This window comes from Rhizobium sp. BE258, assembly GCF_031457345.1.
Classification (GTDB): domain Bacteria; phylum Pseudomonadota; class Alphaproteobacteria; order Rhizobiales; family Rhizobiaceae; genus Rhizobium.
The window spans coordinates 1-54,769 of sequence record NZ_JAVDWL010000011.1 but is presented as its reverse complement, the minus strand read 5'-3'; the positions used below and the strand labels follow the sequence as shown (position 1 = coordinate 54,769).

Annotated in this window: 57 protein-coding genes and 5 pseudogenes (1 of these 62 cut by a window edge); 25 read left to right on the top strand and 37 right to left on the bottom strand. The window is 58.4% G+C overall.

Translation table 11 applies throughout. The features are described from left to right. Positions 1-1,227, top strand: the 3' portion of a protein-coding gene (locus tag J2X43_RS29205; RefSeq protein ID WP_310300935.1) for an ATP-binding protein. Its footprint begins 24 nt before the window's first position; only the last 1,227 of its 1,251 coding nucleotides appear in the window; its start codon lies off the left edge, out of view; the stop codon is at positions 1,225-1,227. Positions 1,228-2,083: 856 nt separating this feature from the next. Here J2X43_RS29205 and J2X43_RS29200 read toward each other — a convergent pair. After that, positions 2,084-2,410, bottom strand: coding sequence for a hypothetical protein (locus J2X43_RS29200; protein WP_310300931.1), 327 nt, complete (start codon positions 2,408-2,410; stop codon positions 2,084-2,086). Between the two features lie 615 nt (positions 2,411-3,025). Here J2X43_RS29200 and vapB point away from each other — a divergent pair. The 3 genes and pseudogenes from vapB to J2X43_RS29185 all read left to right on the top strand — a co-directional run. Beyond that, positions 3,026-3,256, top strand: coding sequence for a type II toxin-antitoxin system VapB family antitoxin (vapB, locus tag J2X43_RS29195; RefSeq protein WP_037086583.1), 231 nt, complete (start codon positions 3,026-3,028; stop codon positions 3,254-3,256). Then, entirely contained in the window at positions 3,256-3,657 is a 402-nt protein-coding gene (gene vapC / locus J2X43_RS29190; protein WP_310300924.1) for a tRNA(fMet)-specific endonuclease VapC, read from the top strand. Before vapB ends, vapC begins: the two co-directional genes overlap by 1 nt. Positions 3,658-3,909: 252 nt before the next feature. Further along, a pseudogene (locus J2X43_RS29185) lies at positions 3,910-4,083 on the top strand (putative quinol monooxygenase); the annotation flags it as partial. A 77-nt stretch (positions 4,084-4,160) separates the two neighbouring features. On the opposite strand, the pseudogene J2X43_RS31195 reads toward J2X43_RS29185, so the two are convergent. Next, positions 4,161-4,205 (bottom strand): annotated as a pseudogene (locus J2X43_RS31195) (hypothetical protein); the annotation flags it as partial. Between the two features lie 855 nt (positions 4,206-5,060). Between J2X43_RS31195 and J2X43_RS29180 the strand changes: the two are divergent. Both J2X43_RS29180 and J2X43_RS29175 read left to right on the top strand, forming a co-directional pair. After that, entirely contained in the window at positions 5,061-5,315 is a 255-nt protein-coding gene (locus tag J2X43_RS29180; protein WP_112444963.1) for a type II toxin-antitoxin system Phd/YefM family antitoxin, read from the top strand. Then, on the top strand, positions 5,312-5,734 hold the full coding sequence (locus J2X43_RS29175; RefSeq protein ID WP_310300916.1) for a type II toxin-antitoxin system VapC family toxin: 423 nt from the start codon (positions 5,312-5,314) through the stop codon (positions 5,732-5,734). The genes J2X43_RS29180 and J2X43_RS29175 overlap by 4 nt, the downstream gene beginning before the upstream one ends. Before the next feature lie 457 nt (positions 5,735-6,191). Here J2X43_RS29175 and J2X43_RS29170 read toward each other — a convergent pair whose 3' ends face one another. Next, the gene (locus J2X43_RS29170) at positions 6,192-6,932 is read right to left on the bottom strand and encodes an SDR family oxidoreductase (RefSeq protein WP_112444924.1); all 741 of its coding nucleotides are present in this window, start codon (positions 6,930-6,932) and stop codon (positions 6,192-6,194) included. A gap of 270 nt (positions 6,933-7,202) precedes the next feature. Between J2X43_RS29170 and J2X43_RS29165 the strand changes: the two genes are divergently transcribed. Next, positions 7,203-8,159 carry a zinc-binding alcohol dehydrogenase family protein gene (locus J2X43_RS29165; protein WP_310300911.1) on the top strand — a complete coding sequence of 319 codons (957 nt, stop codon included), beginning with the start codon at positions 7,203-7,205 and terminating at the stop codon, positions 8,157-8,159. A gap of 22 nt (positions 8,160-8,181) precedes the next feature. Beyond that, complete coding sequence (locus J2X43_RS29160) at positions 8,182-9,102, top strand: alpha/beta hydrolase (RefSeq protein ID WP_310300909.1); 921 nt, start codon at positions 8,182-8,184, stop codon at positions 9,100-9,102. A 14-nt stretch (positions 9,103-9,116) separates the two neighbouring features. Here J2X43_RS29160 and J2X43_RS29155 read toward each other — a convergent pair whose 3' ends face one another. Beyond that, complete coding sequence (locus J2X43_RS29155) at positions 9,117-9,992, bottom strand: LysR family transcriptional regulator (protein ID WP_310300906.1); 876 nt, start codon at positions 9,990-9,992, stop codon at positions 9,117-9,119. Positions 9,993-10,129: 137 nt separating this feature from the next. Between J2X43_RS29155 and J2X43_RS29150 the strand changes: the two genes are divergently transcribed. The 3 genes from J2X43_RS29150 to J2X43_RS29140 all read left to right on the top strand — a co-directional run bounded on the left by J2X43_RS29150 (position 10,130) and on the right by J2X43_RS29140 (position 12,453). Further along, positions 10,130-10,789 (top strand): hydrolase, encoded by a 660-nt coding sequence (locus tag J2X43_RS29150; RefSeq protein WP_310300903.1) that lies wholly within the window; start codon positions 10,130-10,132, stop codon positions 10,787-10,789. 89 nt (positions 10,790-10,878) lie between these two features. Next, positions 10,879-11,814 carry a pirin family protein gene (locus tag J2X43_RS29145; protein WP_310300900.1) on the top strand — a complete coding sequence of 312 codons (936 nt, stop codon included), beginning with the start codon at positions 10,879-10,881 and terminating at the stop codon, positions 11,812-11,814. A gap of 75 nt (positions 11,815-11,889) precedes the next feature. Then, positions 11,890-12,453 carry a hypothetical protein gene (locus J2X43_RS29140; protein WP_310300897.1) on the top strand — a complete coding sequence of 188 codons (564 nt, stop codon included), beginning with the start codon at positions 11,890-11,892 and terminating at the stop codon, positions 12,451-12,453. Positions 12,454-12,784: 331 nt separating this feature from the next. Here the strand turns inward: J2X43_RS29140 and J2X43_RS29135 are convergent, their stop codons facing one another. The 4 genes from J2X43_RS29135 to J2X43_RS29120 all read right to left on the bottom strand — a co-directional run bounded on the left by J2X43_RS29135 (position 12,785) and on the right by J2X43_RS29120 (position 14,988). Continuing rightward, positions 12,785-13,150: a hypothetical protein gene (locus tag J2X43_RS29135; RefSeq protein WP_310300894.1), complete on the bottom strand. Its 366-nt coding sequence runs from the start codon at positions 13,148-13,150 to the stop codon at positions 12,785-12,787. A 10-nt stretch (positions 13,151-13,160) separates the two neighbouring features. Continuing rightward, the gene (locus J2X43_RS29130; protein ID WP_310300891.1) at positions 13,161-13,742 is read right to left on the bottom strand and encodes a DNA-3-methyladenine glycosylase I; all 582 of its coding nucleotides are present in this window, start codon (positions 13,740-13,742) and stop codon (positions 13,161-13,163) included. A 131-nt stretch (positions 13,743-13,873) separates the two neighbouring features. Continuing rightward, on the bottom strand, positions 13,874-14,662 hold the full coding sequence (locus J2X43_RS29125; protein WP_310300888.1) for an SDR family oxidoreductase: 789 nt from the start codon (positions 14,660-14,662) through the stop codon (positions 13,874-13,876). Continuing rightward, positions 14,659-14,988, bottom strand: coding sequence for a nuclear transport factor 2 family protein (locus J2X43_RS29120; protein WP_112444910.1), 330 nt, complete (start codon positions 14,986-14,988; stop codon positions 14,659-14,661). The genes J2X43_RS29125 and J2X43_RS29120 overlap by 4 nt, the downstream gene beginning before the upstream one ends. A 96-nt stretch (positions 14,989-15,084) precedes the next feature. On the opposite strand from J2X43_RS29120, the gene J2X43_RS29115 reads away from it, so the two are divergent. Continuing rightward, positions 15,085-15,996, top strand: coding sequence for a LysR family transcriptional regulator (locus J2X43_RS29115; protein WP_112539133.1), 912 nt, complete (start codon positions 15,085-15,087; stop codon positions 15,994-15,996). A gap of 135 nt (positions 15,997-16,131) precedes the next feature. On the opposite strand, the gene J2X43_RS29110 is transcribed toward J2X43_RS29115, so the two are convergent. Both J2X43_RS29110 and J2X43_RS29105 read right to left on the bottom strand, forming a co-directional pair. Next, the gene (locus J2X43_RS29110; RefSeq protein WP_310300883.1) at positions 16,132-16,272 is read right to left on the bottom strand and encodes a hypothetical protein; all 141 of its coding nucleotides are present in this window, start codon (positions 16,270-16,272) and stop codon (positions 16,132-16,134) included. A 242-nt stretch (positions 16,273-16,514) separates the two neighbouring features. Further along, complete coding sequence (locus J2X43_RS29105) at positions 16,515-16,982, bottom strand: MarR family transcriptional regulator (protein ID WP_310300881.1); 468 nt, start codon at positions 16,980-16,982, stop codon at positions 16,515-16,517. 142 nt (positions 16,983-17,124) lie between these two features. On the opposite strand from J2X43_RS29105, the gene J2X43_RS29100 reads away from it, so the two are divergent. Continuing rightward, a complete protein-coding gene (locus J2X43_RS29100) occupies positions 17,125-17,916 on the top strand; it encodes an alpha/beta fold hydrolase (protein ID WP_112444902.1) in 792 nt (263 codons plus the stop codon). A 57-nt stretch (positions 17,917-17,973) separates the two neighbouring features. Here the strand turns inward: J2X43_RS29100 and J2X43_RS29095 are convergent, their stop codons facing one another. The 6 genes from J2X43_RS29095 to J2X43_RS29070 form a co-directional block, all read right to left on the bottom strand. Next, a complete protein-coding gene (locus J2X43_RS29095) occupies positions 17,974-19,155 on the bottom strand; it encodes a helix-turn-helix domain-containing protein (protein WP_310300874.1) in 1,182 nt (393 codons plus the stop codon). Further along, positions 19,118-19,585 carry an FAD-dependent monooxygenase gene (locus J2X43_RS29090; protein WP_310300872.1) on the bottom strand — a complete coding sequence of 156 codons (468 nt, stop codon included), beginning with the start codon at positions 19,583-19,585 and terminating at the stop codon, positions 19,118-19,120. Before J2X43_RS29090 ends, J2X43_RS29095 begins: the two co-directional genes overlap by 38 nt. A 453-nt stretch (positions 19,586-20,038) precedes the next feature. Beyond that, positions 20,039-20,224 carry an NAD(P)-binding protein gene (locus J2X43_RS29085; RefSeq protein WP_310300869.1) on the bottom strand — a complete coding sequence of 62 codons (186 nt, stop codon included), beginning with the start codon at positions 20,222-20,224 and terminating at the stop codon, positions 20,039-20,041. 100 nt (positions 20,225-20,324) lie between these two features. Beyond that, the gene (locus tag J2X43_RS29080) at positions 20,325-21,524 is read right to left on the bottom strand and encodes a cytochrome P450 (protein ID WP_310300866.1); all 1,200 of its coding nucleotides are present in this window, start codon (positions 21,522-21,524) and stop codon (positions 20,325-20,327) included. A gap of 225 nt (positions 21,525-21,749) precedes the next feature. Next, positions 21,750-23,387, bottom strand: coding sequence for a GMC family oxidoreductase (locus tag J2X43_RS29075; RefSeq protein ID WP_310300863.1), 1,638 nt, complete (start codon positions 23,385-23,387; stop codon positions 21,750-21,752). A 686-nt stretch (positions 23,388-24,073) separates the two neighbouring features. Further along, positions 24,074-24,397 (bottom strand): helix-turn-helix domain-containing protein, encoded by a 324-nt coding sequence (locus J2X43_RS29070; RefSeq protein ID WP_310300860.1) that lies wholly within the window; start codon positions 24,395-24,397, stop codon positions 24,074-24,076. A gap of 142 nt (positions 24,398-24,539) precedes the next feature. On the opposite strand from J2X43_RS29070, the gene gstA reads away from it, so the two are divergent. Beyond that, a complete protein-coding gene (gstA, locus tag J2X43_RS29065) occupies positions 24,540-25,175 on the top strand; it encodes a glutathione transferase GstA (protein WP_310300857.1) in 636 nt (211 codons plus the stop codon). A 265-nt stretch (positions 25,176-25,440) separates the two neighbouring features. Here the strand turns inward: gstA and J2X43_RS29060 are convergent, their stop codons facing one another. Further along, positions 25,441-26,043, bottom strand: a complete 603-nt coding sequence (locus J2X43_RS29060) for a TetR/AcrR family transcriptional regulator (protein ID WP_310301191.1) — start codon at positions 26,041-26,043, stop codon at positions 25,441-25,443. 208 nt (positions 26,044-26,251) lie between these two features. Between J2X43_RS29060 and J2X43_RS29055 the strand changes: the two genes are divergently transcribed. Then, positions 26,252-26,659 (top strand): nuclear transport factor 2 family protein, encoded by a 408-nt coding sequence (locus J2X43_RS29055; RefSeq protein ID WP_310300854.1) that lies wholly within the window; start codon positions 26,252-26,254, stop codon positions 26,657-26,659. Between the two features lie 244 nt (positions 26,660-26,903). Beyond that, entirely contained in the window at positions 26,904-27,641 is a 738-nt protein-coding gene (locus tag J2X43_RS29050) for an SDR family oxidoreductase (RefSeq protein ID WP_310300851.1), read from the top strand. Positions 27,642-27,736: 95 nt separating this feature from the next. On the opposite strand, the gene J2X43_RS29045 is transcribed toward J2X43_RS29050, so the two are convergent. Then, a complete protein-coding gene (locus J2X43_RS29045; protein WP_310300848.1) occupies positions 27,737-28,342 on the bottom strand; it encodes a TetR/AcrR family transcriptional regulator in 606 nt (201 codons plus the stop codon). Positions 28,343-28,494: 152 nt separating this feature from the next. On the opposite strand from J2X43_RS29045, the gene J2X43_RS29040 reads away from it, so the two are divergent. Both J2X43_RS29040 and J2X43_RS29035 read left to right on the top strand, forming a co-directional pair. Then, on the top strand, positions 28,495-29,709 hold the full coding sequence (locus J2X43_RS29040; RefSeq protein WP_310300845.1) for an MFS transporter: 1,215 nt from the start codon (positions 28,495-28,497) through the stop codon (positions 29,707-29,709). A 165-nt stretch (positions 29,710-29,874) separates the two neighbouring features. After that, entirely contained in the window at positions 29,875-31,374 is a 1,500-nt protein-coding gene (locus J2X43_RS29035) for an MFS transporter (protein WP_310300842.1), read from the top strand. A 482-nt stretch (positions 31,375-31,856) separates the two neighbouring features. On the opposite strand, the pseudogene J2X43_RS29030 reads toward J2X43_RS29035, so the two are convergent. From J2X43_RS29030 to J2X43_RS28980, 11 genes and pseudogenes are all read right to left on the bottom strand, one after another. Then, positions 31,857-32,253: pseudogene (locus J2X43_RS29030) on the bottom strand (type II toxin-antitoxin system VapC family toxin). Then, positions 32,250-32,522, bottom strand: coding sequence for an antitoxin (locus J2X43_RS29025; protein WP_310300839.1), 273 nt, complete (start codon positions 32,520-32,522; stop codon positions 32,250-32,252). Before J2X43_RS29025 ends, J2X43_RS29030 begins: the two are co-directional and overlap by 4 nt. 110 nt (positions 32,523-32,632) lie before the next feature. Next, positions 32,633-34,450, bottom strand: a complete 1,818-nt coding sequence (gene atzF, locus J2X43_RS29020) for an allophanate hydrolase (protein WP_310300836.1) — start codon at positions 34,448-34,450, stop codon at positions 32,633-32,635. Continuing rightward, on the bottom strand, positions 34,447-34,800 hold the full coding sequence (locus J2X43_RS29015) for a cupin domain-containing protein (protein ID WP_310300833.1): 354 nt from the start codon (positions 34,798-34,800) through the stop codon (positions 34,447-34,449). The genes atzF and J2X43_RS29015 overlap by 4 nt, the downstream gene beginning before the upstream one ends. Beyond that, the gene (locus J2X43_RS29010; RefSeq protein WP_310300831.1) at positions 34,793-35,461 is read right to left on the bottom strand and encodes an isochorismatase family cysteine hydrolase; all 669 of its coding nucleotides are present in this window, start codon (positions 35,459-35,461) and stop codon (positions 34,793-34,795) included. Before J2X43_RS29010 ends, J2X43_RS29015 begins: the two co-directional genes overlap by 8 nt. Beyond that, positions 35,461-37,011: an ABC transporter ATP-binding protein gene (locus J2X43_RS29005; RefSeq protein WP_310300828.1), complete on the bottom strand. Its 1,551-nt coding sequence runs from the start codon at positions 37,009-37,011 to the stop codon at positions 35,461-35,463. The genes J2X43_RS29010 and J2X43_RS29005 overlap by 1 nt, the downstream gene beginning before the upstream one ends. Beyond that, positions 37,008-37,709, bottom strand: coding sequence for an isochorismatase family cysteine hydrolase (locus tag J2X43_RS29000; protein ID WP_310300822.1), 702 nt, complete (start codon positions 37,707-37,709; stop codon positions 37,008-37,010). The genes J2X43_RS29005 and J2X43_RS29000 overlap by 4 nt, the downstream gene beginning before the upstream one ends. Before the next feature lie 10 nt (positions 37,710-37,719). Then, positions 37,720-38,736, bottom strand: coding sequence for a formamidase (locus tag J2X43_RS28995; protein WP_310300820.1), 1,017 nt, complete (start codon positions 38,734-38,736; stop codon positions 37,720-37,722). 20 nt (positions 38,737-38,756) lie between these two features. Beyond that, positions 38,757-39,683: an ABC transporter permease gene (locus J2X43_RS28990; RefSeq protein ID WP_310300817.1), complete on the bottom strand. Its 927-nt coding sequence runs from the start codon at positions 39,681-39,683 to the stop codon at positions 38,757-38,759. Beyond that, positions 39,683-40,813, bottom strand: coding sequence for an ABC transporter permease (locus tag J2X43_RS28985; RefSeq protein WP_310300814.1), 1,131 nt, complete (start codon positions 40,811-40,813; stop codon positions 39,683-39,685). Before J2X43_RS28985 ends, J2X43_RS28990 begins: the two co-directional genes overlap by 1 nt. A 22-nt stretch (positions 40,814-40,835) precedes the next feature. After that, positions 40,836-41,963, bottom strand: a complete 1,128-nt coding sequence (locus tag J2X43_RS28980; protein ID WP_310300811.1) for a BMP family ABC transporter substrate-binding protein — start codon at positions 41,961-41,963, stop codon at positions 40,836-40,838. A gap of 361 nt (positions 41,964-42,324) precedes the next feature. Between J2X43_RS28980 and J2X43_RS28975 the strand changes: the two genes are divergently transcribed. Beyond that, positions 42,325-42,960 carry a GntR family transcriptional regulator gene (locus tag J2X43_RS28975; protein ID WP_405049665.1) on the top strand — a complete coding sequence of 212 codons (636 nt, stop codon included), beginning with the start codon at positions 42,325-42,327 and terminating at the stop codon, positions 42,958-42,960. A gap of 44 nt (positions 42,961-43,004) precedes the next feature. Here J2X43_RS28975 and J2X43_RS31190 read toward each other — a convergent pair. From J2X43_RS31190 to J2X43_RS28950, 6 genes and pseudogenes are all read right to left on the bottom strand, one after another. Further along, a pseudogene (locus J2X43_RS31190) lies at positions 43,005-43,196 on the bottom strand (MFS transporter); the annotation flags it as partial. Positions 43,197-43,651: 455 nt separating this feature from the next. Further along, a complete protein-coding gene (locus tag J2X43_RS28970) occupies positions 43,652-45,112 on the bottom strand; it encodes an aldo/keto reductase (RefSeq protein WP_310300805.1) in 1,461 nt (486 codons plus the stop codon). A gap of 4 nt (positions 45,113-45,116) precedes the next feature. After that, the gene (locus tag J2X43_RS28965) at positions 45,117-46,088 is read right to left on the bottom strand and encodes a branched-chain amino acid ABC transporter permease (protein WP_310300802.1); all 972 of its coding nucleotides are present in this window, start codon (positions 46,086-46,088) and stop codon (positions 45,117-45,119) included. Next, positions 46,085-46,996, bottom strand: coding sequence for a branched-chain amino acid ABC transporter permease (locus J2X43_RS28960; protein ID WP_112389140.1), 912 nt, complete (start codon positions 46,994-46,996; stop codon positions 46,085-46,087). Before J2X43_RS28960 ends, J2X43_RS28965 begins: the two co-directional genes overlap by 4 nt. Next, complete coding sequence (locus J2X43_RS28955) at positions 46,993-47,733, bottom strand: ABC transporter ATP-binding protein (RefSeq protein ID WP_310300795.1); 741 nt, start codon at positions 47,731-47,733, stop codon at positions 46,993-46,995. The genes J2X43_RS28960 and J2X43_RS28955 overlap by 4 nt, the downstream gene beginning before the upstream one ends. Continuing rightward, positions 47,730-48,539: an ABC transporter ATP-binding protein gene (locus tag J2X43_RS28950; protein WP_112389142.1), complete on the bottom strand. Its 810-nt coding sequence runs from the start codon at positions 48,537-48,539 to the stop codon at positions 47,730-47,732. Before J2X43_RS28950 ends, J2X43_RS28955 begins: the two co-directional genes overlap by 4 nt. Positions 48,540-48,639: 100 nt before the next feature. On the opposite strand from J2X43_RS28950, the gene J2X43_RS28945 reads away from it, so the two are divergent. The 5 genes and pseudogenes from J2X43_RS28945 to J2X43_RS28925 all read left to right on the top strand — a co-directional run. Beyond that, positions 48,640-49,410, top strand: a complete 771-nt coding sequence (locus J2X43_RS28945) for a GntR family transcriptional regulator (RefSeq protein ID WP_310300790.1) — start codon at positions 48,640-48,642, stop codon at positions 49,408-49,410. Next, a complete protein-coding gene (locus J2X43_RS28940; RefSeq protein ID WP_112389144.1) occupies positions 49,403-49,753 on the top strand; it encodes a TIGR04076 family protein in 351 nt (116 codons plus the stop codon). Before J2X43_RS28945 ends, J2X43_RS28940 begins: the two co-directional genes overlap by 8 nt. 10 nt (positions 49,754-49,763) lie before the next feature. Continuing rightward, on the top strand, positions 49,764-50,816 hold the full coding sequence (locus tag J2X43_RS28935) for an aldo/keto reductase (protein ID WP_310301189.1): 1,053 nt from the start codon (positions 49,764-49,766) through the stop codon (positions 50,814-50,816). A 23-nt stretch (positions 50,817-50,839) separates the two neighbouring features. Further along, a complete protein-coding gene (locus tag J2X43_RS28930) occupies positions 50,840-52,072 on the top strand; it encodes an ABC transporter substrate-binding protein (protein ID WP_310301185.1) in 1,233 nt (410 codons plus the stop codon). A 104-nt stretch (positions 52,073-52,176) separates the two neighbouring features. Continuing rightward, positions 52,177-52,524: pseudogene (locus J2X43_RS28925) on the top strand (DUF993 family protein); the annotation flags it as partial. An 832-nt stretch (positions 52,525-53,356) separates the two neighbouring features. Here J2X43_RS28925 and J2X43_RS28920 read toward each other — a convergent pair. After that, entirely contained in the window at positions 53,357-53,482 is a 126-nt protein-coding gene (locus J2X43_RS28920) for a hypothetical protein (protein WP_310300788.1), read from the bottom strand. Between the two features lie 197 nt (positions 53,483-53,679). Between J2X43_RS28920 and J2X43_RS28915 the strand changes: the two genes are divergently transcribed. Beyond that, complete coding sequence (locus tag J2X43_RS28915; protein ID WP_162702701.1) at positions 53,680-53,910, top strand: hypothetical protein; 231 nt, start codon at positions 53,680-53,682, stop codon at positions 53,908-53,910. A 271-nt stretch (positions 53,911-54,181) separates the two neighbouring features. Here the strand turns inward: J2X43_RS28915 and J2X43_RS31185 are convergent, their stop codons facing one another. Beyond that, complete coding sequence (locus tag J2X43_RS31185; protein ID WP_405049664.1) at positions 54,182-54,577, bottom strand: transposase; 396 nt, start codon at positions 54,575-54,577, stop codon at positions 54,182-54,184. Between the last annotated feature and the right edge of the window lie 192 nt (positions 54,578-54,769).

The following is a 54,769-nucleotide window of genomic DNA, read 5'->3' as shown; positions in this document are numbered from 1 at the left end:
CTCCTTTATCCGAGAGGCACAGCCGAGCGAATTAGGGTCGCGCTCGAAGATACGCCAGTTGTACTTGTGAACGGACCGCGTCAGTGTGGCAAGACGACGTTGGCTCGAACCCTGCTCCAGACAGATCGTCCGTATTTCACGTTAGATGACGAAACGACCTTACTATCTGCAAAGACCGATCCAGTCGGCTTCGTTCGTCAGATTGATACTGCCATCATAGATGAGGTGCAGCGTGCACCGGAGTTGCTGCGTGCCATAAAACAGGCTGTAGACAACGATCGGCGGCCTGGGCGATTTTTGTTAACCGGCTCAGCAAACATTCTCGCACTCCCGACGATTTCCGATAGTTTGGCCGGGCGGATGGAAGTCGTCACCTTGTTACCCTTGGCTCAGTCCGAAATTCGACGCAACCAGTCGAACTTTCTCGATTCTGCTTTTGCCGGAACGGTCATAGCCCCTCGCAACCCAACGGTCGGAAGCGACCTGATGGAGCGAGTGCTCATCGGCGGATATCCTGAGATGGTGAGTCGTGGCGATCCTCGCCGTCGATCCGCATGGGCTAGAGGATACATACGAGCCATTGTTGAACGAGATGTGCGCGAAATTGCCGATGTCGAACGCCTGGACCAAATGCCGCAGCTTCTTCGGGCGCTCGCGCACCATTCGGGACAGTTGCTCAATTTCACCCAATTGGCCGGCCAGGTCGGCATCGATGACAAGACCGCCCGGCGATATATCGGACTCTTTGAACAGCTGTTCCTAGTTCGTCGCATCGCGCCTTGGTTTCGAAACCCTTTGAAGCGTCTTATTAAGACACCAAAGCTCCTGTTTCTTGATAGCGGTCTCTTAGCTGCATTTGTCGGAATGACGATCGATCGAATTTCAAGTGACCGAGGACTATTTGGTTCATTGCTGGAGACGTTTGTCGCAGGCGAAATCCTCCGGCTTGCGACCTGGAGCGAAGTCCAATCAACCTGCCATCACTATCGGGATAAGGATCAGGACGAAGTAGATATCCTTCTTGAAGACGAAGCTGGCAATATGGTTGGACTTGAAGTCAAGGCCGCGGCAACGGTGACCGCAGCAGATTTCAAAGGCTTACGCAAAGTAGCCGTGGCCACGGGGCGCGCCTTCAAGGCAGGCTGGGTGCTGTACGACGGCGACAAGATCCTGCCATTTGGCGATAATCTTGCGGCGATACCGTTATCTTGTCTCTGGGGCGATTAAGGTAAGGGCAGGAATAAAGTACACCATTCGGTTCTTTGAACGATCGCGACATGGCGAGAGGCGCTCATTGGGCGGCTGTCGTCGTTGCCGTTTGAAGAGGAGCCGCGACCGCTATGTTGAGGAACGGAAGGACTATCACGCAGATCGCCTTACCTGAGTGCATTTCGACTGCTGAGGTTTATGGAAACGTCGATGCTGCCCTCCAGGTGTTGGATTCAAAGACCGTCACTGAGGCCTTCACGAAGCTCAAAATATACATCGAATATAGCTACAGCGGTGGAAACGACGCGTAATCCCCGTTGCGTTTAAAAGCCGTTCTTAGACCACAGACAGCCTGGAGGAATAATAGATCCAGGAGGTGGTGGACAGAGCTTGGCAAAGGCGCACGCTGTGCCACGACAAGTCACATGTGTTACGGGAGGTGAACTCGTTGAGTAGTTATATGGCTCTCATCGATGCTTGTGCAGCCTCTTGAAGGGCGCGTTCCAGTCGAAGAACTGCCGGGCGAGGGGGCGGCCTACAGGCTGCTCCAGATAATAGTTGCCTGGACCAGGGGTCGTTGCGACGAGAGGACAAACTTCAAGTCCAAGAGATTCCGCAAGCGGTCCGCAGACTGGGAGGTGCCCAATTGCAAGTCCAAGTCCTTGGCTGACCATCATTAGGGCAAGCGGGGTAGTATCAACGACATCCAGTCGAAGATTGCGGCCCTGCATTACTCCGAAATTATGGTTTAGGAGCGCGGTCCACCCCATGGCGTGCGAGGCGACATCGAACAGCTTGAACGAGAGCAAATCGTATAGACTCCGGATCGCATCGAGTTCGTCGCGCCTGCCCATGACGACATGCGACAATCTCATTAGCCACATCGATGACGCACGAGGTGGGGCTCCTCCCCGAAACGGATCATCAAATCCGGCTCGGCGCTTCGTTGCGACCCCTCCATGATGAGGCTGACCTGGATTGACGGGTTGTCGGCCTCGAAAGTCGCAAGGACCTTTGGCAGCCAGCTCATCGACATCAACTGGCTTGCAAGAAGAGTGACCTTTTCAACGCGCTGTCGACCGAACATCGCCTGTGCCTTGCTTTCGATCGCTCCCAATGACACCTGCACCGTGGGAAGGAAATCATTGCCATCCAGAGTTAGGTCACCCGGTCGCAGTCCGTTCGAACAGCGGGCGGCCAAGATAACGTCCGGGGGGGACTTGCTGGAGAAGGTGCTTTAGCTTGCTCTCTTTTTGTCCATTCATGTTTGACACTATACCAAGAGATCAAAGCATAGCAAACTTTACGAGATATCGGTCATGTCAATTGAAAATTGACTTTCCTAGATCCCGGCAAAGATGCTGACGCATGTCCGGACATAGCACAGCTGCATTGAACGGGTCGTTTCGGGCGAGGCAGCTTGGGCCAGTTGCCCGGGTGTACAGACGGGAGGTGTATCACCGACGGTCATATGCCGCGACTTGAGCTTCGTCATTCCATAACCATCGCTGAAGCACAGGCGCGAGGTTAAGGATGGACAACAACCGTTCCCGGCCAGAATGCCTATCTGTCAAAGTGGAAAACGCAGAAGCGGCCTTCGGTCCCCAGCACGTAAGTATCTGCCTAGATTAAAAAAAATGATACCAATAATCTCGCGGAACGACGGGTCCGCGGTTCACATCACTTCAAGGTGAAGGCGACTAGTGCGGCATGGATCGCATGTGTGTGGCAAACCTAAATTGTATATCCCATTGACATATCCCAGAAGGAAGGCTATTTACGTTACGTCGTTATCATGCAATTCGGAGACGTGCAGATGGAGCAGGGTGCAGTATTCCAGAGCAATCGTAGCCAAGCGATCCGTTTGCCAAAGGCGGTTGCCTTGCCTGATGATGTAAAGCGTGTCGATATCGTTGCGGTGGGACGCACTCGTATCATTGCACCAGCTGGTGAGATCTGGGACAGCTGGTTTGAAGGAGCGGAGGCGACATCCGACTTCATGAGCGAGCGTGATCAACCTGCTTTGCAGGAGCGTGAGGCATTTTGATGCTGAAGTACATGCTCGATACCAATATCTGCATCTTTACGATCAAAAATCGACCGCAGCAGGTGCGAGACGCATTTAATCGTTCCCATGATCAGCTGTGCATCAGCTCGGTTTGCCTAATGGAATTGATTTACGGAGCGGAAAAGTCAGCCAGTCCTGAAAAGAACCTTTCCGTTGTGGAGGGCTTCGTAGGGCGCCTCGAGGTATTGCCGTACGACGAAATGGCAGCATGCCATAGCGGTCAACTGCGAGCTGAACTGGCGCGTAGCGGAACTCCGATTGGTCCATATGATCAATTGATTGCGGGACACGCGCGCTCGCGGGGACTGATTATGGTTACCAATAATCGACGGGAATTTGATCGCGTGCCCGGCTTACGAGTGGAAGATTGGACAACTTAGTTTCAAATCATCAATCACATAGCCGGATCTCGCGGATTGCAGTAAGCATTTAACCACCGGGTTGTCGGACCGAATCATCATCAAGAGCGCGATCCCGCGAGCTTTATTTTCAAATTATTTCCGAGGGGTTCGCCATCCTAGATCAACCCCGAGCTTTCCTATGGATTTCTTTATTTGCCCGATCGCGAAACATCCGGCGGCTGAACGTGGTATAGTAGTTTGCGGCACGATCAGGTGCCCATGGAGATGCCCGTGACCAAATTCGCACTTTACGTTCCGCTTGAAGCAAAACCCGGTAAGGAACAGGAAGTCGCTGATTTCCTGAGATCAGCCATACCTCTCGTCAACGCGGAGCCGGGCACGATTTCCTCGTATGCGATACAGGAAGGCCCGAGCTCGTTTGCAATCTTCGATGCGTTCGACGATGGCAAATGAAAGATCAGACAGTCATCCCCGTCAGCCGTTTCTTTCCGCGGCACCACAGCGCGAGGATTGGGTGTTTCTCAACCCGTTAGCCGGCGGAACTCTCCAACATTGGCGAGCTTTGGAGAACCTTAATCGCGTCCTCATTCTGGCAGAGCCTGGTGCCGGTAAGACCTTTGAAGCTCGCCATCAATCGCGCAAGCTCTCTGAAAAGGGCGGGAGGGCTTTAGGTACAGCAGCTCACCCATGACGAACGCGTCAACTGGTTCCCCCATCTGTCGCCAGACGGTGAAATCATCGCCTACATTGCATTTCCCCAGGGCACACTGGGTCATCCTGCCGACAAGGACGTCATCATCAGGACCATGGGGCCCGAAGGCGATAACATCGCCGACATCAACAGCTTCAACGGCGGGCAGGGCAGCATCAACGTGGCATTCTGGTCGCCGGACTCGAAGTCGTTCGCCTACGTTCGGTATCCATCCGGCGGATCCAACTAGGGATCCGATTGCGGAACCCGGATCCACGATGGGAATACCACGCTCACGATCACCATAGCCTAAAACCGGCCGTGGTCCGACTCTGCTCAATCGGCGAGCTGATCCTTCTGAGTTTCAACGTGGTCAGCCCGCTGCCGTTTGGGCGCGCGCTGACCTGTTGCGGTGCTAGGATTTGCTCGGCGCCTCAACATCGGAGAACGCCTGCACTGCATCCGGGAGACTAGCGCCTTTGATTTGAACCAGGTATCCAATTCTCAATTCAGTGTACGAAGTAATTGCCACTCGCGCGCCGCGCACCTGCTGAAGATTGTCGATAGAACGTTAGCGGCGGGCCTCTAAGCCACTTCCCATACGCGGTTAGGATCTTTGCTGCCAGCATTTGTGGCAGCAACCGTCCGTGACCGTTTGAGCGGCTTCAAACGACTTGCATCTTGGACCGCGAGACCTTATATGTAGGTACGTTCCTACATGGAGGTTGCATTGGGCACTATCAGTCTAACTAGTCGTGAATTGAATCACGATGTCAGCCGCGCGAAAAAGGCTGCTGAGGCCGGCCCGGTTGTCATTACAGATCGAGGCAGACCATCGCATGTCTTAATGACGTTCGGCGACTACGAGCGCCTGACCGGCAAGAGCCATAACCTGGTCGATGCGCTCTCGATGCCTGGCTTGTCAAATATTGAGTTTGATCTACCACGGGCGGTCATCACCACTCGAGAGATCGATTTTTCTTGAAGTATCTGCTCGACACTAATGTCATTTCAGAACTGCGCAAAGTCGGCGACGGTAAAGCTGATCCGAATGTGGCGGCCTGGATCGGTGCGCAGGACTCTCGTGACCTGTTTTTGTCCGCGATAACAATTCTAGAACTTGAGCGGGGAATACTCAGCATTCAGCGGCGAGATGGGGTACAGGGTTCACGCTTGCGGAATTGGATGGACAGTCGGGTTCGCCCGGAGTTTGCAGAGCGGGTCATATCTGTCGATGATGCCATTGCGACGCGGTGTGCTCACTTACATATTCCGGACCGCCGCAATGAGGCAGATGCGATCATTGCCGCGACGGCGCTTGTTCACGGTTTCGCAGTTGTGACGCGCAATATTCAAGATTTTCAGAGCACCGGCGTTGTCCTCGTGGATCCATGGAGCGCTTGAGCTTCGCCACATTGAACGACGCCAACCGTCCTTCGTTTGATCCATCTGATCCCGGCAAATTCTCTCCACGAGGTCCTGTAAAACCTTCACCCTCTCTGTCAGCCAGTGAAGCTCGTCTTTGGTGATCTCGTAGCTTGCGGAATATCGGGCTTCGACATAGGCGCGTGACAACAGCTCGAAACGCCGCCGGGCGATGCGGTTGTCGCGAGGCCAGGCCTCGACCAATCGCGTGTCGATATCCTCGGCTTTTGATTTCAGATTCTTGATGCGATGCGACTTGGGACTTTAAAGCGTCAGGGTCAGCAGTAAACAGTGATATGCTTGCTCGGTCGCTTGATGCGGCATGAACGCCCCATGGCGCGTCTGCAACCTCCAGGTCGGACGCGCTCCCTAGGTCCTCCCGAGCACAGCGAAGGGGGACGGCCCGTCCGTCAGGCCGTCCGTTGATTAAGATGGCTCAGGCGATCGCGCCGCCATCCGCGGTGACAGTCGCGCCCGTAATGACGCTCGCGGCGGAGCTTGCCAGGAATACAACGGCGTTTGCGATCTCCTTCGGCTCGCCGTAGCGCCCCAACGACGTCAGGCTTCGCTGGAAGTCTGCTGCCGTGCCGTCGGCCGGATTGGCATCCGTATCCGTCGCCCCAGGCTGCACCAGGTTCACAGTGATGCCGGACGGCCCAAGCTCACGCGAAAGGCCGCGCGTGAAGGACGTGAGCGCCGCCTTCGACATGGCGTAAGGCGTTATACCAGGGAAGGGCACCCGCTCGCCGAGCGCCGAGCCGATCGTGATGATGCGGCCGCCGTTTCCCAAATGCGGGATGACCGCCTTTGCAAACAGCACCGGCGCCCGAACGTTGACGTCCATGAGGGTTTGATATTCATCCAGGTTCAGATCAGCGATGTTTCCCGAATGCCCGATCGCTGCGCTGTTCACGAGGATGTCCAGCCCGCCGAGGGCGGCCACGGCGTCTTCGACAGCCCGCGCGATCGCCTGCGGATCGGCGCTGTCGGCCTGGATGGCGACGGCGCGGCGGCCGCGGCTTTCAACGGAGCGGGCAACCGCCGAAGCCTTCTCGCTCGAACTTTGATAGGTGAACGCCACATCCGCACCGTTCTCCGCAAGCGCTTCAACGATGGCCGCGCCGATGCCGCGCGAGCCGCCCGTGACCAAAGCGCGCTTTCCACTCAAATCGATCATTTGCCTCGATTCCTTTCTTCATTGTCAGTCGGGAAGTCGGGAGAACCGCAGCTATGCGGATGCGCCCGACAGGGTATGCCTCCTATTTTGTGGCCGTGGGGCAGCGCTTGAAGTGACGATGATTGCGACAGCTTGTTGCACGGTGGGGAACGGCGACCGCGTCCGATCCCGCTCGTTGCAGCTCGCGCAACACGACGTTCCCGATGGCGAACCCTTTCTCGGGAGCACAGACAACCTAAATGTCTCTACAAGTTGAAGAATGGAGTGATGATGAAGGCCGCCGTCTACGACAATCCGGGACCTCCGTCTGTGCTTAAATACGTCGACGTGCCTGATCCCGTCTGCGGGGCGGACGAAGTCCTCATAAGGGTGGAAGCGATCTCCATCGAAGGCGGAGATCTGATCAATCGCAGATCGACGTCACAGGTACCATTGTGGGTGGTCGGATATGCAGCGGCCGGCACGGTCGTGAGCGTGGGCGAGGACGTGACCACCCGTGCCGCTGGCGACAAGGTCGCTGCCTTCAGCATGCAGGGATCGCATGCTGAACTCTGGGCTGTCGCTGCTTCGCGAACGTGGCCGGTTCCCGCGGGACTGGACATGGCAAGGGCCGCCGCGCTGCCCATCTCCTTCGGCTCCGCCTATCACAGCGTGGTCACCCGAGGCGCTGTCGGGATAGGCGAAACGATCCTAATTCACGCTGCGGCCGGTGGCGTAGGGCTCGCGGCGGTACAGCTTGCCAAGCGGGCAGGGGCGACCGTGATTGCCGTCGCAAGCGGGAGCGAAAGGCAGGCCCGTCTAATCGAACTCGGCGCCACCTTCGTCATCGACCGACTCCAGCACGACGTCGTGGAAGAAGCGCGCCGACTGACCAATGGGAAGGGCGTCGACCTGGTGATCGACCCCGTCGGCTCCACATTGCAAGCTTCGCTCTCCGCACTCGCACAGGAAGGGCGTCTCGTCTTCCTTGGCAATGCCGGCGGCGGAAAGCTCGATGTCGATCTATGGCAGCCGATGCAGAACAATCAGACGCTCCACGGGGTATTCATGGGATCCATCTTCGAACGGCCTTCGGTGCACGGCACCGTCGACGATCTCCTTGCCACCGCCGCAGCCGGAAAGATCGACGTCGTGATCGACCGATCTTTCGCGCTTGAAGACGCTGCGCACGCGCACGACTATGCCGAGGCCGCAAAGCCTCTCGGGCGGATCGTGATGACCCCATGAACGATGGAAAGAGGACCACCTTATGATCAAGCGGGTTTCGTTCAGTAACAGAGGGATCGAAGTCGTCGGCAATATCCACTTGCCGACGGACTGCGACGAGGGTGGCGCATATCCCGCGGTTGTCCTTGCGACGCCGGGCAGCAGCGTGAAGGAACAGATCGGCGCGATCTACGCCGAGCGACTCTCCGCAAAGGGCTTCATAGCGCTTACGTTCGACCCGTCATATCAGGGCGAGAGCGGCGGCGAACCGCGTGATCTCGAAGATCCAGTCGTTCGTGTCGAAGACATTCATTGCGCTGTCGATCATCTGGCGACGCTATCCTATGTCAACGATGCGCGGATCGGACTCCTTGGGATCTGCGCAGGTGGCGGCTACGCGATCAAGGCAGCACTGACCGAACGGCGCTTCAAGGCGGTGGGCACGGTCGTCGCCAATGACATCGGCGAAGCGATGCGCCGCCTGCTTCCCGACGCCCGGCAGACGCTCCTGGATGTTGCGGCGGAGCGCACTGCGCAAGCGCGCGGTGCCGCGGCACGGAGAGATCCATGGATTCCTGATAGCCTCGTGGAAGCCGAGGCTGCAGGCATCACTGATCCCGAGCTGCTGGAGGCGGTCACGTTTTATCGAGAGTCGGAGTATCGGCATCCGAATTCGACGAACCGCCTGCTGTTCGTCAGCTATGGCGCCCTGCTGGGTTTCGACGCGTTCAGCCTCGTGCCCGAGCTACTGACCCAGCCGCTGCAGGTGATCGTCGGCGGGCGCCGGGGTCCGACCGGACAATACGAGGCGGGGAGGCGTCTGTTCGACCTTTCTCCGTCGAGGGCGAAGCACTTCTTGGAAGTCGAAGGCGCGGGACACTACGACATGTACTACAAGCCGGAATATGTCGGCCCGGCGACCGCACGGCTGGCCGAGTTCTTTTCAGAACATCTTGCGCCGTAGGATTCGGCGGGCTGCTAGGACGAGCCGGAGTCGTAGCACTCGATCAGCATCTCTGTCAGCACACGCACCTTCTTGGCAGGATGCTGTCCAGGAGGCCTGACCACGAAAATGCCGGCGGTGGGAGGCGGATACTTCGGCATCACTTCGACGAGGGCACCGGAGGCGATGTGTTGGTCCGTAAGACCGTTCGGAAGTCTGGCGATGCCTAGCCCTTCCAGCGCGGCGGCGAGCAATGCTACTCCGTTGTCGGCCTTGAACCGTCCTTGCGGCCGGGTGTTGAGTACCTGGTCGCCATCTGTGACTTGCCAACTCTCAGTTCCCTGCATGAGCGCCTCATGCTTGAGAAGTTCGTCCGGCGTCTCGGGCGAGCCATTCCGGGTGATGTAGTCGGGGCTAGCAACGAATTTCGCGTAGAGTGGTCCAACGCGCCTGGCAACGAGATTGGAATCCGGCAGATATCCGATCCGAATCGCACAGTCGAAACCTTCCGTAATGAGATCGACGAAGCGGTCGGTGTAGCACGAGGTGACCTGAAGATGCGGGTGTCGGCGCGCCATCTGAGACAGGACGGGAGCGAGGTGGGTCGGGCCGAAGGACAGAGGGGCGGCGACCCTGATGCGCCCGCGAAGCTCGCCCGCCGGCAATATCGTCTCGCGGGCCGCATCGATCTCCGTCGAAACCCTCGCCGCATAATCTCGGAACGTTGCGCCTTCCTCAGTCAGAGCGATGCCGCGGGTCGTTCGCGCGACGAGCTGAACGCCCAACTCCGCCTCAAGACGAGCGATACGCCGGCTGACCATCGACTTGGAGACGCCAAGTCGCTGAGCGGCGGGTGTCACCCCTCCTGCGTCGGCGACTTCCACAAAGGTCCTGAGATCGTCGATTTCCATCTTGCGTTCCCCTTTCTGCAACACAGCTCGCGTTTTCGAGGCCTACCGCATCAGGGCTGGCACTGACAAGGTTTTCGTGGATCGACGTCCAACGGGCGCGTTCGCATCTTCGACGAACCAACAAACAAGGATGTTTCATGACCTTTCGTAACGGCCTCGCCTCGCTTCTCCGCCCTGAAGATTCGGTTCTCGTCCTCATCGACCATCAGCCGTATCAGCTCGCGAACGTGAACAGCCACGAACCGACGATGGTGGTCAACAACACGGTAGGCCTTGCAAAGGCGGCCAAGGCCTTCGACGTTCCGACCATCCTCACAACGGTAATCGCGGAGCGCGGCGGCAAACTCTTCCCACAGATCGCCGACGTCTTCCCGGGCCAGGAAATCATCGACCGGACGCTTATCAACACTTGGCAGGATGCGAAGGTTGTCGACGTGGTGAAGGCGACCGGTCGCAAGCAACTGGTAATTGCGGGTCTGTGGACAGAGGTGTGCGTTGCTATGCCGGCTATTCAGGCCGCGGGCGAGGGCTGGGATGTCACGGTCATCACGGACGCCTCTGGCGCAGTCTCGCCCGAGGCGCATCAGGTCGCAATCCAGCGTATGATCGCAGCCGGCGTCAACATGATGACCTGGCTCGCGCTCGCAGCCGAATGGCAGCGCGACTGGGCCCGTGCCGAACAGGCTGCAAAGATCACCGACGTCATCGTCCAGCATTCTGGCGGGAGCGGAATCGCATATCTGTGGGAGCAGCAGTTGCTCAACACTGCCGCGCCCAACGCTGGTGCTGGAGGGTAAGTACGCTTAAAAAGAGGAGCGGGTGCGTCACGCGTCACCGCCTCTCGCTATGAATGGATGATCATCGGCCGAAGAAGAGGACGAAACACATGAGCTGGAACCCTGCGATCGAACCAGGATGCCCCGATGAGACAGGCGTGGAGGCGATCGAGACCTTAATCGTTCCTCGCACTCGCGATCTTGGCGGTTTCGAAGTCCGACGCGCGCTGCCCGCACCGAACCGACAGATGGTCGGCCCGTTCATATTCTTCGACCAGGCTGGTCCCGCCGAACTCCTGACGGGGCAGGGCGTCGACGTCCGGCCACATCCGCATATCGGTCTCGGCACCGTCACCTATCTGTACCAAGGAGACTTTCATCACCGGGACAGCACCGGTGCCGACCAGATCATCAGGCCGGGCGAGTTGAACTGGATGGTCGCGGGCAAAGGCGTATCGCACTCGGAGCGCACGAGCGCGGCGGCAAGGAGCGGACCGAACAGCCTGTTCGGAATACAGACGTGGCTCGCCCTGCCTGACGGCCAGGAGGACGTGGCGCCGTCCTTCGAGCACCACGGCCGGAGTGCGCTTCCGATGATCGAAGACAAAGGCGTCTCGGCGCGGCTGATCCTCGGAAACGCCTATGGCGAGCGCGCTCCCGCTAAGATGTTTTCAGAGACCTTCTACGCCGACGTCAAGCTGGATCCGCTCGCCCGACTTCCAATGCCAGATGAACACGAAGACCGCGCCATCTACGTCGTTGAAGGTTCGATCTCGCTCGCTGGACAGGCATTCGGCACAATGCAGATGATGGTGTTCCGTCCCGGAGACAGGATAACCGTCGCGGCCGGCGAACGCGGCGCCCGGATTATGATACTCGGTGGCGCAACGTTCTCCGGGCCAAGATACATCTGGTGGAACTTCGTCGCCTCGTCGATGGAACGTATCGAGGAAGCCAAGGCCGAATGGCGAGCCGGAAAGTGGGGCGAGGGTCGTTTCGACCTTCCTGCTGACGACCGGGGTGAGTTCATACCCTTGCCCGATTGATGCTTCATGTAAGCCTGGACGCGAGGGCTGACCCGATGTCATTCAACGAAGAGAGCTAATTCGTGGGAGAGGCTCATGTCGATGACAATAGACGAGGTGCATCAGGCAGACGAGAGTTTGTTCCGAGCGGTTGATGAAGCGATCGATCAAGCCGTTCGAGCCGTCGGCGCCGCGCTCCAGTCCCTCGGCGTTTCCGCTGCGCCACACGACTACTTCAGCGATGGAGCGCTTCGCGACCTCTTCATGCGCCTTTGCGGCGCCGATGCCCAAACATTCGAGAATGGCGATCCCGACGTCGCCTGGAAGATTCTCTATGCCGGGCGCAACGTCGCTCGGAGGTGGGAAAGGCAGCAAGGCAGGCCAGTGTCGATGCGACAGAAGAATAAACGCGCAGACGATATCGCGAAGAATCAAAGCGAACGTCAACAGTTGGTTAGATCGGCGGAATGCTTTGCCTTGAGAACCGTCCTTCGTACCTTGATGGAGAAAGCGCGTGCCACCGATCCGCAGATCGACGCTCGGCTACAAGCGACGGTGGATGCCCGTGCGGCCGAACTCGCCGACGGCTCCGAAGCAGAGCGAGCTTTCATCGAAACCGCGCGAAACTACCTAGCGCTCTTCACCAAATCAACCGGCTGACGACCGTCCTTATCGCCGAAGGAAAGAGGCATGACGAGAGACAATCCTGCTGGCAGTTCCGCCGATAGGGAAATCGCCGACGTCATTGAGCGTGCCGACAAATGGTTGGCCACAGCGATCTTCGCCGCTCTGCAGGATGCGAGAAATCAGGCCGCAGAAGACATGGCGGCTATCGGACAAGAGGACGCGACGCCGGCCCCTGAATACTTCGCTGCGCTCGTCCATCAGCGCATGTATTGCGTTGTGTGCGGCGCTGATCCCGCACGTTGGCCGGAGGGGATCCTGAAATGGCTTACCACGTCATTCGCAACAGTCAGAACATTGCCAAACACTATTGGTCGGCGGAGATCGACGTTGATCCTCCGGAATTATAGGTCACGTAGTGACGGGTGAAAACGTCGTGCCGGTTCAGGCTGGCGTGGGTTACCTTCACGCGCACCCATCCCTCTTTCACGAGAGGCTGCGGACATTCTCCGACAACCACTGAGGCGAGTGGGTCGTTGAAATTGGCGTCTTTTCCATAGACGGCAAACATCGTTCTTCCCTTCAGCAAGAATTGAAAAGCACGGCGCAGCGCTGGCACGCCAAGCGCCATCGCCCACATGCGCGCAGGAGAAGGGCAGCTCGAGCGCTTTTTGGCGCGAGGTTGTTGTCCCCCTCCGATGGAGATTGCCTCGCACGATGGCGGTTGATGCATGACGATCGTCCTAGCGCCTACATTCAGGCTCTAAGTGACGTCGAAAGCAGCTAATAGAATGATCGTTGACGATGCCGACCGCCTGCATCCATGCGTAGGTGATCGTCGGGCCGACAAACTTGAAACCGCGCCGCTTCAATTCCTTAGAGATCGTCTCGGAGAGGGGCGTGGTCGCGACCCAGCTTTTCCCGTCACCAAGAACAGGAATGCCTTTGGTGAAAGACCAGCAGAATTCCGAGAAGTCCTCGCCGCGATCCTGCATCTCGCAGTAGATCTGTGCGCCCTTGATTGTGGCTTCGATTTTGGCCCGTGCGCGTACGATGCCAGGGTCCGCCATCAAGCGCTGAATATCTCGTTCGTCAAAAGCAGAGACCTTGGCTGGATCAAAATCTGCGAAGGCGGCCCGAAAAGCATCTCGCTTACGAAGGATGATGATCCAGGCAAGTCCGGCCTGGAACCCCTCTAGCATGAGCATTTCCCACAACATCCGCGGATCTCGCTGTGGTACGCCCCATTCGGCATCATGATATCCCCGCATCATCGGGTCATCTTGAGCCCAGCTGCAGCGCTCGCAGGATGAAGTGTCAAGCATTGTTAAAGCTTCCTATTGATCGCCGCCGATCGTTGCCAACTGCTCCAAGCAGCAATCCGTGACGGCTTTCCCATGCTCGAGGAACAGCGAGTTCCCGGCATCCGCTCTTGCGCGAATGCCGGGTCTCACCCTTAGACAGTTCGGATAGTCCCGCCATCGATAACAAACTCGGCGCCGTGGATCGCAGCAGCCCGGTCGGACGCGAGGTAGGCGATAAGGTCGGCCACCTCTTCTGGCTCAGCTCCGCGCCCGATCGAAATCCCGCCCAAGACATCGAGCACGGACTGCCGCGCGTCCTCTATCGTGCCGCCATTGGCCTTCCGCAGCATTTCGAGAAAGTCTCCCGTGGCATCAGTCATGATCCAGCCTGGAGATACGGAGTTGACCCGCACACCCTTGGGACCGAGTTCTTTCGAAATCGACTTGCTGTAGGTCCGCAATGCGGCCTTCGCAGATGCATAGCCGGTCGTGGACTCGGGCAGCGGTAGAACGGACTGAATTGAGGTGACATGGATCACGATACCTTTGCCCCGCTCCAGCATCTGCGGGATCATCAGGCGATCGAGACGGACAGTCGCCAGCAGGTTCAGGTTCAGCTCGGCGAGCCAGTGGTCGTCTGTCAGCGCGGCGAAGCCACCCGCCGGCGAAGCCGAGCCGCCAATCACATGGGCAAGGATGTCGATGCCGCCCAGCCGCTCAAGTGCTACCTTTGCTAGCGCTTCGCTTCCCTCCGCAGAGGTCAGGTCCGCCTGGACATATTCAACGCCCTCGATAGGATCCTTGATCGTGCGGGCAGCCGTGACGACACGAGCTCCGCCGGCGAGGAACCGCTGAACCGTTGCGCGCCCCAGACCTTTGGTGCCGCCGCTGATGAGTACGCGCTTGCCGGCGAACTCGTTGGGATCTGCCTGAATGCTCATACGGTGGTCTCCAGAACTTTGATGGCGTCATTTGCCAGCGTGAAACGATAGGTGAAGCGCAGAGGGCTGCCGGGGAACTCACCATGAGCGGGGCCTTCAAGCACCACCATGCCGTCTTCTTCCCGAGACGTATCGGGCTCGAAGATCGCCTTTACCGCGATCGCTTCGTCCCTGAGTAGCTTGCGGATTTCAGCTGGCCCCTCGTACCGCTTGCCGTTGTCGATAAAGACGGCATCATTCGTGAAGTGCCTCATCATGCCCTCAAGATCGAGGTGGGCATTCGCCTCGATATAGGCGGCGATCGGCTTGGGTAGGTTCAGTGACATGTTCATCTCCTGAGTGGTGATGACGCCAATTTAGCGTTGGACTTTTCGCCTGATAAGCAAGATAAATCGCCATGGGGCATCACGAAAAGCGGGACAATGACGCGCCACTCATTGATCGAACTTGAGGCAGTTCTCGCTATCGTCCGATGCGGCTCTTTTCGCGCGGCGGCAACCGATCTTGGCATGTCGACCACGGCCATCAGCAATGCGGTGGGCAAGCTAGAGCGTCAGCTTGACGTGCGATTATTCAATCGTACGACGCGGAGCGTCTCACTCACCTATGCAGGGCGGATATTCGTTGCACAGGTTAAACCATCGCTTGAGGGTATCCAGAAAGCCATGAATACGGCGCGCTCCCAGCAGGAGACGCCTTCTGGCGTACTGCGGATCAATGCATTCGCCACGGCGGCGCGTGAAATTATGGCGCCGCTGGTTTTGAGCTATTTGCAGCGCTATCCGCAGGTTCATATCGATATCGTCACGGAAGGGCGACTTGTCGACGTCGTGGCGGCGGGCTTTGATCTGGGAGTGCGCAGCGCGGATTTTGTGCCAAGCGACGCGATCGCCATTCCGCTTGGCAAGATGAGGCGCATGGCGATTGCCGCATCGCCCGCCTTTTTCGAAGACAGGGCTGTCCCGCGAGTGCCGCAGGAACTGCTCTCCTATCCTTGCGTTCGCGGACGGCTTCCAGACGGCACATTGCTCCGGTGGCGGTTCGAGAAGGACGGCGAAGAACTGCAGCTCGACGTCGAGGGGCCAATCACTCTTGACGAAGCATCCCTGGCGCGGATCGCGGTGACGAACGGCGTGGGGATCGGCTATTTCATGGAAGCCGATGTGCGCGATGACTTCGCTGCAGGACGGCTTGTGCGCATTCTCGACGACTGGACTCCACCGCTTGCGCCGTTGTGCCTCTATTACTACAATCGGCGCAATTCCTCAGCGGCCTTCCAGGCCTTTATCGCGGTTGCGCGCGACTTCGCAGCCGGACGGCTTTCACCACCCTAAGGGGCTGCTTGGCGTCAGCGACGCCGCGCTTACGGCGTGTTGAACAGTGCCGATCAGATCGTGAAAGCGGACCCCGACCAGTCGGGGCGAGGCTGATTAGTTAGCAGTACATTGGGCTCAAAAACACGGCCTACGTCAGTCGTTCAGTTCCGTTTTAGAGATCTCAACTGCGAGGGGGTCATTGTTCGGATCGCCACTCCAGATATAGTCAGCACCTTTGGCGCGACGCTCGGCGGCCTCACGCCCGTAGACCTTCTCGACGACCGCGAGAGACATATCGGTGCCTGCGGATACGCCCGATGATGTGAAGTACTTCCGTTTTCGACCCGTCGTGCGTGGCCCACCCATTCTACTTTGCCACTTTGACTTGTGGCCCATGGGAAAAGCCGCCGACTTGATCACCTTGGGCCGGGCGACGTCGATTACAGGAACCGCGCATGGATGACGGCGGTGCTGTCTCACAACGTAGGCGGATGAAGGTTTCTGGACGGCAGTCTTGCTAAAGTAGACCGCTGGCGTCAGGCGGGCGCATCCCATCCGCCAATTTGCAGATAAATAGCGTCGCGCAGATGTCGCACGTCGCGGTTCAGAGCGGCGAGTTGGGCGGGTGTTTGGGTCGAGGCTGCAAGCAAAGCGTCGCTCAGGCAGCCTGCCTTGTGTTGCAAGGCGTGACCCTGATCGGTCAGATTAATCAGGACCTGCCTTTCGTTGCTGAGATTGCGTGTCCGTCGCACCAGTCCGGCGATCTCGAGACGCTTCAAAAGTGGCGTCAAGGTACTGGAATCCAAAGCAAGCTGATCAGCGATCGACACGACCGTCTGCTCGTCTTGGGCCCACAGGACGTTCAGAACGAGATATTGGGGGTATGTCAACCCAAGCTCGTCGAGGAGCGGTTTGTAGGCGCGCTGGATCGCGATACCCGCTGTGTAAATCGCATAGCACAGCTGGTCGCGCAGGGGCGGGGGATCATTGTGGCGTTGAGACATTTCGAACTCCTATGACACCCTTATAACCTAACTTATCGCAAAAACCAATATCGCGATAAGAAAGATGTTGACGGGCATCATCAGATATGAAAGCTTATAGTTATCGCGATAATGGTTATCGCTACAAGATAAGGAGAAAGCCATGAAAAGCAAGACAATCACCACCGTTGCCGCAATCGCAGCTGCAGCCTCCATTTCGGCCTCGTTGCCGGCAGCCGCTGATACATTACCGCAAGACCAGAAGGTCAAGAACGTCGTCCTGGTCCACGGCGCATTTGCCGATGGTTCAGGCTGGAAGGGTGTTTACGACAACCTTACAAAGCGCGGATATCGCGTCACGATCGTGCAGAACCCTCTGACATCACTGGCAGACGATGTTGCCGCTACCAAGCGTGCGCTCGAGCGCCAGAATGGTCCGGTTATTCTCGTCGGTCATTCCTGGGGTGGCACGGTCATCACGGAAGCCGGGAGCGATGAGAAGGTTTCCGGCCTTGTTTATGTTTCCGCCCTCTCACCCGACGCCGGGGAGACGACGGCGCAGCAGTATGAAGGGTTTGCACCCGCATCTGAATTTGTTCTTGAGACCACCAAGGACGGTTTCGGCTATGTCAGTCCGGCAAAGTTCAAGGCCGGTTTCGCGCATGACGTCAGCGATGACGAGGCGGCGTTCATGAGCGCTTCGCAGGTGCCGATCAACATGTCGGCGTTCGCCACGAAGCTCGAACATGCGGCCTGGCGCACAAAGCCCAGCTGGGCTGTTATCGCAACCGAAGACAAGGCCTTCGATCAGGCCATGCTGATCCATATGGCTGAGCGCATCAACGCTAAGATCACCAAGGTTTCGGCAAGCCATGCGCTGTTCATGACTCAGCCGGTCGTCATCGCAGATACCATCGATCAGGCCGCGAAGGCTGTCTCTGCCAAAACGAAGTGACCAGACAAAGCCTCGGCAGGAAACAACCAGTCCTGCCGAGGTCTTTTATCTTGTCAATCAAGTTTGGTGTCGTTCCAAGCTTCTGATGCGGACCAGATTTGATGTGGCGTCGGCGATGGTCATCATCGCCTCGCGCTCTGCATCGTTCAATCGTCGCGGCTTCACGTCTATGACACAGATAGAGCCGAGCATGAAACCGTGCGGATCGCGAACCGGAGCGCCGGCATAGAAACGAAAGCCGAACGGTTCTGACAGCGTTGGGTTCTCTGCAAGACCTTCACGCTTCGAAAGGTCCTCAAGCACCGTGAACTCATTGGCTATCAATGTTTCATTGCAAAACGCCCAATCCCGCGGTGTCGAGATGCCCTCAAATCCGACGCGCGACTTGAACCATTGCTCACCCTCGGTGATCAACGTGAACATGGCGATGGGAGCATTGGTTGCGTGCGCAGCCAAGCGAACCAGACGATCAAAGGCAAGTTCCGGTTCTGTACCGACGAGGCCGGATTGGCGTACCGCCGTCAGTCGCGCCTCTTCACTCCAGGGTATGCGAAAGGCGGGTGGCTGAGGAGGTTTATGTCCCATCGCACGTAACAATTCGACGAGCGATGCTGCCTCTGACTGCACACTATCAGTCATTTTCATCCGGACACGATTGCCGCCCGATAAAATCGGTTGAGCCGCATAGCGTTCGGCCGCCTTGACGATGGTCGTATTGGCAAATCGGGGATCTTTTTCAATCGTCGACAACACCGCGCCGCGCTCGGCGTGATCGGCGTTCTCTATGACGATGAGCATGGGCGGGATGGTTGCAAGCCAGCTTTTGATGGTTTCCAGGTCTTCGGCCACATCAACAAGCAAGCCCAGTGCAGGTAAACCACACTCCCGCCATCGTTCTGCTCGCCCCTCACCGGCGAAAACAATCGCATGTGCCCGTACAACCGGTTGGCTTTGAACGGGGTTTTCGATGAGATCCAGGACCGCCTCGCGCGGAATCCGCCGATGTCCGCCAGGCGTCTTCCACGACGGCAGCTGCCCACTTTCAACCCATATCTGCGCGGTCCTGGTTGATACTCCGAGCAGCTGCGCGGCCTTCGCTGTGGTCAAAACATCTTTCACATCACGGTCCACTTCTGAACACGGTGATATAGTAAAAAATGCTAGATTTGCAACAAACCTCACCGATTGAGCTTCCCGCAACTTAGATAGGTGCCTTGAGCGGACGATATGCTTTTTCATAAAGTCTCTGTCCGGCGAACCGAAGCAAGGCGCTTCTAACCGGACCGGGCAGCCTGCGCATCTTGTCGCGTGCAGAACCTTGGCGATGAACCCACTCTACCGGAGTTTCCGCCTCTTTTCGAAAGCGTGCGAGTGCCTTGGGAATGTCACCATCGACCGTCATTTCTTGCGCAAGGACGATGGCGTCCTCGAGTGCCATTGCCGCACCTTGTGCCATGGTTGGCGGTGAAGCATGGGCAGCATCTCCGATCAGAACGATACGATTTCGGTAGGACGTGGTCATCTGCATTCGGACCACCTCGCTGTAATGGACATTGGCGTCAGCGGACAACGTCAGCGCAGGCAGCAGGGGACCACCAACCTTCTTAAACAATGCCTCTAAAGAGGTTGCCGTCGAATAGTGTTCGATATTGGCCCGATCAACCGTCAAGTCCGCGTAAACGTATAGCTCGGAGTTCGAGACTGGATGCCGAGAAGGCTTCTATTCACCGCCAGCATGACCGTCCAATCCTTAAGCCCACAGCTGTTGGGCACGAGATAGCGCCAACAAACGTTTCCAACGTAAGCCGGAGGCGGGACTTCAGGGAATGCGATGTCACGCACTGTCGAGCTTACACCGTCCGCGCCGACTACCAGATCATAGCTGCCGAATTCACCGTCGGCGTAGCTTACTCTGCAACCCTCGGGGTTCGAGCTTACGTCCACGACTTGCCGATATTGGATGTCCTCCTGGGGTACGGAAGTCCTCAGTAGATCCCAGAGCATCGACCGCTTGATCGATCTGCACGGACCCACCTCACGCCAGAAATCCTCTGTGTCGACCACATTATATGGCGCCCGCGCTGATCACAGAACCGCTGATGAAGGATGGGGTGTGACCGATCTAGTACGGGTTGAGCCAACCCCAGTTCTCTGACGCCCGCATGGCGTTGCCTGGCAGAAACAAAGCAGCGCCGGCCACACGGGCAAAATTACTCCGCTCTACGATCGTCGCCTTTACGCCACGCAGGGAGAGCGCGCGGTGCATGGCCAGTCCGGCGATGCCCGCACCCACTTTCAGGATTTGCATTACAGTCATCCTTTGAGGATTGGTAAGTCAGATGGAATCGCCCCGCGAGGGCATTCAGCAATTGCGCAGCAGTCGATTTTCTCGACCGTCAGCATCCTGATCACCAGGTCAGCCGGCATTCCGTTGTCCGGCGGACAAATACGTGGCCGATGAAGGTCGGACGCGTCTTGAGCATCATGTCGGGTAGTCGCTCGGCAAGTACATTCAGGCCTTCCTCGAGTTCTGCTCGTCCCAGCGCTTCAGCAACACATTTGTGCGCCCCGCCCCCGAATGCGAGGTGCGAAGGCACGAGATCCGACCGAAAAATATTGAAGCAATCCGGTTGTTCGAACATGCGCTCATCACGCAAGGCAGACATCGATGAGAGGATCACCAACTGTCCGGCCGGGATGATCCAGCCATCGATGTCGATATCGTCGGTCGAGAGTCTTACCACGCCTGCGATGCCTGGCTCAAAGCGAAGCGATTCGGAAACGGCGGAGGACGCGAGGGCCGGGTTTTCACAAACCGCCTGCCACTGCGCTCTGCTGGAAAGAAGATTGGCGGTCTGGGCCACCATTGCGGCTCGCACAGATTCCGTTCCGCCGATGATGAGCTGTACGAGTTGGATGATTACTTCCGTGTCCGACACGTCTTGATCGGCATCCACCATCGCAAGATATCGTGAGAGAAAGTCGCCCGATTGGCCTTTCCGTTTGCTGGCCAACAAGGCCTTAAGAAATCCCTGAACTCGTTTGGCCGCCAATTCGGCTTCTGCGATCGCTGCGGGCGAAGCGTCTGGCCTGAAAAACTCGTTCATCTGATCAATGTCCCGCATAAAGGCCGAGACTTCGAAATCGGGGAGCCCCAGCATGCCGGCAAGTGCGAGGATCGGCAATTTGCCAGCATAGTCGCTTCCCAATTCCACTTCGCCAGCTTGATGGTAGCCATCGATCAGCTTGTTCGCTGCCTTGCGCACCGAAGTCCGAAATTCGCCGATGACCTCGCCTGCAACCGCTCTCGATATGGCGGAACGCCGACGCTGATGATCATGCCCGTTTGCTGTGAGCATCCCATGTTGGAAAATGTCGAATAGCGCTCCTTGGGTAATTCCGCCATGTGTTGGTATCGCCGTCCCGGTCGCACAGAGCCTCGGATCCTCGGATAAGCGACTGACATCGGCATGCCGCAGGACGACGTAGCCGCCTGTTTCGAGGATTGCGATCGGGTAGGAAGCGCGGTAGCGCTTAAATGCATCGTGTGCATTTTCCTCTATCTCTACCGTCGAGATCGTCGGCACAACACGGGTCAACTTTTCCACGTTGAGGTTCCTTTCTGATTGCAGGCGCCACCCGTCCATGGGAGGCTTGCTAGACTTGTTATTCAGTGGGGTTAGAGGAAACGCGGCTTGTCAAAGCAAAGCGATCCGTCAATAGCATTGCCACCGCTTGTGGCCAGGCTCGCATCCGCTGAGGTTGGAAGCCACGCATCCATGGCTCCCAAAACCCGCACGCAGATACACCCCGTCCGGCAGGGCTTATAGTCCTCAGCCCATTGCGACCTGCTGCACTTCCGTCAGCCCGTGCTGCGCGCGGATCAGGTCGGCGGCCCGCTCTCCGATGACCACGCAGGGAGCCATCGTGTTTCCGGTCGTGATACGGGGCAGGACGGACGCATCTGCGATACGGAGTCCTTCTATTCCGTATACCCGGAGCTCGTTATCGACGACCGACATGCTGTCGCGACCCATTTTAGCCGTGCAGGCCTGATGCCAGTACGTCACCGCTGACTTGCGAATGAAATCGACCATTCCGGCTCGATCTCGGGCGCCCGGTGCGGCCTCACCGGTCACAAGTTGGGTGAAAGCTGCGCTGTTACCAACGTCTCGGCATAGTTCGACCGCAGCTATGGCGGCAACCATGTCTTCTGGCTCGCTCAAGGAGTTTGGCTCGATATGGATCGGGTCGTTTGCCTGAGGACCGCATAGGCGCAGTCGTCCGCGGCTTTTGGGCTGCGCGAGACCGGCAAACATCGTCCAGCCATGCTGAGGAGTTGCAATCCCCGCCTCAGCAGGGGCGGGCACTGGAAACTCGAGCTGGCACTGCAGGATATCGGGGTGGCTGAGGCTGGCGTCGCTCTTCCAATATAGCGTGGCCTCGCATCCACTACCGCCGACACCCTGCGGCTCGCGATATGCCCAGGTGCAACCAAACGCGACGTGGTCCTGATGGTTGCGACCAACGCCTGGAAGATGCTGGACAACGGAAATACCGTGCGGCCGCAGATCGTCTTCATGACCAATGCCAGATTGCATCAAGACTTTTGGCGTATGGATTGCCCCCAGGGACAAAATCGTTTCGTGCCTGGCACGGAACTGGCGGCGCTTCCCACCGACCACAGCTTCAACGCCGACGACTTTTCGTCCTTGAAATATGAGCCGCGTCACAAGTGCATCTGTGAGAACCGTCAGGTTGGGCAGATTCATTATAGGACCAACGTACGATCTGAAGACCGATTGACGTTTACCACCCTTGATCCGCAATTCTGCAATGGAGGCACCGCCCGCGCTCTCCATCATTTCACCGTTGGGGCTATCGAAGACCGGAATACCCACTGTGCCGGCCGCCTCCATCAGCGCTTGAGCGATCGGCTGGGGGGCGTCCGGCTGTGCCACGTGGACTGGGCCCCCTTTGCCCCGGCGGAGCGGGTCGGCTGCACCTGTCCAGTCTTCGATCCGACGATAGTAGTTGAGCACCGATTGGTACCCCCAACGCTCGTCGCCTGCTTCAGATGCGAAGTGGTCCCAGTCCTCTTTGTGCCCTCGTGCCCAAACCATCACATTGATGCTCGACCCGCCACCAAGTCCCTTGCCCATACTGAGCGGCAGGCGTCGGCCACCAAGTCCGGGTGTCGGTTCGCCCACGAAGCCCCAATCCCGTTCAGTGCCAAGGTTGAGTGGCCAATGCGCCGGGTTCGAGACGCTTTCGGCTTCGTCGTTACCTCCCGCTTCGATCAGCAGGACACGCGCTTGTCCATCTTCCGCCAAACGAGCAGCGACCACCGAGCCGCTGGTGCCGGCGCCGCAAACGATAAAATCGAAATAACTCTGGTCGGCTGGCGACAGTTCGTTGCGGCTTCCATGTGGAATAGCGCCATCTCGATCGGAGGATTTAATCTGGTCCATCACTGGATACTCCCGTTGTTGACAAACAGGCCAATACCCATGATTAGTTTCAATTACAACAAAAATATCAAATCTATCATATTTTAGCGCGGCAACGGCCTTTTGTTCGGAGCCGAGGCCATGGCGCAGCCATCGCGCCGTCTCGTGTTGGCTGGAACGATCCCGAGGCCACCCGCAACGCAGCAGCACATATTGCCGGAATAGGCCTCAAGCGGATTGCCGCCTGCATTATCGAAACTGAATGATGTGGTTTTAGGTCAGAAGTCTCGTCTTGCTGAAGCGGACCGGTGCGGACCGCTTGTCGCCGAAATGTAGATTTGGCTCAGTCATAGACGGCTCTGCGCCTCAGCAGGACCTCCACTCGGCAAGCCTCCGCCTCCATCGGTATATGCTATTGTCGAACAAGCGCATCGCCATCCGCCAACATACCGTTGCGCGGACTGTCCGATGGATTAACCGAACCCGGAAGACTAACCCTCGTCAAGCCACAGGGCTGGATAGGGCGATGGTCGCTTTGCCGTCGGAACCTGCGCACTGAATGCTGTTAATCTGCGGGCCTGTTAACGCATATACTCACTGCCATCGGACGGATCCACGTCGGGCCAAATCGACGAGCTACGAAATTACCTTATTCGATGGTCGTTATAAGCAAAACGCCCGTCACGGCCCGACGCAGTCATAACAATTCAGGCGGCATCCCGAGCTTTCAACCACAAACCAAATTCCTGGACAACGGACACCACTTTGTTAAGGCGCTTTCCATCGTCTGTGAGAGCATACTCCACCTTCACAGGTACTGTTGGATAGACAGTTCGTTGAACAAGGCTTGCTTCTTCCAGTGCTCGGAGATCGAGTGTGAGCATCCGCTGCGAGATGCCCGGCATTAGACGTCGAAGTTCGTTGAAACGCCGCGGTCCGTCTACGAGAAAGTAGACGATAAGCAGACGCCAGCGTCCACCAAGCAATTGCATGGCTTCCTCAACCGAGCAGCCCGAGACCGTATTTTTCATCAGGAATCCTCTCGCCACACTCGGTATAAAATATGCACCTAGATGACAAATTTTTGCGTTCTTACGCTTTTATCCCGCCCCGATTATATGCGTGTCACGCCTCTTAAGCGAACAGACACCAAAATCGACGGAGATGTGGATAATGAAGCTCTATTACATGCCTGCTGCGTGCTCACTCGCCCCTCATATCGTTGCAAACGAACTCGGTCTCGATGTCGAGTTCATTAGCGTCAATAACAAGGATCACACGACCGAACAGGGGCAGAATTTCTACAAGGTGAACCCCCACGGCTACATTCCCGCACTCGAACTGGACGATGGAAATGTCCTTTGCGAAGGTCCTGCTATCGTTCAGTATCTCGCGGATTTAAAGCCCGAGGTGGGTTTAGCTCCGGCAAATGGAACGTTTAAGCGCTATCAGCTTCAAGATATGCTCAGCTTCTTGTCGACGGAAATCCACAAAGGCTTCATTCCGCTTATCTATGCTCATCTGGCAGGTGATTATGTCGAGACCGCAAGGCCGAAACTGGAGAAACGATATGCGTGGATCAACGAGCATCTAGCCGACAAGCTTTTCCTTATGGGGGATCACTTCACGGTTGCCGACGCTTACCTGTTCGCCTTGACAGGGTGGGGGCAGGCACAGTGGCTAAAGTCTTACTACAACACCCCCATTCACTTTGACGATCTTGAAAACCTGCAAGGTTGGTACAAGCGTGTCAAAAGTCGCGATGCGGTGCAGAAGTCAGTCCTTCAAGAAGGTCTAGATTTGCATTGAAGGCGGTGTTTGACGCCTCGCTGCCAATCCAACGAGGCGTCAATTCTCGGATCATCGCAAAGTTATCCAGCTGAGCATACCTTTGACTAGGGATCAGGCGATCGTGGAAGATTTGGAGATGTTTGTTGCGGACCAACGGCCCAGCGCGCACCGCACATGTGTACCGAGCCAACTTGCCTCGGGCATCTCGCGAGGTCGCACTGTCGTTGCTGGTCCCAAGGAGTAGCTCATTGCATCAACCGTTAAGAAGGCGGCGGGGTATCTGTCATTGTTTGGAGAGCCCAAGTGTACGCCGGGTAGTCCGCATGGCCTGCTCGAAGGGTTCACCCGTGCGGACGATCCGCGCCATCACGCTGGCGCCAATCCAGAGGCTGTAGAGTGAGGCAGCAACATGTTGTGGGCTATCATCAATGGTGAGTGAGCCTTCCTTCTCGCCGGACACGATCGCGTCCGCTAACCGTGCGATGACACGCTCGGTGCCAGCTTTGAGGGCTAGGCGCATTGCTTCTGAAAGGTCTGCGACCTCAGCGCCGAGCTTCACTGCCAATGCGCGCTCTTGAAAGTCATCTTCGCCATTGTAGGGGCTCCAATTCCGCCACCAATGGGTCAAGCGCTCAGCCATGTTTCGATCTGGCATAGAGCATGCAGCATCCATCTCTATATGATAGCGGTCGAAGTAAGAGCTCAGGACTGCCTCACCAAACGCATCCTTGGACGCGAAATAATAATAAAATGAACCCTTAGGAACTCCGGCGTCGGTGAGGATCTCATTCAGACCGACGGCCGAAAAGCCTTTTTGGGCCATGATTTTGCGTCCCGCTTTCAGGATTGTCGCGCGCGTATCTGTTTCTGGAGTTCTTGGTTGCATCATATTTAGATAGCGTCCGGCTCTCTCGGCGTCCACAATCCTTAAGCCACACCGCATAAAATCTTTGCGCAAATAAAATACGCGCGACGACTAGACGACCGGTCTAATAGTTGCTATTTGATTTTCCCAGCCGCCGGGCCTTATGACTGCGCGCCGGTGTTTTCCCGCCACTTATCCCGCAGCTATCGAACACTAGGTGGAGAACTAAATGTCAGATGGAACTGATTTTGCAGTTGTTAAAGAATTTTATGACAGTTTCGTGCGTGGCGATATTGATGCCGTCATAGCGACCTTAAGCGAAGATCTTGATTGGCGAGAATCAGAAAATTTCTTGTTGGGCGATCGCAATCCTTACCTGTCTCCCGCCGCTGTCGTAGAAGGTGTTTTCGGCCGGATCGCCAAGGAGTTTCAGGATTATCAAGCTGGGCCTACCGAGTTAATCGACGGTGGCAATGTTGTTGTGGCCGTGGGCCGATCGAAAGGCATCATGGCATCGACCGGAAAGCCGTTTGATGCGCAGTATATGCATGTCGTGCGCGTTGCGAATGGCAAGATCGTAAGCTTTCACCAGCTGATCGACACGCTTGAAATTTGGCGTTCGCAGCAGATCGACTGAATACAAGTCATGGACGGTGAGGGCAGGTTTGTGATGATCACCCGTTTCTTCACCGTACTTCTCTTGCCATCACTATCGGATGCCGTAGCGAATGCGGAGCCTTTGTCGTCCCTTCTCAACGCGGCGCCCGAATGCACTAGCGTCTTATCGGACGGGTGATACCGGCGAGGCGGTGAGAGCCAAGCCAGATATAACAAGGTAAGCCGCGAGACGCTCGACCTTATGTTAAACGAAGGAAGTTTCGATGACCCTTGCAGGGAAGAAGGCGCTCGTAACCGGCGGCAGCCGTGGCATCGGCGCGGCGATCGCAAAGACGCTTGCAGCTGAAGGCGCTGATGTCGCGATCACGTACGAAAAGTCAAAGGATCAAGCCGATGCGGTTGTGGCCGATATCAAGCTGCTCGGCCGCTTCGCCGTCGCGATCCAGGCTGACAGCGCGGACGTCGGGGCGATCCAGGCCTCGGTCTACAGGGCGGCCGCAGAACTCGGTGGTCTCAACATCCTCGTCAACAACGCAGGGATCATTCGGATGAACGATCTCGCAGATATTGCAATCGAGGACGTTCAGGCTCTGCTGGATGTCAACGTGCGCGGACCGATCATCACAAGCAAGTTTGCGTTGGCCCACCTGAAGGAGGGCGGAAGCATTATTACAATCGGCAGCTTCTTCGCGGATCGTGTACCGTATGGCGGCCTCGGCGTCTACGCCGCTACGAAGTCGGCTCTTACCGCCTTCAATCAGGGACTTGCACGCGAACTTGGGTCTAAAGGCATCACTGCAAACATCGTCCAACCTGGCTCGATCGACACGGATATGAATCCAGTCCATGGACCCTTTAGCGATCCGATGCGCCAGCTGACCGCTTCGGGCCGCTTTGGTGAAGGTGTTGAGATCGGGCACGCTGTCGCCTATCTGGCCAGCGAAAAGGCTCGATACGTCACCGGCACAACGCTGACGGTGGATGGAGGCGCCAACGCCTGAGCGGAATGAGTACGCCAGGCGGGTTTCCCGCTGGGTTGCCAGAATGGATTGATGAAACTGTGATTTGGTCCTTAAGCCGAGTTCCGGATCGTAGCTTATTCCTCGACGGGTTTAGATCTCTCCGCGATGACTCTAACTGTGAGAGCCGCACTCTTCGCGACCGCGACAAGACGCTCTGTCGCCCAGCCCTGTCGAGCGTAGGCGGACAATCCATGCATGACGGACGCGACCAAGTCGCTGACTGGCTCCGCCATATCCGGTCGCCAGATGGCAACGAGTTCTTGCACACGAACGCGGCCACCCTCGGCGAGCTTTCTGGCCGTGTTCGCTGCGTCGGCATCACTGCAGTTCCGCGTTGCGTCCAGTACAAGACAACCCTTTGCCGCGTCATCGACGCTGTACGACACGGCGCGTGCTATGAGGAACTTCTCAATTGCCGCGATGGGGTCTTGCTCGACAATTAACTCGTCGATCGAAAGAGCAGAGGCGTTGTAACGGTACAGAATCTGTTGGAAGAAGTCTGCTTTGCTGCCAAATGCGGCGTAGAAGCTTGGAGCAGCGATGTTGAGCGCGCAAGTGAGGTCCGACAGCGAGACGCCGTCGAAGCCGCGCTCATGGAAAAGCCTCTCCCCAACTATCAGCGCCGTTTCCACGTCGAACGATCGAGGCCTTCCGGGTCGGACAGATTCTTTATCGCGCACTAAAAAACTCCTTGCGGCTTTTCTGTTTCGTATTTATATAGTGCTCACTAAAGAAATTCGCAACGCGATTATCGGCTCGTCAATATTAGGCGAAACGCATGTAACGCCGATCTGCCCTGCCTCATCTACGGCTATTATCAAGGATACGTCTCATGAAAAGCCGGAAAATCAGTGAACTCAACTATCCACCGGAAAAGCGTGAACATGCGGCATGGGGTGCCGTCGTCTCGTTGGCCCTTGGCGTCTTTGGTCTAGTGACGGCAGAGTTTCTGCCGATCAGTCTCTTGACGCCGCTGTCGGAAGATCTGGGCATCAGCTCCGGCATTGCCGGACAATCCATTACCGTCACAGCTCTGGTAGCGGCGATCGCGGCGCCAGGCGTCGTCATCGGCACACGCAATATCAACCGGCGCTGGACGCTGTTCGCTCTGACTATCACGCTTATTATTTCCAGCATGCTGGCTGCTTTTGCCACAGGTCTGGTCACACTGTTCGCCTCACGCGTGCTTCTGGGCATTGGTCTCGGCGGCTTCTGGGCCATGGCGGGGGCGCTGGCGTTGCGTTTGGTGCCGTTGCATCTTCTGCCACGGGCCATGGCCATCATCCTTACCGGCGTTTCGCTTGCGACCGTCTGTGCCGCACCTGCCGGGGCGTGGATCGGCGCCACGCTTGGTTGGCGGGCTGCCTTCGTCATCGCTGCCATTGTTGGCGTTGTGGCGATTGTCACGCAAATGCTCACCATTCCGTCTTTGCCGCCTGCCGGTGCACCAAGTTTCGGCACAATGGTGAAGCTGCTGCAACGTCCGCGTATCCGCGTGGGCCTGCTTGCGATCGTCTTCGTCATGTCAGGCCATTTCGCAGGCTACACCTATGTGCGTCCCTTCCTGGAGGATGTGCCGCATATGGGCGTCGAAACCATCTCGCTGGTGCTGCTGGTCTATGGTGTCAGTGGGTTTTTCGGCAATCTCTTCGGTGGCTTCATGTCGGAGCGCAGCACCATTTGGTCGGTCATCATCGCAGCCATGCTGATTGCGGTGTCGGCTTCGGTCCTGGCACTGGCCGGCTCTTCACCTTTCGTCGCAGGTCCTGCCATCGCCGCCTGGGGCTTCGGCTTCGGCGCGGCGCCTGTCAGCGTTCAAAGCTTCATCACCAAATCGGCACCGGATGAGGCGGAAAGTGCTGGAGCGCTGATGCTGACCACGATCCAGATCGCTATTTCCGGCGGAGCCCTTCTCGGCGGCTTGCTGATTGATCTTCAGGGGCCGGTTATGGTGTTCGTTTTCGTTGCGGTCGCAACCCTGCTCGGCGCATCCGTCATGGCCTCGCGCAGGGGCATGTTGCTACGCACCGAACCGTCGCAGCCTTGATCGGAACGCCTAGAGCGTTCCCATTCACGCAGAAACGGTCGAAGAAATCCTACCTGATTTCGCGACGCTGTGCGTCTGGAGTCCAAGGCTGGGCTGAGGATTATTCTCAACCCCAATACATCGAGCCGAAGGATATGTTTCTTCGCAACAATTCAGGAAACCAAAATGGCAGATGAACTCCCATCACGGCATCCCGTGGCCGTTCTCATAGCTGTGTGCTTAGCCTCCGCGTCAATGCCGCTCGCATTTACGGGACCAACCATAGCCTTGCCGAGTATTGGCATGGCGCTCGGCGGATCTCCAGTCTCTGTCAATTGGGCAACAAACGCCTATCTCCTGACCTTCGGAAGTATGCTTCTCGCGGCCGGAGCACTGGCAGACCGATATGGTCGGAAGCGTGTCTTTGCTATCGCAACGGCCGGGTTCGCCATTCTTTCGGCGATGCTCGCCTTTGTGCCTGACATGACGAGCTTTAATCTAATCCGAGCGGCTGAAGGCGTCATGGCAGCTGCCGCGATGTCGGCTGGGATGGCTGCTTTGGCGCAGGAGTTCGAAGGTTCTGGACGGTTGCGGGCGTTCAGTTTCGTCGGTGTGAGCTTCGGGGTCGGCCTCTCGCTCGCGCCGATAGCATCAGCTTATCTGTACGAGATGTTCGGCTGGCGAAGCATCTTCGGCCTGGTCGTTGCGTTCGATGTAGCCGCTTTCGTCCTCGGCACTTTCTATATGGTAGAGACGCGTGATCCAGCCGCCACCACGGTCGACTGGCCGGGGTGTGTAAGCTTCACGGTTGCACTCGCGGCCCTGACAACGGCGATACTTGAAGGCCCGGGCCGTGGTTGGTCCGACCCGATGGTCGTCGCCTTTTTTGCGGTAGCCGTAACGTTTCTAGTCGCATTTGTTTTCATCGAGCGGCGCGTTGCCCGCCCCATGTTGGATCTGGATTTGTTTCGCTACCGGCAGTTTGCAGGTGTCCAACTTCTTGCCGCCGCCCCTGCCTATGGCTTCGTCGTGCTTCTCATCCTGCTTCCTATTCGACTCGTAGGAATTGACGGTATGTCCGCTCCAGAGGTTGGCCAAACCATGTTCGCCATGTCGGCACCTTTGCTAGTATTGCCGCTGCTTGCGGGATCGCTGACCCGTTGGCTGTCACCGGCGACGCTTTGTGGCCTCGGCCTCGTCGTCACCAGCCTAGGCGTGTTCTGGCTCGGCCTCGTTCCGATCGGCGCTCGAACGGCCGACTTCGTTCCGGCTCTCCTTGTGATCGGCGTCGGCATCAGCTTTCCGTGGGGCCTGATGGATGGACTTGCGGTTAGTGTTGTGCCGAAAGAGCGAGCAGGCATGGCCGCAGGGATCTTCGGTACCGTTCGCGTCGCTGGCGAAGGCATCGCGTTGGCACTGGTCACGGCACTGCTGAGCGGCTTAGCGCAGTCCCAAGTCTCGAAAATTGTTTCGCAACCAGCGACGTCATCTCTAATTGCGGAGCGACTTGCGACGGGTAATTTTGGAGGTGCATCAGCGCTAGCTCCTGAGGTTCCGCCACCGACACTTCTCGCAAGTTACGGTGACGCGTTTGGCGCGCTTACACTATGCCTCGCCGCCGTCACACTCATCACGGCGGTGGTCGTCTTCGTCTCGTTGCGGCGACCGGCGGTCGCCCAAGGGTGAGTGCCGCAGCTGCGCGGCCTCACTGGTCACGAGATCGGTGAAAGCCGCGCTGCTACCGACGTTTCGGCATAGTCACGCATGGTGAGACGCGATCGGACAAAAATCCCTCTGTGCTTACGCCTGAGGGCGCCGAGAAGATAGTGATTGTGGCGGCCTCATACGAAGCGACGGGATGCGCGTCTTGCTCCACAATAATTCCCCTTGCAGCGGCTGACCATGTTTCGCTCACGCGTTCTGCAGCCGCGGAGTGTCAATTGTCCCAGGTTCTACATGCGGGGCGAGGCCGTGATGATGATGATCATTGTAGACATCTGGATTATGCGGTTGCCACGCGTGTGACAATTCGACCAGGCGGCCAGAATTTTCGGTAGAGAGCACTCAGCGTTCGTTCGCCATGGCTCGGGGGCTAAACTGGAGGGGAGGAATTTAGGTCAAGCATCCGCCAAACCTGAGCCTCGCGCGTCTCTCGTATAGATTTCGCACTACCGATCAAGCCAATTTTCCAGAAGTAGCTCCGGCACGCTCCTTTGTGTTGCCCGTCACAAGTGTCAGATTGAGCGCGCGGGCTTGCGCTGCAATCAGCAGATCATTTAGCCCAAGAGGTTGCCCGGCGGCTTCCAATTGCGCTCTGATAAGCCCGTAGATGGCGTCAGCGGGCATATCCAGCGGCATGACAGCCATCGTTTCAAGGATCCCCTCAACCTTAGCCGTCAGTCTCGTCGAGCCCTTTCTCGCGCATCCATAACGAAGCTCGGCCGCTACGATGATGCTGGTACAAACTCTTTTCGGATCAATTGCCTCGACACGACGTGCAGCAGATCCAAATGGATTGCGTATTATGTCGCTTGTAATGTTCGTATCGAGTAAAAAGCCGCTCAAAAAATACTCTCCGGTCTCGCGGGCATATCCTCGACGTCAGGGAGCTGGTCATCGGCGGCTAGAGGCTCCTCATTCCTCCACTCCGCAAGCAACTCACGAATATTGGCTGGCTTTAACACAGGCTCAATAATCAACTTGCTTCCTTCTCGATGAATCAGCACGCGATCTCCCGGCAATTCGAACTCCGCTGGAATCCGAACAGCTTGGCTGCGATTGTTTCGGAATAGCTTTGCTTCTCTTGCCCGATCAGATGGTACAGGTGGGGGCATAGTAAAATCCTCTTTGTATATGCAGGATGTATATGCCAACAGGGTCTAAATAAAGGGGCAGACCGGCCATCGACGCAGCATCTACGCTTGTCCCTGGCAATGGCGCGTCACTACGGTGCTGTGGCTTCTCGCTCGCCGCGTTCGACGAAATTCCGCCAGCCACCGAACGCCGTGATATCCCTTGCGGTTTCCGTTGCGGCCGCCTCCACAAGAAAGCCCTTCACGAGAGTGCCATCCGATAGCACGACTGTGCCGATACCGAGCGGTGGCGGTATCTCCGACGTGAAAGAACCGAACGCTTCGGCATCGAGCTGCCAGATCTCCACGTCAATCTCGCCACCGGTCTTGTTGCCAATTCTGAGAAGGCCGGGCTTTGACGGCGACTGCCCGCCTAGCTCATAGAGCCTGTAGGCATTGGATGTCCTGGCAAGTCTCAGGAATTCACCACCCCGATCCGTCAATTGATGGTTCAATGGCATTCCGGACAGGTGTGCACCAACCACGACAATCTCGATCAGATGCTTTCGTACCCGCTCTGTCTTTGCCGCCATGCGGGGTATCGGCCACTGCGTCGCGCCGAGAGACAATCGACTTTCTACATGCAGTTTCCGTGCGAGTGCCGCCGTGAGCCCGTCCTTTCCGGCGGTGGCCAACAGAGTGACGCTTGCAGGCAAGCCGTCGCGGCGGGTTCCGCACGGGACCGCTATCGCACACATATCGAGCAAGTTGACGAAATTGGTGTAGGTCCCGAGGCGGGAGTTCTCGCGGATCGGTTCCGATTCCAGCTCAGCCGTCGTGTAGTGCCGCGGTGCCGTCGGTACGCATATGAGATCGACCGATTCAATCGCGGGAGCCAGTTTCTTTTTGTATGACGCAAGCTCGTACAGCCCACGGAAAGCATCAACTGCCGAAAGCGTTCTCGCTGCGCCGTATATCTTTCTGGTCACCGGGTGGAAACTCTCTTCCCTGGTGTCGAAGAAGTCTTTGACGGCTGCATAGCGCTCCGCGACCCAAGCCCCTTCGTAGAGAAGGTCGGCGACATTGTAGAAGTCAGCAAACGGCATTTCGACCAGCTTGTGTCCCATGTGGGCCAGCTGATCAAGAGCGCGGTCATAGGCCTGCGCCATCGCTTCGTCTCCAAAGAAACGGAGGTCGGCTCGGGAAGGTACGCCGACCTTCAAAACCGGCGGCAACACATTGATGGCCAGGTCGCCGGGAGGTCTCGAATAAGCGTCGGTTTCATCTGGGCCGGCCGCGACCGCGTACACACTCCATGCGTCATCGACGGTAAGCGCGAAAACGGAAACGCAGTCGAGCGTGCGGCACGCCGGAATGACACCCGTTGTCGAGAGAGCACCCAAGCTTGGCTTGAGGCCTACGATGTTGTTGAGGCCCGCCGGAATACGGCCCGAGCCTGCGGTATCGGTGCCCAGGGCGAAGCTGACTATCCCGTGTGCCGTCGCGACAGCAGAGCCTGAGGAAGAGCCGCCCGGTACCAACGCGGGATCGATCGCATTGCGGGGAACCGGATAGGGTGATCTTACGCCAACAAGGCCGGTGGCAAACTGGTCAAGGTTGGTCTTGCCGATGACCAGAGCGCCCGCTGCTTTCAGCCGCGCGACCGTTGTCGCGTCTTTTTCGGGAACATAGGCGTAGTCGGGGCACGCGGCCGTCGTGGGCATGGCGGCCACGTCGATATTGTCTTTGACCGCAAAAGGGATCCCCCAGAGCGGCATGCTTGCGTCGAAGGCCCCCAATGCCGCGGCTTGGGCAAAAAGGGTTTCCTTAGCGACAATGGATATGAATATTCCGGGATCGGCGGCGGCAGCGAGGCGGGCGAACACCAACTCGATTATTTCCCGGGGGGTGCCGCCGGCGCGGTAGAAGCCGCGGAGGGATTCTATGTCGAAAGCTGGTCCCGCGGTCATACCTCTTCCTCCTCCAAGATGCGGACCGGGCGGTTCCAATGAATGAGCACGACGCAACCGGTGTCGCTCCAAACCGAATGCTCGGTCCCCTCCGGGTTGACGACCAGACTACCGCGCCCATAGTCGCCGGCCTCGTCGGACTGTGTACCCTCCAAAACGAGGATCGTCTCGAGCCCCTCGTGGCGGTGACGGGGGACCGCAGCCCCTGCCTCGTATTTCAGAAGTGCGACACCCGGCTGCTCTGCCGCGAACTGCCGGACCCAGTGAATCGTAACACCCTCCCGGAACGGTTCGAATGCGAGGTCGTTCCAACCGCCTAAGGTCAACATCTCGCGGGTGGTTTCAGGCATCGGTCAATCCCTTCAGAATGTCATCCACGTGTGCGCTCCATCCGACGATAGCGCCCTGCGCGCGGATCATGTCGATGGCCGCCTTCTTGAACTCCGGGAAATAACTCTCGGTCGCTTCTTCCGCCAGCAAACACTCATATCCGCGGTCATTGGCCTCTCGCATCGTCGTCTGGACACAGACTTCGGTCGTGACGCCCGCGAAAATTAGCTGAGTGATGCCCTTCGCCTGGAGGATGTCGCCAAGCGGCGTTGCATAGAAAGCTCCCTTGCCCGGCTTTTCGATGACTATTTCACCGTCGACTGGTGCGAGTTCGGGCAGGATCGCCGTCCCTGGCTCTCCTGCGACGAGCACTCGTCCCATCGGGCCCAATTCACCGATACGTATGGCGGGACTTCCGCGGTCACGTTTGGCGGGCGGAAGATCCGAGAGGTCGGGCCTGTGGCATTCCATTGTATGGATTACGGGCAATCCGGCAGAGCGGAACCCAGAGATAAGTCTTTTGACATCGGGCACGATTTTCGTAATGCGGCTGACATCGTTGCCCAGACTTGCCCCGAACCCTCCCGGCTCCGCGAAGTCGCGCTGCATGTCGATGACGATCAGCGCGAGCTGACTTTTGTTCGCGTTGAATGAAAACGGCTGCGCGGGTATTTCGACCATTAGTGATGTCCTGCCATATTAGCGCCTACGACGCCGATGTCAGCGCCCAGCGTTGGAGTTTCGTAGACCAGCTTGCCCTCGGAGATCACCAGAAGACGGTCCGACATTTCGAGAAGCTCGTCGAGATCTTCGGACAGCAACAGCACGGCGGTGCCGGCATTGCGCGCTTTCATTATGCGCGACCGGATTTCCGCGACAGCCGAAAAGTCCAAGCCAAAACACGGGTTGGAAACGACGAGCAAGTCGACGTCACCCGTCAGTTCTCGTGCAAGGACAGCGCGTTGGACGTTGCCGCCCGATAACGCGGCTATTGGGGACGAGGACGACGTCGTCTTCACCTTGAAGCCGGCGATCAGATCGGCTGCGCGCTTTTTCATATCCTTCTTGTGAAGCCAAAGACTGTCCCCACCGTCCGCCTTGAGGTCGAATGTTCGGAACGCGAGGTTTTCGCCGACGGTCATCTTGGGAGCACACGCGTTCTGGAGGGGCTCCTCCGGAATGAAGCGAACATTGTTGGCGCGAGTTTCGGCCCTGGTTGCGCCGTAGCGGCGACCTTTCACGGAGATCGTCCCGCTTGCCAGTGGCCGTTGCCCGGCAAGCATTTCCGTCAGCTCTTTCTGGCCGTTGCCGGAAATGCCGGCAATGCCGACGATTTCGCCGGAGCGTACTCTCAACCTGTCTATTTCGATCGTTTTCAAACCCGACCGGTCGGGCGCTTTGGCACCCTCTATGCTTAGGATGATTGGAGCCAACGGCTCAATCGCAGCGCGTTCGTCGAGTTCAGCGAGCTTTACGTCGCCGATCATCATCGCCGCCATTTCTTGGGTCGACAGTTGGCCGACCTTGCCGCCTCCGACAAGCTTGCCGCGCCTCAGGATGGAGACACCGTCGGCGAACTTCGTGACCTCATGGAATTTATGGCTGATCATGAGAACGGTTAGTTCGCCGCGCTCCGTCATCCCACGCACAAGCGCCAGCATTTCGTCCGCTTCTGCTGGCGTTAGCACAGATGTCGGCTCGTCCAAAATGAGGAAGGAACGGCCGAGATACAGCTGCTTGACGATCTCCAACTTCTGCTTCTCGCCGGCGGACAATTCGCTGACAGGACGGTCGAGCGGAATTTTGAACGGCATGCGCTCCATGAGGGCAGCGAGATCCCGGCGCTCCTTCGACCAGTTTATGACGGCGGGAACCTGGGTACGGCTTATGACCAGATTTTCCGCACCCGTCAGCGATGGCACCAGGGTGAAATGCTGGTAGACCATGCCGAGCCCGAACGCTGCGGCTTCCTTGGGCGAATTTACTGCGACTTCTCGGCCATCGAGGGACAATGACCCCGAGGTGGCGTGGTAGAAGCCCATGATGCATTTGACCAAGGTCGATTTTCCGGCCCCGTTTTCCCCGAGCAAAGCGTGAAAGCTGCCTGCTGGGATATTGATCGATACGTTGTCCAACGCCGTGAAGCTGCCGAAACGCATTGTCATGCCGATGGTGTCGATGCCAACTGCTTTGCCGGCCTTGGGAAGCGCGGTGTCGCGGATTGTGCTCATGGCAGTTGGCTCACCAGTGCCTGCGAATTGGAAACGGAACCGAAGACGCCTCCCTGCATCTTGACCATCTTGATGGCCGCCAAGTGGTTGCCGTAATCGGTGGCTCCGCAGCAATCTTCGAGAAGCAGGCATTCGAACCCGCGGTCGTTGGCTTCGCGCATCGTCGTCGACACACAGACATCGGTCGTTATGCCAGTCAGGATGATGTTCTCGATGCGCTTCTGATTCAGGATCAGCTCGAGATCCGTGGCGCAGAACGATCCTTTTCCCGGCTTGTCGATGATTGTCTCGCCTTCGATCGGATATAATTCGGGAATAATGTCCCAGCCGGGCTCTCCACGGGTCAGGATTCGACCGCAGGGGCCTGGATCACCGATCCCCGCGCCGATACGTTGTGAGCGCCAGCGCTTGTTGGCAGGAAGGTCGGCGAGGTCGGGCCTGTGGCCTTCGCGGGTGTGAATGATGTGGTAGCCCTTGTCCCGCATGGCGGTCAGAACCCTTTTGATCGGTTCGATCGGTGCCTGGACCAGCGAGAGGTCGTAGCCCATGTGATCGACATAACCCCCTTTTCCGCAAAAGTCGGTCTGCATGTCGATGATAATCAATGCGGTGTTCTGCGGCCGCAGGTCTCCGTTGTATGGCCAGGGATACGGATCGGCATCTATGAATTGTCCCTTGGTCTCGACCATTGCATCCATCGGGCTTCTCCTATTCGCCAGCAAGTTTGAAAGTTTCGCCGTAACGGCGGATCGGCTTTTCGAAGCCGCATGATGTGCCGTCGGTAACGTTCACCTGATCCTCCCAAGGCACGCGGTACCTCCCTGCGATGAGATCGTGCATGTAGGTGTAAGGCGCGTCGCCAGCGCCGCCGGAGACCGCGACGTAACCGCGGTGGCCGAACTGGTAGATGTTGTTCTCCACACCCCAACCCAGTCGAGCTTCGCGAACCAGATCGGGCCGAAGCTCAGCGGTGATGATCTCGTTCACCCTGCCTGATGTGCCGTGGGCGATGACTGTGCCATCGAAGTTGCAGACCATGCCTTCGCCCATGCTGTCGAAGGTGCCATCGGAGCCGCACATGCAGACACTGGCGGTAATCATCAGATTGCAGAAAGCGTTGGACTGATTGGTAAATTTCCAGCTTTCGCGGATCGGCGCGGTGTATCCGGCTGTCCGGATCATGATTTCCGCGCCCTTGTAAGCGCATTCCCGTGCCATCTCAGGGAACATGCCGTCGTGGCAAATGATCAAGGCGAGCTTGGCCCCTTTGGGGCCTTCGATCACCGGGATGCCCAGATCACCCGGTTCCCACGGCTCGACAGGAACCCATGGATGCATCTTGCGATAGTAGAGCTTGATCTCGCCGGTATCGTCGATGACAATCCCGGAATTGTAAGGCATGCCGTTAGGGTTAAGCTCCATTATCGAGAAGCATCCCCAGATGGAATTGTCCCTGCAGGCTTGTTTGAGGGCGGCGACTTCCGGCCCGTCGAGCGTGCACATGATCTCGGGATTGATATCCATGGACAAGCCGTGGAGGGCGTACTCGGGAAAGACGACCAAATCCATTCCCGGCTGGTTCCGTCGCGCTTTTGCGACAAGATCGACAATGACTTTGGTTTGCCGCGCCAGATCTAGTTTGGTCGTAGTCACCGGTAGTTGCAACTGCACCAGGCCAATGCCCACGCCGTGCTCGGATTTGTTCAAGCCGCCTAACCCGTTCATGGATATGGCTCCTTCTGTGCTTATTTTGTCAGGGATAGCGCGCCGGGCGCACCGGCGAGCGAACGTGTCGGCGACGAGGTGGCGATCAATATCGCCAACGTCAGCACATACGGGGCTGCGTAGAAGAGGTAATAGCCTTGTGTGACGCCAACCGACTGAAGAGCTGGTCCAAGCGCTCCGGCTCCGCCGAAAAGGAGTGCCGCAAAGAAGCAGCCAACCGGGTTCCAGCGAGCGAAGATCACAAGCGCCACGGCCATCAATCCTTGGCCGGAGGAAATTCCTTCGTTCCAGGATCCCGGATAGTAAAGCGATAGGTATGCGCCGCCGATGGCTGCCAGTGCGCCACCGGCCGCCGTGGCGATCAGCCGGACCCTATCGGGGTCGATCCCCATGGCTCTCGCCGCGTCGGTGCTGTCTCCGACGACGCGCAGGATCAAGCCCAGGCGCGTGTTTCTGAATGCCCAAAGGAGTGCGAAGGCCAGTACCGCCCCGATCATGAAAAGGACGTTGATGTTGAGCGCGGCTTGGATTTGAGGAACACCTGACCAAAGACCGAGCGGAATGGACGGCAGATGGGGGGCCGCCGGCTTGATGAACGGCTTTCCGAGGAAGAATGCCAGACCAAGTCCGAACTGCATCATCGCAATTCCGATAGCTATGTCGTTGACCTTAGGCCACTTGCAGATCCAACCGTGCACAAGTCCAAAAACAGCGCCTGTGCCCATGGCCGCGAGTACGCCCAGCCAAGGCGAGCCGGTAAGAACCGCAACCGCGTATGCCGTCATAGCGCCGAAGACGAGCGTGCCTTCAAGGCCGAGGTTGATACGGCCGGAGCGTTCGGTGATCGACTCGCCCAGACTGACAAAGATGAATGGCGTCGAGACGCGGATCGCGCCGGCGAGGATCGCAAGCGGAACACCCCAGATGCCGATGCCCGAGCTTTCCATCATTGGCTCCTTTTCCATAGGTCCGGATTGAAGATCTTAAAGCGGCCGTAAAAGGTCTCGCAGAAGAGGATCACGATGAAGAGCGTGCCCTGAAGGACGAGCACTGTGGCGTCAGGAAGCCCCATACGACGTTGGATGAGACCTCCGGACGCGTCGATGCCGCCGAGCAGTATCGCAACCGGAATGATCGCCAGAGGATTGTGGCGGGCAAGAAAGGCGACGAGGATACCCGTATAGCCGTAGCCGGCGGCGAGTGACGCGTTGGCGCTGCCTTGGACCGCGGTCACCTCGATCATGCCGGCAAGGCCGGCGAAGCTTCCGGCGATTGCCGTGAAACCGGTTATCAGCCGTCCAACTGGCAGTCCTTGGATTTGCGCGGCGCGAACATTGCCGCCGGCGATACGCGCTGCAAACCCGTATCGGGTCGCGTCGATCAAAACCCAGGAAACGGCGCAGGCGGCTATCCCAACGACAAGGCCCCAGTGCACATCCATACCCGGGATTTTGCCGAGCATGTATTCAGCGGGCAGCGGCGTCGTGGAGGGCTTGTTGAGGCTGGCCGGATCCCTGAGCGGCCCTTCAACCAACTGGTTCATGAGCGCGATCGCGATATAGGCCAGAAGCAGCGACGAAATCGTTTCGTTCACACCGCGATAGTGGCGCAGGAAGCCCGCCAGGCCAATCCACAGGCCGCCGGCCGACATCGCCGCGATCGCCATGAGAATGAGCGTAATCCAGACGGGTGCCGGCCCGGCGAGCGGCATCGCGATCGCGGCCGCAGCGACGCCGCCGAGAACCACAGCGCCTTCACCTCCGATAATCACGAGTCCCAGGCGTGCAGGCAAGGCGACGCAGAGTGCCGTCAACAGTAACGGCGACGAGCGGCTGAGACTGTTTTGAATGGAGAACCAGCTGCCGAAGCCGCCCGTATACATCAGTTGGAAAAGCATTGCCGGCGATTTGCCGACAAGGAGAATAAAAAGGGAGAAGAGCCCGAGGCCGGCGAGAATGGCCGCGAGACTGATGGCGATCGGCTCCGCCCGGCGTGCAGTCCATTCGACTGCAGGCCAAAAGGCAGGCGACGCGGATTGGGCTATCGTGACTTCGCGATCATGGGTCTCGACCGTCATGGCACTTCTCCCCCTGGCCTGTTTACGCGGTCGAACCGACGACGCCCTCGATGAGATAGCTCATGCTCTCCAGCTCTATATCCTGTTCGGCATAGCTCTTGCCGCTGGCGACAACCTCGTTGCCTTTGTTGTCTTTGAGGGGCCCCTTGAAGACCGAGAATCCGCCCTTGAGCATCTCGGCATGTGTGGCCTCGAATGCCTTCCGTCCCGCCTCTGGCACCCCCGGACCGAGCGGACTCATTTTCACAAAGCCTTCTTTCAGGCCGCCGCGAACGAAGTTCCCGAGCTTCTCGCCGGCCTGGGCCTTCTTGACGAAGTCAGTGTAGATGTTGCCCCAGGCCCATTCGGCTCCGGTGAGGTACTTCTCAGGTGCCAGCGGGCTCTGATTGGCATGATACCCGCAGACGAAAGCATTGCGGCCGGCCGCCGTCTCCACGATCACTTTAGGGCTGTCGACGTGGCAGGTTACGACGTCCGCGCCCTGGTCAATCAGCGCGTTGGTTGCCTCGGCTTCCTTGACAGCCAAAGACCACTCGCCGGTGAAAATGACCTGGCAAGTGATGGTGGGATCAACGCTGCGTGCGCCTAGCAGGAAGGCATTGATGTTCTGGAGAACCTGCGGGATCGGTTTTGCGGCGACAAAACCGATTTTCTTGCTCTTCGTGGCGTGACCGGCGGCAACGCCGTTAAGATACTGGCCTTGGAAAATGTATCCGAAATAGGACCCGGTGTTCGGCGGATTTTTTCCCTCCTGCCAAAGGCCACCGCAATGGCGAAATTGGATATCCGGATACTTAGCGGCCATCGCCAGCATATGGGGGTCGAAATAGCCAAACGACGTCGGGAAAACGAGTGTCGCCCCGTCGAGGTTGATCATGGATTCCATCGTTTTCTGCACGTCGACCGTCTCGGGGACGTTTTCTTCCTCGACGACAGTCACTCCGGGTAGGGACTTGATGACAGCGGCACCTTCGGCGTGGGCCTGATTGTAGCCGTAGTCGTCTTTCGGTCCGACGTAAATGAAGCCCACTGTTATCGCTGTCTGGGCGGAAGCCGTTTTGGGTAGAAAACCGGGAAGCGCTGTCGCAGCCGCGCCGGCGGCTGTGAGCGAAAGGAATTTGCGGCGGTTCAGGGAAAGGAGATTGGTCATTGGATGCTCCTTGATGGCAAAGCCGATGGGACGAATACGACTGAAAGTGTATGCAATGACCGTGCCAGAATTTACGTCGTTGATTGCAAACGACAAAAGCACCTATAGCGACTGACGATCGTGAAACTGCATACAGTTTGACCGTAAGAATGTCTAAAAAGTACCCATTGCTGATTATTTATTCATTATGTAGGGCAGATCAGGAGGAGAGCGGTTATCATGCGATTTAAGAAATTGTTTTTATTGAATATTTGACAAATCTCCGAGGCTCGGCAACTGTATGTAAGATAGAGATTCGAGAGACTGCGTGTACGAGATCAAGAAAAAGGACGTTGTCAGATCAGGAACCACAGTGGAGCAGATGGTCCGCGCGGTGGCGGATCTGATCGTGACCGGTGCGTTGTTGCCAGGCGAGAAACTCGACGAAGGCTCTCTGGCTGAGCGTTTTTCGGTTTCCCGCACGCCGGTGCGCGAAGCGCTCCGGGAACTATGCGCAATGGGGCTGGTGGCCCGCGAACCCAACAAGAGCGCGGTAGTCGCCAATGTGAGTGAGCATTATTTGCATTCCATGTTCGAGGCTATGGCGGAGTTGGAGCGAGTATGCGCACGGTTGTCGGCCGAGCGCATGACGGTGGAGGAGCGGCGGTCATTGGAAATGGAACACCACAAGTCAGTGCGCCATGTTCAAACGGCCAGCTATGAGGAATACGCCGCCCACAACACCGCATTCCACACCAGGCTTTATCGGGGTGCCCACAACGATCATATTTTCGAACAGGTCACCGCTACCCGGGCGCGGCTGGCGCCGTTCCGCAGCGCCCAGTTTCGGTTGCCTGACCGGTTGGCGAAGTCCTATCAAGAGCACGACCTTATCGTCGAAGCCATCCTTCGCGCAGACGCGAAAGCCGCTGGCGAGCATGCGTTCCACCACGTGGAGCTGGTAAGCACCGCGAGCATCGTTTTCGCCACTCCCAGGCATCCTGTCATAGCGCGATAGCCTAGCGGGCGCGCCGGAGCTTGCCCTGGCTTCCATCTCGACACGACAAAGGGCCGGTGACGTGGTAGCCGCATGGCAGTAATTGTTTGGGCCGTCGGGATCATGGCGCCTCCCGTGAAGCCTTGGCCAACGCGCCCGATGATCATCATTGTGAGGTTTTGCGATAGGCCGCAAACACTTGAAAAGAGAGTGAATAGGCTTGCGGCTATTAGCAGGAAGGTGCGCAGATCGAGCACCCTGGCGAGCTGACCTGGCGAGCTGACCTGCGAGGGGAATGATGATGATCTCGGCCACTAGGCATCTGTCGATATCCATGTTCCTTCCGTTCCGCTAGCACGGATATTGCCAGCGATTGTTGGGAGCGAAGAATTCACGATCGAGATGTCGAGGGTTGCCATCAAGGCGCCAATCGTGCCTGCGGCAACTGCCATCAGGCAGATGCATCGGCATCCTCTTCCTCAGTTAGGCTTAATCCCTCGATTGTCGCCACACGTCATCAGATCATTGGAATCACGCATTTTCGCTACCTTCTAGTAGGTAGCGTGCCAATGAACTTTACAGTGACTTCGCTGGGGGCAATTTCTTCCTCGGACAGATACAGAAGTGCAGCCAAGCACCGGTACCGCCACCTCGATCAACACGAATGATGTTGATAGGGAAAGCGTCTAACCCTACTTTATGTTGCATGTACTCAGTCGCAGATCGCTTCCGCCTCGATCTCGACCTCGTAATCGCCGATCAGATTGCCGGCCTCGATCAGCGTGTTGGCAGGAAGAACCGAGGCGAAGGCGCGTCCGTGCGCGCGCGACACCGGCTCCCACTGATTGGCATCACGCAGATAGATGCGGGTCCTGGCGACGTCTTCCATCTTGCCGCCAAGCGCCGAAATGGAGGCGGCGATCTTGTCGAGAATGTAGGTCGCCTGCGCGCCGGCATCGCCGGGCGCTACGCAGCGGTTGGTGCCATGAGTCGCGGTCGTGCCGGAGACCATAATGCGATCCCCCACCCTGACGGCCCTGCTATAGCCCGCGATCGGTTCCCACATGCTGCCGGATGAGACACGCGAACGGCCGGGACGACCGGGTACAGGCTCAGCCATGTAGACGGATGGAATGGCATCGAGATGGTGGCTGAGGTCGCCGGATGCCGTGAGGAATGGCGGCTTGCGGTATTCGTCGCCGCAGTCGCCGGGAATGGGCTGCGTCTTATCAAAGGCAGCGTTCAACGCGGCGTGATCCTCTTCGTCGAGCGCGAAAGAGAAGACGTTCAGATTGTCGCCGCGATGCTCGTTTTCGCCGATGCGCGCGCCGACGATGGTGGCGGCCACCGCATCGTGCTCCAGAACCCAGCGGCTCGCGACGTTGGAGATCGACACGCCGTGCTTGGTCGCGATGGTTTGGGCTGTGCTGAGAATGCCCTGGAAGGCCTGCCAGCCGCCGGCGGCGTCGATGAAGCGCTTGTACTTCGAGCGGCTCCAATCGGCGATACCAGTCGGTTCCAGTTGGCCCAGCCACTTCTTGGACAGAAATCCGCCGCAGAGCGTCCCATAGGCGAGAAGCTTGACGCCGCTATCGGCGCAGAGCTTCGAGAGCGCACCGGCCGCGCGGCGGTCGACGAGGGAGAACGAGACCTGATTGCTGGCGATCTCGATGCCGTCGGCGAGTGCCAGCGCCAGATGTCCGGCATCAAAATTGGTGAGGCCGAGCGCGCCGATCAGGCCTTCCCCGCGCAGGCGCTGCATCTCGTGCAGTGCGTCGAGCCACGCTGGATGCTCGAAGCTCCACCAGTGGAATTGCAGTAGATCCACCTTGTCGACACCAAGTCTCGTCAACCGCTCCTCGACGCCACGACGCACGACATCAGCCGTCATCGGTCCCGGCTCCGGGCACCATTTGGTGAAGGCGACTGGCCGCTGGCCGTTCTGATAGCGCGACAGCAGGCGACCGGTGATCAGCTCCGCCGAACCATAGTGATCGGCCATGTCGAACGTATCGAAACCATCCAGCGCATAGGCCTGCAGCACATCGGCGCCCTTGTCGGGATTGATCACGGTGCCGTTCTTCTCGATGTCGGCCACCTGCCAGAGACCGCAGACGATGCGGCTGATGGAGAGATCCTTGGTGAGGGCTATGCGTGGGGGCGTGGTGGACATGTCGTTATTCCCTGGATGTCTGTTTGCGCTTGCTCGTCAGCGATGCCAGCGCATTTGAGGCGCCGAGAATGCCGCGAGGGCGCAGGAGCAAGATGAGGCAGAGCCCGACGCCGATCATGACGATCTGCAGCGACGCCGCGCGGGCCTGCTGCTCGGGCGGCACGAACGCGGAGACGGCGGCCGCCGACAGCGCCCACAGTCCCCAGACCAGCACCGCGCCGAGTATGGCGCCGCGATTGTTGCCGGAGCCGCCGACGATCAGCATCGCCCAGACCTGGAAGGTCAGGATTGGCAGATAGTTGTCGGGAGCGATGAAGCCGATGAAATGTCCTTGCGCGGCCCCTGCCAGCCCCATGATGGCGCCGCCGATGGTGAAGGCCTGCAGACGAAAGCGGATAGGCCGCTTGCCGAGCGCCTGTGCAGCGCTTTCATCCTCGCGGATCGCGCGCAGCACGCGGCCCCAGGGGCTCTTGGCGAGATGCTGGAGCGCCAGATAGAGCGCCAGCACAACGCCCGCCATCAGCGCGAGATTGGAAAGGGAAAATGCCAGCGGATCAGCGGCAAGGCTGCCGAACGGGCGCGGAATGAAGCCGATGCCGAAGGCGCCGCCGGTTAGCGGTTGCAGGTTCAGCACACAGAGCTGCACCGTGACCGCGACGCCGAAGGTGGCGATGGCGAGATAATCGGATCGCAGCCTTATGGTGAGCGCACCGACCAGCCAGGCGGCAAGCCCGGCGACCAGCACGCCGCCGAGCCAACCAATGGCGATCGGCAGGTCGAAACCGCCAAAGCGGCCGGGCGCATCCGGCGTCGTCAAAAGCGCCGACACATAGGCGCCGATCGCGACGAAGGCGGCGATGCCGACGTTGAAGAGGCCGGTCTGGCCCCACTGCACATTGAGGCCGAGGCACATGATGGCATAGGTCAGTGCCATCGTCAGGAAGAAGGCTGCGTAGGCGATCAGATCAAGGCTCATGCCGCCCTCCCGAACAGGCCGCGCGGGCGAAGAAGCAGCACTGCCACCAGGATGACGAAAGAGACAGCCGCCCGCCACTCAGCGCCGACGACCTGCACGGCCAAGGCCTCCGACAGGCCGACGATCAGCCCCGCGATCATCGCGCCCGGGACGCTGCCGATCCCGCCGAGGATCGCGGCGGCAAACAGCGGTAGCAGCAGGTCATGGCCGAGATAGGGGCGAATCTGCACCAGGAGCCCGGTCATGATGCCGGCAATGCAGGCTAGGGCTGCACCTGTAAACCAGACGACGCGGATCACGCGGCGCACATCCACGCCGGCGATACCCGCCAAAGCCGGATTTTCGCTGACGGCGCGCATCGAGCGGCCGATGTCGGTGCGGGTCATCAGCAGGTGGATGGCGACGACCGCGACCAGGGAAAGGCCGAGCGACAGGAGCTGGTCGGGCGTGGCACGCAGGCCGCCACCGATCTTCACGGCGATTTGCAGCGCCTTGGTGTAATAGGCGGGCTTCGAGGTGAAGATGAATTCGAGCAGGCTGCGCAGCGCAAGCGAGGCGCCGAAGCTCGCCATGACGAGAATGATGATCGCGCCGCCGCGCGCCCGCAGACGCCCGAACAGCACCGCATCCACGGCAAGTGCAAGCAAGCCCGTGAGCAGGATCGCGATGATAGCTGCAAGCGGTAGCGACCAGCCGAATGAGAATGGGCCGATCGGCTTCGTCAACGTGGTCGACAGGAGCCCGAGGCCGCCGCTGACGGCGAGCGCCAGATAGGCGCCCCAGGAGAGCATCTCGCCATGCGCGAAATTGGCAAAGCGCAGGATCGAATAGGTAAGCGTCACACCGATGGCGCCAAGGCCGATCATCGCGCCGGCAATCAGGCCATCCATGAGAAATTGCGGGTTCATGGTGCCTCCGCCGCCTGCGTGGTGGTGCCGAGATAGAGCTTGGCGATCAGCGGGTCGGCGAGCAGCGAGGAGGCCTCGCCCTCGTGCCTGATCCTGCCCTCGACCAGGATGACGGCGCGGCTGGCGATCGCGAGCGCCGCCTTGACGTTCTGCTCGACAAGAATGACCGTGACGCCACCGGCGTTGATCTCCTTCAGCATCGAAAACACTTCGCCGATGATCTTCGGCGACAGGCCGGCCGAGGGTTCGTCGAGGATGAGAACGGAGGGATCGACGATCAGTGCGCGGGCGACCGCCAGCATCTGCCGCTGCCCGCCCGACAACGCGCCGGCCATGCGCGAGGGCTTGCTGGCGAGATCGGGAAAACGACGATAGAGCGCAGCGATCCTGTCTGACCGCTGCGGCTTCGGCAGGACGGCTACGGCGAGCTGCAGGTTTTCGTGGATGGTGAGCGTCGCGAAGATGTTTTCCGTCTGCGGAACGAAGGCGAGGCCTTCGCCGATCTTGCGGTGGGATGCGACGTGGGTGATCTCCCGCTGGCCCAGCATCACGCTTCCCGAGTGGATCGGCACCACGCCGGCGATCGCCTTGACGAATGTCGACTTTCCGGCTCCGTTCGGTCCGAGCAGCACCAGCAATTCTCCCTGCGCAACCGAGAGATCGATGCCGCGCACGATCGGCAGGTCGGGTTCGTAGCCGGCGACCAGCGCGCGGGTTTGAAGCGCCGGCGTGGTCATGCCGCCGCTCCGAGATAGGCTTCGATGACCTCGGGATTGGCGGCGACGTCGGCGGGCGTGCCCTCGGCCAGCGGCTTGCCGAGTGCCATGGCGACGACGCGGCTGCAAAGCCGCGCCACCATATCCATATTGTGTTCGATCAGCAGGATGGACTTGCCCCGCGCGTTGAGATCCAGCACGCGTTCCATGATCGTCTCCAGGAGCGCGGGGTTGACGCCGGCCGCCGGTTCGTCGAGCAGAATCGCCTGCGGATCGGCCATCAGGATGCGTGCGAGTTCCAGCAGCTTGCGCTGTCCGCCCGAGAGAACCTTCGCCGGCTGTCCCTCTAGGCCCGACAAGGTGACGAACTCCAACAGCGCACGCGCCTTTTCGATCGCTAACCGCTCCTGTTGCCTGACATGACCAAAGCGCAGGAAGTTCGCGAACAGCCGCTCGCCGTCCTGGGCCTGCGCGCCCACGAGTACATTTTCGAGCACCGTCATTTCGAGAAAGGGCTTCGGAATCTGGAAAGTCCGGCCGACGCCACGACCGATTCTCTGCTCTGGGCTCTCCTGCGACACTTCGCGGCCGCCGATCCAGATTTCGCCCGATGTCGGCTTCAGGCTTCCGGCAATCAGGTTGAACAACGTGGTTTTGCCGGCGCCATTCGGGCCGATGAGGCCAACCATCTCACCTTCGCCAAGCCTGAGCGACATGCCGCCGACGGCCACATTGCCCTGAAACGACTTCACCAGGTCGCGCGCGTCGATAACGGCTCTGGCGGGTTCTGCCGCTTTCGGTGGGGCGTCTGGCACTGGCAAAGGCATGGAGAAAAGAAGTCTCTTGATTTGATTGGTGATGTTTGATCAAACTTTACCCCATGGTGAAAAGCAACCGAAAAAAGCGGTGTCTCACGGAGCAGGCTCGATGGTAGTCCCATCGGGAGGAGCCCATGCGAGGAAACCGGCCGATGGTGGTCACGACCGTGACGACGCGCTGTCGCCGGTCGGGCGCGAAACGCTGCAAGACCGCGTCTACGCGCAGCTGCGCAACTCTCTGATCAACGGCATGTTCGACGCCGGCGACGTGTTGCGCATCGTCGATCTCGCCGAGCGGCTGCAGACGAGCACCATGCCGGTGCGCGAGGCGCTTGGCCGCCTCGTGTCCGAGCAGGCGCTGGAATCGCTGCCCAATCGCTCGGTGCGCGTGCCGCTGATCACCCGCGAGCGGCTGGACGATCTGGCCCGCGCCCGCATCCTGATCGAAGGCCAGATGGTTGCGCTGGCGCTGCCCAATCTGACGGATGACGATTTTGCCGTGCTGAAGCAGATCAATGTCGATTGCGATCTCGCTTTCGAGCAGCACGGCAAGGATATCGGCCATGTCACCTCGGCGCTGAACCAGCAGTTCCATTTCCACATCTATCATGCGGCGCGCTCGCAGGTGCTCATCCCGATCGTCGAGAGCCTGTGGCTTCAGTCGGGCGCGATCATTCGCAAGGCCGCGCATATTCATGACGAAGAGGGCGGACTTGGCGCCACCAATCATCATTGGGCGCTGATCGGTGCGCTGGAAAATCGCGATGTCGAGGCCGCGATGCAATCGCTTTCCAACGACATCAGCCGCTCCTTCGATCTCATCCGCGGGCGGCTGGATGCCGAACCCAACGGCAATGCATCGGGAGGTCACCATGCCTGAACCCATCGACGACGGCTTCGACCTGTTCGATCTGAGGGTCGACGTGATCATTCCCGAAGGCGGCGCGGTTTACTGCGGCGCCAAGCCTGGCGATCATTTCGAGCTCAAGGGCGAGATGCTGCATCTGCCGGAGGGACAGGGGATCTCGATCTACTCGCTCTCCTCCGTGCTGCCGCTGCTCGCGGCAAAGCAACGCCCGACGGATCGCAACGACTGGATGACGACGGACGCCGACATCGCTTGCCCGGACCCCAATTGCTCGACACGGCTCAGGATCACCCGCACGGGTATCCGCCGTTTCAGCCATGCCGCCACCACGGCGGTTCCCTTGAATGACCAATAGGCTGAAAGACATGCAGCGCATCACCATCGCCCCCGGTTACGAAATCTCCCGCGTCATTCGCGGCGGCTGGCAGCTGGCGGGCGGCCACGGCGCGATCGATGGCGGCAGCGCTGTCGAGGACATGATCGCCTTTGCCGACGCCGGGATCACCACTTTCGACTGCGCTGACATCTATACAGGCGTCGAGGAGCTGATCGGCCGTTTTCGCGTCGCCTACAAGAACCTGCGTGGCACTCAGGCGCTGTCGCGCATCCGCGTCCACACCAAATTCGTGCCCGATCTGACCGTCCTACCAAACATCAGCAAGGCTTATGTTGAAGGCGTCATCGATACCTCGCGCAAGCGGCTCAACCTCGACTGCCTCGATCTCGTGCAATTCCACTGGTGGGCCTATGATATCGAGGGCTGGCTGGAAACGGCGGGCTGGCTGAAGGAGCTGCATGAGGCCGGCAAGATCGGCAAGATCAGCGGCACCAATTTCGACACGGATCATATCAAAGCGATCATCGGTTCCGACGTGCCCTTCACCTCGCTGCAGTTGCAATATTCGCTGCTCGACCGGCGCCCGGAAAAGCGCATGGCGGCGCTTGCCGGCGAAAAGAACTTCGCGCTGTTCTGCTACGGTACCGTCGCCGGCGGCTTCCTCGGCGATCGCTGGCTCGGCCAGCCGGAACCGGAACATCCGCTCGAGAACCGTTCACTGACGAAGTACAAGCTGATCATCGACGATTTTGGCGGTTGGGATCTATTCCAGGCGCTGCTGTCGACGCTGCGCGAGATCGCCGACCGGCACGATACCGATATTGCCACGATCGCAAGTGCAGCGATGCTGACCAAGCCAGGCGTCGCCGCCGTCATCGTCGGCGCCCGCAATCGGGATCACCTGAAGTCCAATGTTGCAATCGCCGATATCGCGCTAAGCGAGAAGGACAGGGTTGAGATCGATGCGATCCTTGCGCAATCAAAGCCGCTCGACGGCGACGTCTATACGCTGGAGCGGGACAGGGAAGGCCGCCACGGCAGCATCATGAAGTACAATCTCAACAAAGGGGAACAAAAATGAGAACGACATTCCTGCTTTCTGCCATGGTAGCTGCCCTTGCGGCATCCACGGCACCGACGCTGGCCGCCGATTGCGACATTACCGTGGGCCTCGTTATGGAGCTCACCGGTCCGGCCGGTGAATATGGCCAGGCCGGCGCTAAGTCCGTCGAGATGGCCTTCCGGGACATTAACGACGCCGGGGGCGTCAATGGCTGCAAGGTCGTCGCCGACACTCGCGACAGCCAGAGCCAGGGCAACGTCGCCGTCGATCAGGCGACCCAGCTCGTCAACATCAAGAAGGTGCCCGTCATCATCGGTGGCATCATCTCGTCGGTATCGATCCCGATCCTGACATCTGTAACGGCACCGGCCGGCGTGGTGCAGGTCTCGCCAGCATCCTCGTCTCCAACGCTGACCGAGCTTGGCCGCAGCGGCAAGACCAACGGCGTCTTCTTCCGCACCATCACCTCGGATGCGCTGCAGGGCACCGCGGCCGCGAAGTTCGCGATGGACCAGGGCCTGAAGAAGATTGCGATCATCAACGTCAACAACGACTTCGGCGTGAACATGGTCAAGGAATTTTCGACCGCCTATCAGAAGCTCGGCGGCACGATCACCTCGACCACGCCCTATAACGAGAAGCAATCAAGCTACGCCTCGGAAGCCAGCGCCGCGATGGCCGGTGACCCCGATGCGCTTTATCTCGTCAGCACGCCTGTCGATGGCGCGACCATTGCTCGCGCTTGGGTTTCCGGTGGTGGCAAGCAGACCTTCCTGTTGAACGACGGCATGAACTCCAAGGACTTTATCGAGAGCGTCGGCGCGCAGTATCTCGAGAATGCCTATGGCACCTCCTCCGGCACCAGCCCTACGGCGTCGACCGAATATTTCAATGGCAACTACGAAGCCTTCTCCGGCGGCATCTCGCCTTCGGCTCCGGCCGCCGACCGCTCTTATGACGCGGGTGCAATCGTGGCGCTGGCGATCGCCAAGGCCGGCAAGGCAGATGCGGCCGCCATTAAGGCAGCCATGCACGAGGTCGTCGCCGAGGGTGGCACGCCCATCCATGCTGGCAAGGAAGAGTTCGCCAAGGCGCTGCAGCTCATCAAGAATGGCAAGCCGGTCAAGTACGAAGGTGTTATCGGCCCTGTCAGCTTCGACAAGTATGGCGACATCACAGGTCCGTTCCGCTTGTGGAAGATCAGCGGCGGCGAGGTGACGACGGTCGGTGAGTTGAGCGCCGAAGAGGTCACCAAGATTAAGACCGCAAAATGAATTGAGTGAGCTCGAGGATACTCCACGAGCCACTACATCAAAGGGTGAGCGTATCGTGCACGGGTGCCGATGCTGTACCACATCGGCACCCATTTCTCGCTGCGGATGACTACGAAGAGGTCTATGGGCACCTACTTTCGCAGGCCAAAGACAAGGTGGTCCTTCACGGCCTGGGCGATATGTTCGATCTGAACCTCACAGGGTATTGGGGGGCGTCGGATTTCGGCTCGGCGCTCGAAATCGTCATCCGCATTATCGAAGCCAGCAAAGACAAGGTGGAAGGCATCAAGATCTCGCTTCTCGTTAAAGAGAAGGAAGTCATCCTCCGGCGCTGCCTTCCGGATGGTGTTCTGTGCTTTACCGGGGACGATTTCAACTACGCTGACATGATCGAGGGGGATGGCGAGCATTACAGCCATGCGCTGCTCGGGATCTTTGATGTGGTCGCGCCCGAGAAATGCGGCTTATCATGTGGAACAACAACTATAATGACCCCGCGCTACAGGCTCACAAGGGCTGGGGTAGCGGCAAAAGTAAACCCCGCCAAATGACGAGCGAAGCTAGGGGGAGTGTCGCCGCATCGCTGCGGCACGTGTAAAACTTGCCGAACCAGGGTGGGTTCCAATAAAAAAGGGCTCGCCACTCAATACATAGGCGAGCCCTTCTCGTGCGTCTTAGTTTCGGCATCTGCCTGCACCTCGACGACAATTCTATCAATAACGCGCCTCTTCGCGGGTTAATCCTCGCGTAGCTTCCTTTCGATGCCCATCATTATTGACCATTCCTCGTCGTAACCCTTGCGCCATGTCATCAAAATAGGATTTGCGATGGATAGAAGCTCTTTTTGGGCGCTGTTTCTTCCATCTTGCGCTGCAGCCTCTTGGTCCTCTCTCATGGACGTACCATCAGCCAATAGGACGCAAAAAAGTGGATGCTTCGGCGGGTAAGCCGCTAATCATACGTAGAACAGCGCAGACCGGGAAATTCTTTACCGACCGCAATTGACCGCTGCGGAGCCGAGCCACCAATAAGCGCTTATGTGGATCGTATTCTAAGGTCGCGATCGTTTTGGTGTGGACGGGTAGAGTGAGCATTCCTAGATCTTTCGTCGCGACTAACTCGCGCTGAACTCGCAATATCGAGAGCATTAAACGCTCTACGAGCGGCCCCGGCAATACGGGCTAAAGTCGGTGGTTGTCAAACGGCCTCGGCGGAGGATCTTCCTCTCGGATCGGAATAATCTAAGCTGAGATTCTCGATGGTGGAGCACTCTCGATTGGACCACTATCTGGCTGCACTGACGGTGTTGTTGCGCGCAAGTGCGCGCAATTGCCGAAGCACGATCGCCAGAAGAACCGCGGTGACCGTGAAGACGAACGAAGAATAACCGAGCAGTAGCCACCAGAGCATAGTCCCACCCCTCATTTGATTTACGAGGCGACTAACTCTCGAAGCTCTATCGGGTTCCAGCTATCGGACCTTAGTCCGGCGGACATCACCACCGCCCCATCATCAGCGGCTAGCGCTGGAAGGAACCAGAAGGGGCTGTATACATTTCTGCCTCCGGTCGTGTGTTTGTGGCAGTGACCCTACGTGGTGGAGATTGTATGCGACAGTACAGTTGGACCCTGATGAGGCCCGGAGCCGTTCCCAATGTCGGGCTTGGAACCCTTGATGAAGTAGAAGGGGCGATCCATCGTTGTCATCTGCCGGGAATACCAACTGCATCCTGGCTGATTGACGAGATGAAAGCCAAGCAGGATTCGACCGGTACCGCCAGATATAATTACGCGCTAGGACAACCCGACGAATGGCGCTTTGCCTGGATTGCACAGTGAAGGCGCTTACAGCAAGGGCGTATCATTTGGGCCGGATCCCCCCAGTGCCCATTCATAATCTTATCTTGTCTCAGCCTTAGGTTCTGAATACACCTTAAGGGCTGAGAGCAGCGGTCTGGGACTAAGCGGGCCCATAACGGCATCACTTGATGTGCCAAATCGCCTGACGTTCAGAAAAATCTGCGATTTTGAGGGTCAATTCAATCTGCGACCTCTTCCACGGTTTGGATCTGCGTTTCGATCAATCGTCAACCGTTGATAGTCGAGTGGGTCATGCTAGCTCGGGTTGCGGAAAGCCCTTGGTGGAACTGCAGACCCCGCCATTGGTCACAAGTGCCCATACAATACGCGCGGTTCTGTTGGCAATCGCGACGGCTGCCACCTTGTAGGGCTTTCGTTTTACGAGGGAATAAAGCCACTCATTTGTACTCTGGCGCCCCCTTGCGCGGGCGACTATTGGAAAGGCTCCGATAACCAGGAGCTTGCGAAGTTCCCCATTTCCTATCTTCGAAATCCGGCCGTAACTCAGCTTGCCACCGGATGAAAACGACCTCGGTGTAATGCCAAGCCACGAGGCAAAGTGCCGTGCCGTTTTAAAGAGCGTTGCGTCCGGGACGACTGCTCGGACAGTGGCAGCCGTGATTTTTCCCACACCTGGAATAGTCATCAGGCGCTGTGTAGCATCATCTTTCTTAACCTGGTCATCGATCGACTCTCCAATTGAACTGCCCCCACTTTCGACCGGACACTCAGCATAAGCAGGGAGGCTCAAGCACAGGCTTGAGGATAAGCTTATGTCTAACGAGTTTCGACAGGTTGATCTGATGATCGGTGACGTCCGGCGGCGACGCTGGACAAC

What these genes read in the sequence shown, in the direction of transcription:
- vapB (WP_037086583.1), top strand. Translation starts at nt 3,026, where the DNA reads ATGGAGCAGGGTGCAGTATTCCAGAGCAATCGTAGCCAAGCGATCCGT.
- vapC (WP_310300924.1), top strand. Translation starts at nt 3,256, where the DNA reads ATGCTGAAGTACATGCTCGATACCAATATCTGCATCTTTACGATCAAA.
- J2X43_RS29170 (WP_112444924.1), bottom strand. Translation starts at nt 6,932, where the DNA reads ATGATCGATTTGAGTGGAAAGCGCGCTTTGGTCACGGGCGGCTCGCGC.
- J2X43_RS29165 (WP_310300911.1), top strand. Translation starts at nt 7,203, where the DNA reads ATGAAGGCCGCCGTCTACGACAATCCGGGACCTCCGTCTGTGCTTAAA.
- J2X43_RS29160 (WP_310300909.1), top strand. Translation starts at nt 8,182, where the DNA reads ATGATCAAGCGGGTTTCGTTCAGTAACAGAGGGATCGAAGTCGTCGGC.
- J2X43_RS29155 (WP_310300906.1), bottom strand. Translation starts at nt 9,992, where the DNA reads ATGGAAATCGACGATCTCAGGACCTTTGTGGAAGTCGCCGACGCAGGA.
- J2X43_RS29150 (WP_310300903.1), top strand. Translation starts at nt 10,130, where the DNA reads ATGACCTTTCGTAACGGCCTCGCCTCGCTTCTCCGCCCTGAAGATTCG.
- J2X43_RS29145 (WP_310300900.1), top strand. Translation starts at nt 10,879, where the DNA reads ATGAGCTGGAACCCTGCGATCGAACCAGGATGCCCCGATGAGACAGGC.
- J2X43_RS29140 (WP_310300897.1), top strand. Translation starts at nt 11,890, where the DNA reads ATGTCGATGACAATAGACGAGGTGCATCAGGCAGACGAGAGTTTGTTC.
- J2X43_RS29135 (WP_310300894.1), bottom strand. Translation starts at nt 13,150, where the DNA reads ATGCATCAACCGCCATCGTGCGAGGCAATCTCCATCGGAGGGGGACAA.
- J2X43_RS29130 (WP_310300891.1), bottom strand. Translation starts at nt 13,742, where the DNA reads ATGCTTGACACTTCATCCTGCGAGCGCTGCAGCTGGGCTCAAGATGAC.
- J2X43_RS29125 (WP_310300888.1), bottom strand. Translation starts at nt 14,662, where the DNA reads ATGAGCATTCAGGCAGATCCCAACGAGTTCGCCGGCAAGCGCGTACTC.
- J2X43_RS29120 (WP_112444910.1), bottom strand. Translation starts at nt 14,988, where the DNA reads ATGTCACTGAACCTACCCAAGCCGATCGCCGCCTATATCGAGGCGAAT.
- J2X43_RS29115 (WP_112539133.1), top strand. Translation starts at nt 15,085, where the DNA reads ATGACGCGCCACTCATTGATCGAACTTGAGGCAGTTCTCGCTATCGTC.
- J2X43_RS29110 (WP_310300883.1), bottom strand. Translation starts at nt 16,272, where the DNA reads ATGTCTCTCGCGGTCGTCGAGAAGGTCTACGGGCGTGAGGCCGCCGAG.
- J2X43_RS29105 (WP_310300881.1), bottom strand. Translation starts at nt 16,982, where the DNA reads ATGTCTCAACGCCACAATGATCCCCCGCCCCTGCGCGACCAGCTGTGC.
- J2X43_RS29100 (WP_112444902.1), top strand. Translation starts at nt 17,125, where the DNA reads ATGAAAAGCAAGACAATCACCACCGTTGCCGCAATCGCAGCTGCAGCC.
- J2X43_RS29095 (WP_310300874.1), bottom strand. Translation starts at nt 19,155, where the DNA reads ATGAAAAAGCATATCGTCCGCTCAAGGCACCTATCTAAGTTGCGGGAA.
- J2X43_RS29085 (WP_310300869.1), bottom strand. Translation starts at nt 20,224, where the DNA reads ATGCAAATCCTGAAAGTGGGTGCGGGCATCGCCGGACTGGCCATGCAC.
- J2X43_RS29075 (WP_310300863.1), bottom strand. Translation starts at nt 23,387, where the DNA reads ATGGACCAGATTAAATCCTCCGATCGAGATGGCGCTATTCCACATGGA.
- J2X43_RS29070 (WP_310300860.1), bottom strand. Translation starts at nt 24,397, where the DNA reads ATGAAAAATACGGTCTCGGGCTGCTCGGTTGAGGAAGCCATGCAATTG.
- gstA (WP_310300857.1), top strand. Translation starts at nt 24,540, where the DNA reads ATGAAGCTCTATTACATGCCTGCTGCGTGCTCACTCGCCCCTCATATC.
- J2X43_RS29060 (WP_310301191.1), bottom strand. Translation starts at nt 26,043, where the DNA reads ATGCAACCAAGAACTCCAGAAACAGATACGCGCGCGACAATCCTGAAA.
- J2X43_RS29055 (WP_310300854.1), top strand. Translation starts at nt 26,252, where the DNA reads ATGTCAGATGGAACTGATTTTGCAGTTGTTAAAGAATTTTATGACAGT.
- J2X43_RS29050 (WP_310300851.1), top strand. Translation starts at nt 26,904, where the DNA reads ATGACCCTTGCAGGGAAGAAGGCGCTCGTAACCGGCGGCAGCCGTGGC.
- J2X43_RS29040 (WP_310300845.1), top strand. Translation starts at nt 28,495, where the DNA reads ATGAAAAGCCGGAAAATCAGTGAACTCAACTATCCACCGGAAAAGCGT.
- J2X43_RS29035 (WP_310300842.1), top strand. Translation starts at nt 29,875, where the DNA reads ATGGCAGATGAACTCCCATCACGGCATCCCGTGGCCGTTCTCATAGCT.
- J2X43_RS29025 (WP_310300839.1), bottom strand. Translation starts at nt 32,522, where the DNA reads ATGCCCCCACCTGTACCATCTGATCGGGCAAGAGAAGCAAAGCTATTC.
- atzF (WP_310300836.1), bottom strand. Translation starts at nt 34,450, where the DNA reads ATGACCGCGGGACCAGCTTTCGACATAGAATCCCTCCGCGGCTTCTAC.
- J2X43_RS29015 (WP_310300833.1), bottom strand. Translation starts at nt 34,800, where the DNA reads ATGCCTGAAACCACCCGCGAGATGTTGACCTTAGGCGGTTGGAACGAC.
- J2X43_RS29010 (WP_310300831.1), bottom strand. Translation starts at nt 35,461, where the DNA reads ATGGTCGAAATACCCGCGCAGCCGTTTTCATTCAACGCGAACAAAAGT.
- J2X43_RS29005 (WP_310300828.1), bottom strand. Translation starts at nt 37,011, where the DNA reads ATGAGCACAATCCGCGACACCGCGCTTCCCAAGGCCGGCAAAGCAGTT.
- J2X43_RS29000 (WP_310300822.1), bottom strand. Translation starts at nt 37,709, where the DNA reads ATGGATGCAATGGTCGAGACCAAGGGACAATTCATAGATGCCGATCCG.
- J2X43_RS28995 (WP_310300820.1), bottom strand. Translation starts at nt 38,736, where the DNA reads ATGAACGGGTTAGGCGGCTTGAACAAATCCGAGCACGGCGTGGGCATT.
- J2X43_RS28990 (WP_310300817.1), bottom strand. Translation starts at nt 39,683, where the DNA reads ATGGAAAGCTCGGGCATCGGCATCTGGGGTGTTCCGCTTGCGATCCTC.
- J2X43_RS28985 (WP_310300814.1), bottom strand. Translation starts at nt 40,813, where the DNA reads ATGACGGTCGAGACCCATGATCGCGAAGTCACGATAGCCCAATCCGCG.
- J2X43_RS28980 (WP_310300811.1), bottom strand. Translation starts at nt 41,963, where the DNA reads ATGACCAATCTCCTTTCCCTGAACCGCCGCAAATTCCTTTCGCTCACA.
- J2X43_RS28975 (WP_405049665.1), top strand. Translation starts at nt 42,325, where the DNA reads ATGGTCCGCGCGGTGGCGGATCTGATCGTGACCGGTGCGTTGTTGCCA.
- J2X43_RS28970 (WP_310300805.1), bottom strand. Translation starts at nt 45,112, where the DNA reads ATGTCCACCACGCCCCCACGCATAGCCCTCACCAAGGATCTCTCCATC.
- J2X43_RS28965 (WP_310300802.1), bottom strand. Translation starts at nt 46,088, where the DNA reads ATGAGCCTTGATCTGATCGCCTACGCAGCCTTCTTCCTGACGATGGCA.
- J2X43_RS28960 (WP_112389140.1), bottom strand. Translation starts at nt 46,996, where the DNA reads ATGAACCCGCAATTTCTCATGGATGGCCTGATTGCCGGCGCGATGATC.
- J2X43_RS28955 (WP_310300795.1), bottom strand. Translation starts at nt 47,733, where the DNA reads ATGACCACGCCGGCGCTTCAAACCCGCGCGCTGGTCGCCGGCTACGAA.
- J2X43_RS28950 (WP_112389142.1), bottom strand. Translation starts at nt 48,539, where the DNA reads ATGCCTTTGCCAGTGCCAGACGCCCCACCGAAAGCGGCAGAACCCGCC.
- J2X43_RS28945 (WP_310300790.1), top strand. Translation starts at nt 48,640, where the DNA reads ATGGTAGTCCCATCGGGAGGAGCCCATGCGAGGAAACCGGCCGATGGT.
- J2X43_RS28940 (WP_112389144.1), top strand. Translation starts at nt 49,403, where the DNA reads ATGCCTGAACCCATCGACGACGGCTTCGACCTGTTCGATCTGAGGGTC.
- J2X43_RS28935 (WP_310301189.1), top strand. Translation starts at nt 49,764, where the DNA reads ATGCAGCGCATCACCATCGCCCCCGGTTACGAAATCTCCCGCGTCATT.
- J2X43_RS28930 (WP_310301185.1), top strand. Translation starts at nt 50,840, where the DNA reads ATGGTAGCTGCCCTTGCGGCATCCACGGCACCGACGCTGGCCGCCGAT.
- J2X43_RS28920 (WP_310300788.1), bottom strand. Translation starts at nt 53,482, where the DNA reads ATGCTCTGGTGGCTACTGCTCGGTTATTCTTCGTTCGTCTTCACGGTC.
- J2X43_RS28915 (WP_162702701.1), top strand. Translation starts at nt 53,680, where the DNA reads ATGCGACAGTACAGTTGGACCCTGATGAGGCCCGGAGCCGTTCCCAAT.
- J2X43_RS31185 (WP_405049664.1), bottom strand. Translation starts at nt 54,577, where the DNA reads ATGACTATTCCAGGTGTGGGAAAAATCACGGCTGCCACTGTCCGAGCA.